At 71.0% G+C, this 57,671-nt stretch carries 48 protein-coding genes (1 of these 48 running past the window's edge); 25 read left to right on the top strand and 23 right to left on the bottom strand.

The window, feature by feature from the left end:
- The 4 genes in view from efeO to CLM62_RS41400 are tightly spaced (at most 10 nt apart) and all read left to right on the top strand, a layout consistent with a single transcriptional unit that may run on beyond the window.
- Positions 1–409: the 3' end of an iron uptake system protein EfeO gene (gene efeO, locus CLM62_RS41415; RefSeq protein WP_095755038.1), read on the top strand. It extends 749 nt beyond the left edge of the window; the window shows 409 of its 1,158 coding nt (coding positions 750–1,158); the start codon falls outside the window, past its left edge; the stop codon is at positions 407–409.
- Positions 410–419: 10 nt separating this feature from the next.
- Complete coding sequence (efeB, locus tag CLM62_RS41410; RefSeq protein ID WP_095755037.1) at positions 420–1,682, top strand: iron uptake transporter deferrochelatase/peroxidase subunit; 1,263 nt, start codon at positions 420–422, stop codon at positions 1,680–1,682.
- A gap of 3 nt (positions 1,683–1,685) precedes the next feature.
- Positions 1,686–2,558 (top strand): iron uptake transporter permease EfeU, encoded by an 873-nt coding sequence (gene efeU, locus CLM62_RS41405; RefSeq protein WP_095755036.1) that lies wholly within the window; start codon positions 1,686–1,688, stop codon positions 2,556–2,558.
- Complete coding sequence (locus CLM62_RS41400; RefSeq protein ID WP_095755035.1) at positions 2,518–3,519, top strand: hypothetical protein; 1,002 nt, start codon at positions 2,518–2,520, stop codon at positions 3,517–3,519. The genes efeU and CLM62_RS41400 overlap by 41 nt, the downstream gene beginning before the upstream one ends.
- Positions 3,520–3,547: 28 nt before the next feature.
- Here CLM62_RS41400 and CLM62_RS41395 read toward each other — a convergent pair whose 3' ends face one another.
- Positions 3,548–4,285 (bottom strand): bifunctional DNA primase/polymerase, encoded by a 738-nt coding sequence (locus CLM62_RS41395; RefSeq protein WP_095755034.1) that lies wholly within the window; start codon positions 4,283–4,285, stop codon positions 3,548–3,550.
- 270 nt (positions 4,286–4,555) lie between these two features.
- Between CLM62_RS41395 and argJ the strand changes: the two genes are divergently transcribed.
- A complete protein-coding gene (gene argJ, locus CLM62_RS41390) occupies positions 4,556–5,719 on the top strand; it encodes a bifunctional glutamate N-acetyltransferase/amino-acid acetyltransferase ArgJ (RefSeq protein WP_218835668.1) in 1,164 nt (387 codons plus the stop codon).
- Positions 5,720–5,746: 27 nt separating this feature from the next.
- Here argJ and CLM62_RS41385 read toward each other — a convergent pair whose 3' ends face one another.
- From CLM62_RS41385 to CLM62_RS41325, 13 genes are all read right to left on the bottom strand, one after another.
- The gene (locus CLM62_RS41385) at positions 5,747–7,174 is read right to left on the bottom strand and encodes an asparagine synthase-related protein (RefSeq protein ID WP_095755032.1); all 1,428 of its coding nucleotides are present in this window, start codon (positions 7,172–7,174) and stop codon (positions 5,747–5,749) included.
- A 5-nt stretch (positions 7,175–7,179) separates the two neighbouring features.
- Positions 7,180–7,959 carry an enoyl-CoA hydratase/isomerase family protein gene (locus tag CLM62_RS41380; RefSeq protein ID WP_095755031.1) on the bottom strand — a complete coding sequence of 260 codons (780 nt, stop codon included), beginning with the start codon at positions 7,957–7,959 and terminating at the stop codon, positions 7,180–7,182.
- Between the two features lie 74 nt (positions 7,960–8,033).
- Complete coding sequence (locus tag CLM62_RS41375) at positions 8,034–8,399, bottom strand: rhodanese-like domain-containing protein (protein ID WP_218835666.1); 366 nt, start codon at positions 8,397–8,399, stop codon at positions 8,034–8,036.
- The gene (locus tag CLM62_RS41370) at positions 8,396–8,908 is read right to left on the bottom strand and encodes a peroxiredoxin-like family protein (protein ID WP_095755030.1); all 513 of its coding nucleotides are present in this window, start codon (positions 8,906–8,908) and stop codon (positions 8,396–8,398) included. The genes CLM62_RS41375 and CLM62_RS41370 overlap by 4 nt, the downstream gene beginning before the upstream one ends.
- 68 nt (positions 8,909–8,976) lie before the next feature.
- Positions 8,977–9,768 (bottom strand): TauD/TfdA family dioxygenase, encoded by a 792-nt coding sequence (locus tag CLM62_RS41365; RefSeq protein WP_095755117.1) that lies wholly within the window; start codon positions 9,766–9,768, stop codon positions 8,977–8,979.
- 121 nt (positions 9,769–9,889) lie between these two features.
- A complete protein-coding gene (locus CLM62_RS41360; RefSeq protein WP_095755029.1) occupies positions 9,890–10,126 on the bottom strand; it encodes an acyl carrier protein in 237 nt (78 codons plus the stop codon).
- Positions 10,123–14,292: a non-ribosomal peptide synthetase gene (locus CLM62_RS41355; RefSeq protein ID WP_095755028.1), complete on the bottom strand. Its 4,170-nt coding sequence runs from the start codon at positions 14,290–14,292 to the stop codon at positions 10,123–10,125. The genes CLM62_RS41360 and CLM62_RS41355 overlap by 4 nt, the downstream gene beginning before the upstream one ends.
- Position 14,293: 1 nt before the next feature.
- Complete coding sequence (locus CLM62_RS41350) at positions 14,294–15,475, bottom strand: alanine racemase (RefSeq protein ID WP_107483863.1); 1,182 nt, start codon at positions 15,473–15,475, stop codon at positions 14,294–14,296.
- Positions 15,476–15,578: 103 nt separating this feature from the next.
- Complete coding sequence (locus CLM62_RS41345; protein WP_095755026.1) at positions 15,579–18,746, bottom strand: AMP-binding protein; 3,168 nt, start codon at positions 18,744–18,746, stop codon at positions 15,579–15,581.
- Positions 18,743–19,381, bottom strand: coding sequence for an FMN-binding negative transcriptional regulator (locus CLM62_RS41340; protein ID WP_095755025.1), 639 nt, complete (start codon positions 19,379–19,381; stop codon positions 18,743–18,745). Before CLM62_RS41340 ends, CLM62_RS41345 begins: the two co-directional genes overlap by 4 nt.
- 3 nt (positions 19,382–19,384) lie before the next feature.
- Complete coding sequence (locus tag CLM62_RS41335) at positions 19,385–20,539, bottom strand: acyl-CoA dehydrogenase family protein (protein ID WP_095755024.1); 1,155 nt, start codon at positions 20,537–20,539, stop codon at positions 19,385–19,387.
- Entirely contained in the window at positions 20,536–22,017 is a 1,482-nt protein-coding gene (locus tag CLM62_RS41330) for a class I adenylate-forming enzyme family protein (RefSeq protein WP_218835665.1), read from the bottom strand. Before CLM62_RS41330 ends, CLM62_RS41335 begins: the two co-directional genes overlap by 4 nt.
- 266 nt (positions 22,018–22,283) lie before the next feature.
- Entirely contained in the window at positions 22,284–23,138 is an 855-nt protein-coding gene (locus CLM62_RS41325) for an EamA family transporter (protein ID WP_306457972.1), read from the bottom strand.
- Positions 23,139–23,291: 153 nt separating this feature from the next.
- Between CLM62_RS41325 and CLM62_RS41320 the strand changes: the two genes are divergently transcribed.
- From CLM62_RS41320 to CLM62_RS41310, 3 genes are all read left to right on the top strand, one after another.
- Positions 23,292–23,879, top strand: coding sequence for a helix-turn-helix domain-containing protein (locus CLM62_RS41320; protein ID WP_095755021.1), 588 nt, complete (start codon positions 23,292–23,294; stop codon positions 23,877–23,879).
- Positions 23,880–24,062: 183 nt separating this feature from the next.
- Complete coding sequence (locus tag CLM62_RS41315) at positions 24,063–25,646, top strand: radical SAM protein (RefSeq protein ID WP_095755020.1); 1,584 nt, start codon at positions 24,063–24,065, stop codon at positions 25,644–25,646.
- A gap of 109 nt (positions 25,647–25,755) precedes the next feature.
- Positions 25,756–26,652: a glycerophosphodiester phosphodiesterase gene (locus CLM62_RS41310; protein ID WP_095755116.1), complete on the top strand. Its 897-nt coding sequence runs from the start codon at positions 25,756–25,758 to the stop codon at positions 26,650–26,652.
- A 210-nt stretch (positions 26,653–26,862) separates the two neighbouring features.
- On the opposite strand, the gene CLM62_RS41305 is transcribed toward CLM62_RS41310, so the two are convergent.
- Entirely contained in the window at positions 26,863–27,480 is a 618-nt protein-coding gene (locus CLM62_RS41305) for a TetR/AcrR family transcriptional regulator (RefSeq protein ID WP_095755019.1), read from the bottom strand.
- 108 nt (positions 27,481–27,588) lie between these two features.
- On the opposite strand from CLM62_RS41305, the gene CLM62_RS41300 reads away from it, so the two are divergent.
- The gene (locus CLM62_RS41300; protein ID WP_095755018.1) at positions 27,589–27,813 is read left to right on the top strand and encodes a DUF6243 family protein; all 225 of its coding nucleotides are present in this window, start codon (positions 27,589–27,591) and stop codon (positions 27,811–27,813) included.
- Here CLM62_RS41300 and CLM62_RS41295 read toward each other — a convergent pair whose 3' ends face one another.
- The 3 genes from CLM62_RS41295 to CLM62_RS41285 all read right to left on the bottom strand — a co-directional run bounded on the left by CLM62_RS41295 (position 27,814) and on the right by CLM62_RS41285 (position 31,429).
- A complete protein-coding gene (locus CLM62_RS41295; RefSeq protein WP_095755017.1) occupies positions 27,814–28,806 on the bottom strand; it encodes a small ribosomal subunit Rsm22 family protein in 993 nt (330 codons plus the stop codon).
- 146 nt (positions 28,807–28,952) lie between these two features.
- Positions 28,953–30,128, bottom strand: coding sequence for a serine hydrolase (locus CLM62_RS41290; protein WP_095755016.1), 1,176 nt, complete (start codon positions 30,126–30,128; stop codon positions 28,953–28,955).
- On the bottom strand, positions 30,080–31,429 hold the full coding sequence (locus CLM62_RS41285; RefSeq protein ID WP_095755015.1) for a multidrug effflux MFS transporter: 1,350 nt from the start codon (positions 31,427–31,429) through the stop codon (positions 30,080–30,082). Before CLM62_RS41285 ends, CLM62_RS41290 begins: the two co-directional genes overlap by 49 nt.
- Positions 31,430–31,526: 97 nt before the next feature.
- On the opposite strand from CLM62_RS41285, the gene CLM62_RS41280 reads away from it, so the two are divergent.
- Entirely contained in the window at positions 31,527–32,561 is a 1,035-nt protein-coding gene (locus CLM62_RS41280) for a Gfo/Idh/MocA family protein (protein WP_095755014.1), read from the top strand.
- Here the strand turns inward: CLM62_RS41280 and CLM62_RS41275 are convergent.
- Positions 32,548–34,188 carry an alkaline phosphatase gene (locus CLM62_RS41275; protein ID WP_095755013.1) on the bottom strand — a complete coding sequence of 547 codons (1,641 nt, stop codon included), beginning with the start codon at positions 34,186–34,188 and terminating at the stop codon, positions 32,548–32,550. The two genes, CLM62_RS41280 and CLM62_RS41275, sit on opposite strands and share 14 nt — an antisense overlap.
- A 134-nt stretch (positions 34,189–34,322) precedes the next feature.
- On the opposite strand from CLM62_RS41275, the gene CLM62_RS41270 reads away from it, so the two are divergent.
- Positions 34,323–35,093 (top strand): SDR family oxidoreductase, encoded by a 771-nt coding sequence (locus CLM62_RS41270; RefSeq protein ID WP_095755012.1) that lies wholly within the window; start codon positions 34,323–34,325, stop codon positions 35,091–35,093.
- 243 nt (positions 35,094–35,336) lie between these two features.
- On the opposite strand, the gene CLM62_RS41265 is transcribed toward CLM62_RS41270, so the two are convergent.
- Both CLM62_RS41265 and CLM62_RS41260 read right to left on the bottom strand, forming a co-directional pair.
- Positions 35,337–36,317 carry an aldo/keto reductase gene (locus CLM62_RS41265; protein ID WP_095755011.1) on the bottom strand — a complete coding sequence of 327 codons (981 nt, stop codon included), beginning with the start codon at positions 36,315–36,317 and terminating at the stop codon, positions 35,337–35,339.
- Between the two features lie 57 nt (positions 36,318–36,374).
- Positions 36,375–36,701 (bottom strand): hypothetical protein, encoded by a 327-nt coding sequence (locus CLM62_RS41260; RefSeq protein WP_095755010.1) that lies wholly within the window; start codon positions 36,699–36,701, stop codon positions 36,375–36,377.
- A 193-nt stretch (positions 36,702–36,894) separates the two neighbouring features.
- Between CLM62_RS41260 and CLM62_RS41255 the strand changes: the two genes are divergently transcribed.
- The 13 genes from CLM62_RS41255 to CLM62_RS41195 all read left to right on the top strand — a co-directional run bounded on the left by CLM62_RS41255 (position 36,895) and on the right by CLM62_RS41195 (position 52,442).
- Positions 36,895–37,461, top strand: a complete 567-nt coding sequence (locus tag CLM62_RS41255) for a DoxX family protein (protein WP_095755009.1) — start codon at positions 36,895–36,897, stop codon at positions 37,459–37,461.
- Positions 37,462–37,547: 86 nt separating this feature from the next.
- Positions 37,548–37,889 carry a MazG-like family protein gene (locus CLM62_RS41250; RefSeq protein WP_095755008.1) on the top strand — a complete coding sequence of 114 codons (342 nt, stop codon included), beginning with the start codon at positions 37,548–37,550 and terminating at the stop codon, positions 37,887–37,889.
- A 291-nt stretch (positions 37,890–38,180) separates the two neighbouring features.
- Positions 38,181–39,542, top strand: a complete 1,362-nt coding sequence (locus CLM62_RS41245; protein WP_095755007.1) for a sugar ABC transporter substrate-binding protein — start codon at positions 38,181–38,183, stop codon at positions 39,540–39,542.
- Positions 39,543–39,659: 117 nt separating this feature from the next.
- Positions 39,660–40,619, top strand: a complete 960-nt coding sequence (locus tag CLM62_RS41240; protein WP_095755006.1) for a carbohydrate ABC transporter permease — start codon at positions 39,660–39,662, stop codon at positions 40,617–40,619.
- Complete coding sequence (locus tag CLM62_RS41235; protein WP_095755005.1) at positions 40,616–41,500, top strand: carbohydrate ABC transporter permease; 885 nt, start codon at positions 40,616–40,618, stop codon at positions 41,498–41,500. Before CLM62_RS41240 ends, CLM62_RS41235 begins: the two co-directional genes overlap by 4 nt.
- 59 nt (positions 41,501–41,559) lie before the next feature.
- Positions 41,560–42,597: a zinc-binding dehydrogenase gene (locus CLM62_RS41230; RefSeq protein WP_095755004.1), complete on the top strand. Its 1,038-nt coding sequence runs from the start codon at positions 41,560–41,562 to the stop codon at positions 42,595–42,597.
- A 185-nt stretch (positions 42,598–42,782) separates the two neighbouring features.
- Positions 42,783–43,589 (top strand): DeoR/GlpR family DNA-binding transcription regulator, encoded by an 807-nt coding sequence (locus CLM62_RS41225; protein WP_095755003.1) that lies wholly within the window; start codon positions 42,783–42,785, stop codon positions 43,587–43,589.
- Positions 43,586–44,323 carry an HAD family hydrolase gene (locus tag CLM62_RS41220; RefSeq protein ID WP_095755002.1) on the top strand — a complete coding sequence of 246 codons (738 nt, stop codon included), beginning with the start codon at positions 43,586–43,588 and terminating at the stop codon, positions 44,321–44,323. Before CLM62_RS41225 ends, CLM62_RS41220 begins: the two co-directional genes overlap by 4 nt.
- A 67-nt stretch (positions 44,324–44,390) precedes the next feature.
- Positions 44,391–45,368, top strand: a complete 978-nt coding sequence (locus CLM62_RS41215; protein ID WP_095755001.1) for a cytochrome c oxidase assembly protein — start codon at positions 44,391–44,393, stop codon at positions 45,366–45,368.
- An 82-nt stretch (positions 45,369–45,450) separates the two neighbouring features.
- Complete coding sequence (locus tag CLM62_RS41210; protein ID WP_095755000.1) at positions 45,451–46,800, top strand: diacylglycerol kinase family protein; 1,350 nt, start codon at positions 45,451–45,453, stop codon at positions 46,798–46,800.
- Positions 46,801–47,014: 214 nt separating this feature from the next.
- Positions 47,015–48,196, top strand: a complete 1,182-nt coding sequence (locus CLM62_RS41205) for a thiolase family protein (RefSeq protein WP_095754999.1) — start codon at positions 47,015–47,017, stop codon at positions 48,194–48,196.
- Positions 48,197–48,331: 135 nt separating this feature from the next.
- The gene (gene icmF / locus CLM62_RS41200) at positions 48,332–51,562 is read left to right on the top strand and encodes a fused isobutyryl-CoA mutase/GTPase IcmF (RefSeq protein WP_095754998.1); all 3,231 of its coding nucleotides are present in this window, start codon (positions 48,332–48,334) and stop codon (positions 51,560–51,562) included.
- Positions 51,563–51,581: 19 nt separating this feature from the next.
- Positions 51,582–52,442: a 3-hydroxybutyryl-CoA dehydrogenase gene (locus CLM62_RS41195; protein ID WP_095754997.1), complete on the top strand. Its 861-nt coding sequence runs from the start codon at positions 51,582–51,584 to the stop codon at positions 52,440–52,442.
- A 44-nt stretch (positions 52,443–52,486) separates the two neighbouring features.
- Here CLM62_RS41195 and lpdA read toward each other — a convergent pair whose 3' ends face one another.
- Entirely contained in the window at positions 52,487–53,899 is a 1,413-nt protein-coding gene (gene lpdA, locus CLM62_RS41190; protein ID WP_095754996.1) for a dihydrolipoyl dehydrogenase, read from the bottom strand.
- A gap of 712 nt (positions 53,900–54,611) precedes the next feature.
- The gene (locus tag CLM62_RS41185; RefSeq protein ID WP_095754995.1) at positions 54,612–55,343 is read right to left on the bottom strand and encodes a hypothetical protein; all 732 of its coding nucleotides are present in this window, start codon (positions 55,341–55,343) and stop codon (positions 54,612–54,614) included.
- 531 nt (positions 55,344–55,874) lie between these two features.
- Here CLM62_RS41185 and CLM62_RS41180 point away from each other — a divergent pair.
- The coding region (locus CLM62_RS41180; protein ID WP_257004389.1) for an ATP-binding protein at positions 55,875–57,671 on the top strand (1,797 nt) is incomplete at its 3' end.

Raw genomic sequence — 57,671 nt, 5'->3', positions numbered from 1 at the left:
GAAGGACTGGCAGAAGCGGGTCGGCAAGGCCGAGATCACCCCGACCTCCATGGCCAACGGCGCCAAGGAACTCCTCGACGAGGTCGCCACCGGCAAGGTCACCGGCGAGGAGGAGCGCTACTCGCACACCGACCTCGTCGACTTCAAGGCCAACGTCGAGGGTGCTCAGAAGTCGTACGAGCTGCTGAAGCCGGTGGCGAAGGAGAACGACGCGGCGCTGGTCACCGAGCTCGACAAGCAGTTCGCCGCGCTGAACGCGCTGCTGGACAAGTACCGCGCGGACAAGACGTCGTACGACTTCGTCTCGTACGACAAGGTCGGCGATGCCGACCGCAAGGAGCTCTCGGACGGGGTCAACGCCCTCGCGGAGCCGCTGTCCAAGCTGGCCGCCGCCGTCGTCGTGAAGTAGGGACACCGTCATGACGGACAACTCCGCAGAATCCGCCGCTCCTTCCCGGCGTGCGCTGATCGGCTGGGGCGGTGCCGGGCTCGCGCTCGGTGCCGCCGCGGCCGGCGGTGCCGTGGCGGTGGCCCGTAACGGCGAGTCCGCCGACGACGCGGCCCCGGCCGGTGACGAGGCGGGCGCCGCGGTCGATTTCCACGGCGCCCATCAGGCGGGTATCGCCACCCCGGTGCAGGACCGGCTGCACTTCGCCGCGTTCGACGTGACGACGGACGACCGCGCCGCGTTCGTGCGGATGCTGAAGGACTGGACCGAGGCGGCGCGGAAGATGACCGCCGGGCAGGCGGTCGGTGAGGGAGCGTACGGCGGGCTCGCCGAGGCGCCGCCGGACGACACCGGTGAGGCGCTGGGTCTGAAGCCGTCGCGGCTGACGCTGACGATCGGGTTCGGGCCCACCCTGTTCGACAAGTTCGGCCTCCAGGACCGGCGGCCCGAGGCGCTCATCGACCTGCCCAAGTTCGCCGGCGACAACCTCGACAAGAACCGCAGCGGCGGCGACCTGTGCGTCCAGGCCTGCGCGGACGACCCCCAGGTCGCCGTGCACGCCATCCGCAACCTCGCCCGCATCGGCTTCGGCAAGGTCGTCATCCGCTGGTCCCAGCTCGGCTTCGGCAAGACCTCGTCGACGACGCCCGAGGCGCAGACCCCGCGCAACCTGATGGGCTTCAAGGACGGCACCCGCAACATCGCGGGGACGGAGACGGACCGGCTGAAGAAGTTCGTGTGGGTGGACCAGAAGGACGGGCCGGAGTGGATGGCCGGGGGCTCGTACCTCGTAGCCCGCCGTATCCGGATGCACATCGAGACCTGGGACCGCACCTCGCTGCAGGAGCAGGAGGACATCATCGGCCGCGACAAGGGCGAGGGCGCCCCGGTGGGCAAGGCCAAGGAGCGTGACGAGCCGTTCCTGAAGGCGATGCTGCCCGACGCGCACGTCCGGCTCGCGCACCCCGACTCCAACCACGGGGCGACGATCCTGCGGCGCGGCTACTCCTTCACCGACGGCACGGACGGCCTCGGCCGCCTGGACGCGGGCCTGTTCTTCCTCGCCTACCAGCGGGACGTCCGCAAGGGGTTCGTGCAGATCCAGCGCAACCTGGCCACGGACACGCTCAACGAGTACATCCAGCACGTGGGTTCCGCGGTGTTCGCGATCCCGCCCGGCGTCCGCGGCGAGGACGACTGGTGGGGCAGCACACTGCTGACCGAGGAGGCGTAGCCCGTGTTCTCCAACTATCTGATAGGTCTGCGCGAGGGCCTGGAAGCCAGCCTCGTCGTCTGCATCCTCATCGCCTACCTGGTCAAGACCGGCCGCAGGGACGCGCTGAGGCCCATCTGGATCGGCATCGGCGTCGCGGTCGCCCTCGCCCTCGGCTTCGGCTCCGCGCTCGAATTCGGCTCCCAGGAGCTGACGTTCGAGGCCCAGGAGGCGCTCGGCGGCACCCTGTCGATCCTCGCGGTCGGCCTGGTGACGTGGATGGTGTTCTGGATGCGGCGCACCGCCCGGCACCTGAAGTCCGAGTTGCACGGCAAGCTGGACGCGGCCCTGCAGATGGGCACCGGCGCCCTGGTCGCCACCGCGTTCCTCGCGGTCGGCCGGGAGGGTCTGGAGACCGCCCTGTTCGTGTGGGCGTCCGTGCACGCGGCGAGCGACGGCACCCCGCGCCCGCTGATCGGCGTCGCCCTCGGCATCCTGACGGCGGTGTTCCTCGGCTGGCTGTTCTACCGGGGGGCGCTCAGGATCAACCTCGCCAAGTTCTTCACGTGGACCGGCGGCATGCTGGTCGTCGTGGCCGCGGGCGTACTGGCGTACGGCTTCCACGACCTCCAGGAGGCCGACTGGATTCCGGGCCTGCCGAACAAGGCCTTCGACATCAGCGGCACCATCCCGCCGGACAGTTGGTACGGCACCCTCCTCAAGGGCGTCTTCAACTTCCAGCCCGATCCGACCGTCCTCCAGGTCACGGTGTGGCTGCTGTACCTGATCCCGACGCTCGCGCTCTTCCTCGCCCCGGTAGGGTTCGCCTCCGGGAAGGGGAAGGTGAAGGAACCTGATGAGCAGGGATCGCGGCCCTCTAAGGCTCCGCAGGCTTGACCGGAGCGCACTGATAGCGGCCTCAGTGACCGCTTTGTCGTTGACGGCGAGCGGTTGCGTGGTGGTGCACGGGGAGCGGGAAGTGCTCCCGGCGACCACCCGGGCGGAGGCCGCCGAGGCACTCGAGCAGTTCACATCCGCGTACAACGCGGCCGACAAGGCCTACGACAGTTCCCTGGACGCGGACCACGTCACCGGCGCCCTCGGCGCCATCGACGCGGCGCGGCTGAAGGCCGGCCACGCCACGAATCCCGAGGGCAATCCGGCGCACACGCCGCTGAGGCTGACGGACGCGACGTACACGATCCCGAAGAAGGCGGGCTGGCCGCGCTGGTTCGTCGCCGACGCGCGCGGCAACAAGGGCGGCGACGTGCGCTGGCTGCTGGTGTTCACCCGCAGCGCCCTGGACGATCCGTGGCAGGTGGCGTATCTGACGCTGGTCTCCCCCGAAGACGTACCGAAGTTCAAGAAGGACGCGGACGGCTGGGCCGAGGCGGTGCCCGCGAACTCCACGGAATTCGCCGCCGAGCCCGGCAAGTTGAGCCAGGACTACGTGGCGTACCTGAAGAGCGGCGGAAAGGGCTTCGCGCCCGGCACGCACACCGACGGGTGGCGCCAGCAGCGGCAGAAGGAGTCCCGCAAACCGGGTCTGGCCACGCAGTACCTCGACGACCCGCTGGCCGACGGCGACTACGCCCCGCTGGCGCTGCGCACCACGGACGGCGGGGCGCTGGTGTTCTTCGCCATCCGCCGCTTCCAGAAGCAGACGGCCGCGCCGGGCGCGTCGATCCCCACCCAGGCCGAGGGCGTGCAGGCCCTGACGGAAGGCGAGATCAAGCAGTCGCTCACGACGGAGTACGTCTCCAACCAGGTGGCCCTGGACCCGAAGAAGAGCGCGGGCGACGGCGAGGTGTCGATCCTGGGCCGGATCGAAGGGCTGACGGCGGCTCAGGGCAGCTGAAGCCTTACCCGCCTGGGGGCCTGAGGCCCTACCGGCGCAGGGGCCAGGCCGCGTGTGTGTGGTCCGGCTCCTGGCCGGCGTGGCGGGCGCAGGCGTCGGTGAGGACTTCCAGCAGGGTCAGCGGGTCGGGCAGCGGGTGTTCGGGGCCGCGGACCCAGTGCACCGACTGGTCGTCACCGGGGAGCCGGGCGGGCGGTACGAGGACGTAGGAGCCGCGGCAGTGCCAGCGCAGGCCAGGGTGCTCGTCCATCGTCTCGGGGTGGCAGTCCAGTTCGCAGGGCCACCACTCGTCCTCTTCCTCGGGGGTGCCGCGGGTGAGGGTGAAGAAGAGCAGGCGGCCGTCGTCGCTCTCGGCGACCGGGCCGACGTCGATACCGGAGGCGAGCAGCCGCTCGAGCGCCTCGCGGCCGGCTTCCAGGGGGACGTCGAGGACGTCGTGCACCATGCCGGTCGCGGTGATGAAGTTGGCCTGCGGCTGGTGCCGGGCCCAGCGCTCGATCTGCGCGCGGTCGGTCGTGGACTGGGTCTGCCAGGCGAACGACACCGGGTGCCGGGCCGGGGTGGGACAGCCGACGCGGTCGCAGGAACAGCGGTAGTCGTGGGTGGGATACGCGGCGGGCGCGAGGGGCAGTCCCGCTTCGGCGGCGGCGAGCAGCAGGGCCTCACGGCCGCCGCCGTCCGTGGCGGCCTCCTTCGGGCGGCGTCCGCGCAGCCACTGGGAGATTTTGCCCTGCCGGCCGGTGCGGCCGCCGAACTCCGCGCTCATCTATCCCCTCGCCTCGCCGTCGTGCGGAACAGCATGCCCTATGGTCCCACCATCCCGCGCTCCGGGGGGCCTTAGGGCCCCGCGGCTCACCCGCAAGCTCTTCTGTTCGGAACTCCTGGCTCATCGGATCCACGGTCTTCGGCAGACTGCCCCGAAGCGGCCCGATCGCGAGCTGTGGAGGCAGATACGCTAGGGCGCATATTGGTTCATCGGGGACCGGATGTGCTGCGCCGGACGCAGCACCGATCGGTCGCCGGAGGAGGTCGGTGGATCGTGCAGGCGACGGCAAAGGCCCCGCGGGGTTTCCGGAGCATCACCAAGAACATGGGGCTCAAAGACCTCGAGGACGACTTCGCGGTGGTCGTCTCCGAGGTGCCTGCCCGGTCGGCGGCGGTGTTCACCCGGTCCCGCTTCGCGGGCCCGAGCGTCGTGCTCAGCCGTGACGCGGCGCCCCAACAGCGCGCCCGCGGCATGGTCGTCCTCTCACGCAACGCCAACGTGGCCACCGGCCGCATCGGCGCGGAGAACGCCGCCGAGATGCGCCGGCGGGTCGCCGAGATCGTCGGGATCGACCCCGAGGAGCTGGTGATCGGCTCCACCGGCGTGATCGGCCGCCCGTACCCCATGGAGGACATCCGCTCGGGCCTGTCCACCCTGGCCTGGCCGTTCCCCGAGGCGGACTACGCGGCGGCCGCCAAGGCGATCATGACCACCGACACCCGCGCCAAATACGTCAGCGCGCCCTGCGGTGACGCCGTCGTCACGGGTATCGCCAAGGGCGTCGGCATGATCGAGCCGAACATGGCCACCCTGCTGACCTTCTTCTTCACCGACGCGGACATCCCCGCCGCCGAACTCGACGCCGTCTTCCGGCGAGTGATGGACCGTACGTTCAACGCGCTGAGCATCGACACGGACACGTCGACCAGTGACACCGCCGCGATCTTCGCCAACGGCCTCGCGGGCCCGGTGGACCTCGCCGACTTCGAGCGGGCCCTGTACGACGTGGCCCTGCACCTCGTGCGCGACATCGCCTCCGACGGCGAGGGCGCCAGCAAGCTCATCGAGGTGCACGTCACCGGGGCTCGGGACGAGGCCCAGGCCAAGCGGGTGGGCAAGAGCGTGGTCAACTCCCCCCTGGTCAAGACCGCCGTGCACGGCGCCGACCCCAACTGGGGCCGGGTCGCGATGGCCATCGGCAAGCTCGACGACGAGACCGACATCGAGCCGCACCGCGTCCGCATCCAGTACGACGACCTCCTGATGCACCCGGAGGAGCCGAGCGACGAGTTGCTGGAGCAGGCCGCGCGGTACCTCGCCGGTGACGAGATCGTCATCCGCGTCGATCTCGGCATCGCCGACGGCGCCTTCACCGTCTACGGCTGCGACCTCACCGAGGGGTACGTCAAGATCAACGCCGACTACACCACCTGACCCGCCCACCGGCCGCGCACGAGCCGTTCACCGCCCGTCGGCCCCGTCCCGCACCCGGCGTACCGCCGCCTCGAACAGGGACCAGGGGTCGGCGGGCTCCAGTTCGCCACCGGCCGCCCGGAGCACCAGCTCCGTGAAGCAGGCGGCGTAGAACCGCCCCCGCTCCTCGGTGCCCGTCTCCTTCTCCAGACGGCGGATCACCCCCTGCTGCAGGCCCCCGCCGTGGTGCACGGCGATCTTCCTGCGCCAGGCGATGGGCTCGGCGAGCCGGGTGCCCATCGCGGCCCGCAGATGGTACTTCTCGCGTCCCTCCCTGACCTTGCACTCGGGCGCGGTCTCCAGGGCGACCCGCATCACGGGCCAGGACCAGAACGGGTGGTGCGTGGCGGTTCCGTACGCCAGCGGCATCCGGTTGGACAGCTCGTTGCTGTACCGGGTGCGGTCGACGGCGGTGAGGACCTGCTCGATCAGTTCGTCCCGGTGGTCGTACGGCCGGTAGAGGCCCGCGTTGATCAGATCGCTCCCGTATCCCGTCAGCAGCACCCGGTCCTCGGGGATCGCCCCGAGCCGCTGCACCGTTGTGGCCGTCAGCGCCACCTCGACCACCTCGGGCTCGGTCACGCCCAGCCAGCGGACGGCCTCCGGGATGGACGCCACGATCTGGTCCTCGGTCAGCTGCACGGGCTCCAGACCGATGCCCAGCTCCGCGCACAACTCGGCGGCGTCCGCCAGCTCGTCGCCCCAGGGAGTGCCCACGCTGTACGGGGTGACGGACAGCCCCGACGTCGCCGCCAGGTACGTCACCGTCCCGGAGTCGATGCCGCCCGACAGCAGGGTGGCGTAGCGGGTCCCGTCGGGCGTGGCCCTGTCGATCCGTTCGATCTCCGCCGTCAGCGCCTCGATCTGGGCCTCTCCGGCGGCGAGCGGGTCGTCCCGGTGGGGCGCGCGAAAGCCGGCGAGAGGGTCGTACTCGTCGCTCGCGTCGGTCAGCCATGTCCCGCCCCGCCGCCGCGTCCTGGTCAGGACGCCGTACGGCAGTCGGCTGACGCCGAGCAGCGGCGTGTCCGTCGCGTGGACGGGGGGCGTGCGCGTGATCTCGACGGACCTGCCGAGAGCGGGCAGGACGAGCGGGGCGAGGAGGAGGTCCGTGAAGTAGACGAACAGGCCCCGCAGCCGGTTCACCGCGTAGTAGACCGGATCCTCGTTGAGCGGGGAGACGCGGACGGTGACCGTCTCCGGCTCGACGCGCAGGAAGGAGCGATGGTCCTCGTGCCGTGCGTCCTGATGGAGGGTCAGGCTCCGTACGTCCAGGGCGAAGGGCCCGTCGGGGAGTACGGCGTCGTCGGGTCCCCGATAGTAGGCGTGCAGGCCGTCGAGGTCGGCGCTTCGGGCGAGCGGGGCCAGGTCCGGTATCGGCGTGTTGCCGACCACGCACCACTTGCTCAGCGGAGTCATGTGGTTCAGACCTTTCCGATGACGCGGCGCATGCGTTGCTGGGCCTCGCCCGCCGAGAACGCGGTGCGGTGCGAGCGCTTGCCCTCGTCCCGGACCCGCTGAAGACCCTCGACGAACGGGCCGTTGACCCGGGAACGGGTCGACTGGACGGCGGCCCTGGTGTACGAGGCGATGCGCCGGGCGTGGTCCAGGGCTCGCTCCAGCAGCTCGTCGGGGTCAGTGACCTCGTGGAGCAGCCGGTCGGCGAGGGCCCGCTCGGCGGGCCATTCGGCGCAGGTGTAGAGCATCTCCTGCATGACGCCGCGGCCCACCACGGTCTCCAGCATGTAACCGCCGAAGTTGCAGGCGATGCCGACCCGGAACTCGGGCATGACCAGCGTCGCGGCCCGGCTGCCGATGCGCAGGTCGCAACAGAGGGCGATCTGCAGGCCGACTCCGATGGCATAGCCGTCGATGGCCGCCACGACGGGCTTCGATATCCCGGCGATGGTGCTGTAGAGGTCCGTGATGTCGTCGATCCAGGCGTCGACCTCGTCGCCACCGGAGAACTCCGAGACCTCGTGGAAGTCCCCGCCGGCCCCGAAGGAGCGGCCGGCACCGCCGTACAGGACGATCGACGCCACGTCGTCGTCGGCGTCCAGCGTGTGCATCAGCGCGCTCAGTTCGCGCATCCGCGCCCGGCTGAACGGGTTCTGCTCGTGCGCCTGCGAGAACTCCACCCGAGCGACCCCGCCCGGCAGGATCTCGCATTCCATGCTCGCCGTCACGGCGTCGGTGGTTGACATCGTGTTCTCCCGAATTCTTGTTGTTCGTGTGCGAAGCGGTGTACGGAACGGTCGTGCGGCGGCGCGGAGCCGGGTCAGTAGACCGGGAGGCTGGGGTCGATCCGGTTCGCCCAGGCCACGACTCCGCCTTCCAGGTGGACGGCATCGGCGTACCCGGCCCGCCGCGCCACGGCGAGGACGTCGAGCGTGCGGACGCCGGTCCGGCAGTAGAAGACGGGCCGCAGGTCCCGGCGCAGGCCGGCCAGGGCCTCCCCGCTCAGCCACTGCCCCATGGGCACCAGCCGTGCGCCGGGGATGCGGACGATGTCCCACTCGTAGGGCTCGCGGATGTCGATGAGGTCGATCGCGTCGCCCCGGTCGAGCATCTCCTTGAGCTGCTCGGGCGTGACGGCGAAGCCGGACGGCTCGGGCGCGGGCGAGGTGCCGTCGCCGGGGCTCACAGCTCGCCCCGTGCCGGGTAGTCGTGTTCGTTGACCCAGCGGATGGTCTCCACGACCTCGTCGAGGTGCGGCCGCAGGAAAGGCAGGGTGCCCAGCACCGACGCGTACAGCGTGCCGTCCGGGCGGACGATGAACAGGCCGGGCTCGCTGAACTCGTTCGGCTGGCCTTCCTTGATGGCCTTGGAGCGGTACAGCCCCCATTCCCGCATCGACTCGGGGCTCAGCCCGTAACCGAGGGGGACGCGGCTGATCTCCCACTCGTCGACGGCCCGCCGGGCCCGGGCCTCGTCGTCCCCGCTCACCGCGAGGACGGAGGTCACGCCGACCTCGGTCAGGCTGTCGACGAGGGAGTCGAGCTGGGTCACGTACGCCTTGCACATCGGGCAGTGCACGCCCCGGTAGAAGACCACCAGGCTGAAACGGTCGGGGCGCTGCTCGGCGAGCACCCAGCGGCCGCCGTCGGCCAGCGGAACGTCGAGGGCGGGCACGGGCTGGCGGGGCTTGAGCATGTCGGCTCCTGTGGAGATGGGCGCCTGCGGAGGGGTGCCTGTGGAGGTGGGCGGGAGTGGGCTCGGGGCTACGGGGTGTCGGAGAGGGTCAGCTGGCCGCGGAAGAGGACGCGGGTGCCGCCGGGGCTGATGGCGGTCCGGCCGTGCAGGGTCCGCTGGTTGTCGATGATCAGCAGGTCGCCGACCTCCCACCGGTGGGTGTACGCGTACCGCTCGGACCGGAGGAAGGTGTCCAGCTCGGCGAAGAACCGGTCGGACAGCCCGGGTTCCATGCCCTTGACCCGCACGTCCCAGGAGCGGGGGGTGACGTCGGGCGGAAAGGCGGTCGCCAGGTTCAGGGACCTGACGCGGCCGTAGTCGCGGGTGGCGGGGATCGCGTACCAGTCCTCGGGGACCGTCGGGAAGTACCCGCGCTCCGTGACCAGGTACTCGATCTCGTACTCGTCCAGCACGCGGCGCAGATGCCCGGGCATCTCCTGCCAGGCGGTGAGCTGGTCGCTGACGTACGTCTCACCGGAGCCGGGGGCGTCGGAGAACTCCGCCGCGTACAGGATGATCAGGTCCACCCGCGACCCCACCAGCAGACCGTCCGTGTGCAGCGGCAGCGGGCCGCGGCCGGTGACGATCTTGCCCTCCTCGCGGGAGGCGTTGAGCTTGAGCAGATCGGCCTGGCCCTCGCCGAACCTGTGGTCCGCGGTGTCGCCCAGCGAGCGGACCAGCAGTTTGAAGGCGTCCTCGTCCAGCGTCAGGCCCCGGACGAGGGCGCATCCGCGGTGCAGCGCGGCCTGCTTGGCCCGCTGGGCGAGTTCCGGGATGGAGCCGTCGGAGCCGTCCGAGCTCCACGGTATGAGTGCCCCCATGCCGGACGGGGTCAACGTCTGGAGGCTGCCGTTCACGGACACGGGCTGTCCCTCTCTAGGTGTGTCTGGGCGTCTGGGCGTCTGTGTGGGTGATGCCTGCTGTGGTGGAACAGAGGGACGGTCAGAGCAGCGTCGCGATCTGGGCCTCCAGCCGCGCCACCGTCACCGGTTCCGAGAACAGCTGCTCGACGTCGAGGTCGACGTCGAAGGTGTCCTCCAGCGCGGACAGGATCTGGATCAGTGCGGCCGAGTTGACGCCGAGGCCGACCAGATCGAGCTGCTGCCCGGACTCGGGCACCGCGTAGCCGCGGGCCTTCAGCTCCTCGACGATGGCGGTACGCACCATGGCGTCGGTCATCGGGTCTCCCCCTCCTCGATGGCGTCTGTGACGCGCCGCACGTTGTCCCCCTCGAACACATCGAAGTGCCCGCCGGTCAGCGGCGCCGACGCCTCGACGCGGGCGACTTCGCTCCAGGCCCCGGCGTCGGGCTCGGCCGGGCCGTCCACGGCCCTGAACTCCACGACCGGTACGGGCGCGGGAGTCGGTTCCCAGTCGCGCAGCAGCGTCATGTTCTGCCGGTACACCTCGAACCGGCCGCGCAGCGCCGGGTCCGTGGCGGCCTCCTCGGCCTCGACCTGTACGCCGCTGGTCTCCCGGACGTCCCGGAGGAAACCGTCGAGTGACGGCTCGAAGGGCTCGTCGCCGCCCCCTCGGGCGGCAGCGGAGACCGGGGTGTCCACGACCACCACCCGGCGCACCGGGGTACCGCAGATCCGGGCGGCCTCGAAGGCCAGGGCCCCGCCGAACGACCAGCCGGCGAAGACGTGCGGCACGCCGTCGGACAGGGACCCGGCGGGGAGCTGTTCGAGACAGCGGCGGGCGAGCGCGGCCAGGGTGGGGCGTCCGCCCGGCGTTTCGCCGGGCACCACGACCGACGTTCCGCCCGACGCTTCGCCCCGCATGTCGCGCAGTGGACCGTCGAAGCCGATGACATGGACGTCGACGTCGCCGGTCAGCGCTCGGATCAGGCCGTGGTAACAGGACACTCCGCCGCCCACCGGTGGGAAGAGGACCAGCCGTAGCCCGGGTGTGCCGCTCGCGCGCGGCCGGTACGTCCACACGCCCCGGCTGCCCGAGGTGCGCGCCCCTTGGCACAGCGCGGCCAGGCCGGTCACGGTCGGGTCCGCCATGAACGCGCCGAACGGCACGTCGTAGCCGAACCTGCCGCGCAGCAGCGACAGCAGCCGGATCGCGTCGTACGAACCGCCGCCGGCCTCGAAGAAGCTCTCCGCGCCCGGGGGGTCGCCCAGCACCTCCTGCCAGCACAGCGCCACTTCACGGCCGTGCAGGTCCAGGGCCCGGGGGGCCGGCGTGTCCGTGGCGGTGGCCTCGTCGAGCGGCAGGGTCTCCAGACGGCGCCGGTCGACCTTTCCGTTGGAGGTCAGGGGGATCGAATCCAGCTCGATGAGCGCGTCCGGGACCATGTACGGCGGCAGTGCGTCCCGGAGCGCGGTGTGGGCGTCCTGTCGCCAGGTGGCCGGGGCGTCCGCCGCCAGGGTCACGCAGCCGACGAGCCGCTTGCGGCGGGCCTCGCCGCGGACGCTGACCGCGCAGCGCAGTACGCCGGGCGCGTGCTGCAGGACGTGCTCTATCTCGCCCAGCTCCACCCGGTGCCCGTTGAGCTTGACCTGGGTGTCGGTGCGGCCGAGGAACTCCACGACGCCGCCCGGGTGACGGCGGCCGCGGTCCCCGGTGCGGTACATCCGGCCGAAGACGGGATCGTCGAGGAAGGCGGCCCGGGTCTTGTCCGGGTCGTTCGCGTAGCCGTCCGCCACGCCCGCTCCGGCGATGTGGATGGCGCCGATGTGCCAGTCCGGGCACTCCCGGCCGTCGGCGTCCAGCACCAGGATCTGTTGGCCGGGCATGGCCTTGCCGTAGGGGATGGAGCGGCCCGTGCGGTCGGCCTCGTCGATCCGGTGCCAGATGGACCAGATGGAGCCTTCGGTGGCCCCGCCCAGGCTGATGACCTCCGCGTCGGGCGCGAGACGTCCGAGGGCGGCCGGCAAAGAGAGCGGTATCCAGTCGCCGCTCAGCAGGAAGGCCCGCACGGTCGGCGTGGCCGTCCGCTCCTCGGCCAGCAGCGAGGCCAGTGCCGGGGCCGAGTTCCACACCGTCACGCCGTGTGCCGCGATGAGTTCCGTCCATGCCGCGGGGTTCCTGGCGGTCTCCTCCGACAGCATCACCACGGAGCCACCGCACAGCAGCGGCCCGAAGACGTCGTACACCGAGAGGTCGAAACCCAGGGAGGAGACCGAGAGCACGCGGTCGTCCGGACCGAGGCCGAGCCGGTCGTTCACCGCGTCGATGGTGTTGAGGACGGCCGGGTGCGAGATGACGACACCCTTGGGCTCGCCGGTCGAACCCGAGGTGAAGATGATGTACGCCGTGGTGTCGCCGCCGTCACCGGAGCGGGCCACCCGCGCGCCCGGGGCCGGAAGGGCGAGCGGTGTCACACCGCGGTCGCGCCAGCGGTCGTCGGCGGCCTGCCGCCCCTCGGTGACCGCGAACCGTACGCCGCCGCGCCGCGCGATGCTGTCCAGACGTCCGTCCGGCGTCCCGTGATCGAGGGGGATGTAGACGCACCCGGCGAGCAGGCTGCCGAGGACGGCGACGACCTGTCCCCGCCCGCGCGGCAGTTGGACGGCGACCCGGTCCCCGGCACGCGCGCCCGTGGCGAGCAGCAGGTCCGCGAGCGCGGAGGCGTGGGTGACCAGTTCGCCGTAGGTGAGGCTGCCGTGTGCGTCGTGCACGGCGGGCGCCTCGGGGGTGTCGGCGGCGCGGAGCAGCACCCGCTCATGCAGCGTGCCGCCCGCCGTGCCGCCCACCATGCCGTCCGCGCGGCCCGGTACCGACCGCGGGGCGGCCGGGGCCTGTTGCCGCACCGGCGGCGTGTCCGTGGTGCGTCCGGGGACGCGGGTCCAGCGCTCGTCGTCGGCGGCTAGTGCCCCGGCAGGCAACGTTTGCCCGTCAAGGAGCGCCCGCCGCGCAGCGGCCGAAGACCGCAGTCGGTGCGTGCTCTCGGCGTGCCGGCCGGAAGGCTCCGTCGATGGACCGGACGTACTTGGGCTTTCGGCCGGTGCGGCGAGAGTACGTGCCGGGCGTCGCGACGGGACGAACGTTGCCTGCCGGGGCGCTAGTTCCAGGACGAAGGCCGTGTACTGGTCCGCGAAGTCCTCGACGAACCCGGCGTCGAAGGCGTCGGTGCGCCAGTCGAAGCCCAGCCGGACGCGTCCGTCCGATTCCAGGAACACCTGGTGGTCGAGCAGCACTTGAGGCACCCTCAGCTGGACGTCGTCCCAGCGCCGCCGGAGACCGAGGGCCTCCTCACCCCGCCCGTCCGCTTCCAGCGCCGTGAAGGTGAGGGGGTACGGCAGCCGGCGGGGATCGGCACCGGGGTCGCCGAGCCGCGCGATCTCCGCTCCGCCGAGCGAGCCGTGCACGGCCTGCCCCAGGAAGCGGCTCTGCACGGTCCGGGCGAGTTCCAGGAAGCTCCGCCCGGTCGACGCGGGAACCTCCAGCGGCATCGTGGTGCCGTCGTTGCCGAGCGTGCCGTACGTCAACGGGTGCACGCGCCGCGAGTACAACACGGTGAGCGTGTGGGCGGCCTGGCCTGCGGTCCGGCCGAGCAGGGCGCCGTAGGCCGCGAGGTAGACCATCGGGGGCGTCAGCCCGTACTCGCGCGCCGTCTTGGCGACCTGCTCCGCCACAGCCGCCTCCACGGTGACCGTGCGGTGTGACACACCGGGGCCGGCCTGCCGCCAGTTGGGCCGCAGCGGCAGCTCCGCGGCGTCGGCGAGGGTCGCGGCACGCTCGCGCCAGAACCGGCGGTCCCGTGCGGAGCGGTCCCGGCGGCCCGCCCGCGCCGGAGTCCGTACGGCCGTCTGTGTGTCCGGGGTGCCCTCGAGGCCCGGGGTGCCGCGGTCCGCGACGAGTCCGGCGAGGAACAGGTCGAGCGACGCCGCGTCCATGAGCCACAGGGCGTAGCAGAGGTGCAGCCGCGCACGGTGTTCCGAGGCCACCACGACCACCTGGCACTGCGGCCATCCGGCGAAGGCGAAGGCGTCGGAGGTGAACGTGCGGCGCTGTGAGTCGTTGGCGGCGTCGAACTCCGCGTCGGCGACCCGGCGGACCTCGACCCCGGTCCGCCGGGCGGCGTCCTCGGGCAGCACGGCCAGCGACAGGTCGGCGGAGGCGCTCACCCGCAGGATGCCGTTGGCGCGTACCAGCCGCTTGAGCCGGTCGTCGATTCCGGGCACGCACGCCGGGTCGAGATCGCACGCCAGGTAGTACCGCGCGGGTCCGCGCAGTTCGAGCCCTTCCTGGTCACCGACGAGGTAGGCGCGCTGGATGGGGCTCAGTGACTCGGTGGGGCAACGGTCGGAGGGTGCTTCGGTCGGAGGACGGTCGGAGGGTGACTCGGTCCTCGAACAGTCGGAGGGTGCTTCGGTCGCGGTCTCGGCCATCTCAGAAGACGATCTCTTTCACTTCGTCGCGGCTCAGGAAGGCGCTCGGGCTGAAGGTCGGCCCATAGGCGCCGACACCCGAGAACATCAGCGCGTCGCCGACATCCACGGCGGGCAGGAGGACGTCCTGGGCGAGCACGTCCAGCTGTGAACACAAGGGGCCCGTCACGACCGCGGGGCTCAGGGCACCGGGGTCCTTCGGGTCCACCGCCCGCACCAGGGGTTCGCCGCGGCCCGCTCCGGCGACGAGCCGACTGGCGATCATGACGTGGTTCATCCCGGCGTCGACGAGGACGTACCGCCGGCTGTCGATGGTCTTCACATCCAGTACGGACGTCAGCAGCACACCGGCCGGGCCGACGATCGACCGGCCGTACTCGCAGACCACGGTGGCCGATCCGAGAGGACCGTCCGCTGTCGGGCCGGGGCCGGGTCCGTCGGAGCGCAGTCCCTCCCAGTCCACGGCGGTGTCGCGGTCGCACCAGGGCATCGCGATGCCCCCGCCGACGGACACGAAGTCAAGACTCAGTCCGAACTCGTCCGCGAGGCTCGCGGCCCGGTCCAGCGCCGCGTTCCTGGCCGCGCGGATGACCTCGGCGTCGGAGTACTGCGAGCCCCAGAACAGTTGCAGACCGCTCAGCGACAGGGGCGAGGCGCGCAGCACGCGCACCACCTCGGCGGTGTCCCCGGCAAAGACGCCGAACTGGTTCGGCGAGGGGGCCGCGCCGGACGTCCTGCCCGGATAGGGGGTGTTGACCCGGATGACGGCCCGGCCGCCGACCCCGAGCCGGCGCGCCGTCTCGGCGAACAGCACGGCCTGGCGCGGCGACTCGACCGTCACGGCCACCCCGCCCGCCAGCGCGGCCGCGGCCTCCCCGGCCGACTTCGCCGGGCCCGTGAACAGCAGCTTCTCCGGCGGCATCCCCGCGTTCAGCGCGGTCTCCAGCTCGCCCAGGGAGCACACGTCGAAGCCGTCCACCAGCGACGCCAGGGCGGTCACGACGCCGGGGTGCGGGTTCGCCTTCAGCGAGTAGTAGATCTCGGCGCCGGGTACCGAGGCCGCCCGCACCCGGTCGACGGCCTGGCGCAGGGCGGCGCGGCTGTACGCGTACACCGGCGTGCCCCCGGCCCGGTGCATGAGGAGCCGGGCCTGGTGAGGGGCGAGCTCGACTGTCGGGAGCATTCCCAGGGGGTCACCGAGGCGGGCGGCGGGAGCGGCAGTAGAAGCGAGTCCGGCGGCGGGAGCGAGTCCGGCGGCAGAAGCGAGCCCGGCTCCGGAAGCGTGTTCAGTCCGCACAGGACGTCCTCCCCGCCTCCTGCAGCGCCGCGAGCACCTCGCTGTGCAGCCGGTCGATGACATCCGTACGGTCCATGGCGATCCCCCGCCTGTAGTAGTACGTCAGCGCCATCTCGGACGCCGATACCTGCAGTTCGCCCTGCAACTGGTAGCGCAGCGTCCGCCCCAGCGACCTCGGCTGCCACGCACCGAGGTCGCGGGGCCTGAGCCCGCGCCGTTTGGGGTGCTGGTTGAACAGCACCGTGGACAGCGGAAAGCGGTCGGCCCCGGCCAACCCGAGCTCCTCGATCCGCTGGTCGAACTCCCATGCGCTGCTCGCCGTGCCGACCCGCAGCTGCTCGGCGTAGGCCGACGCCCGGTCCGGCAGCGACACCGCGTCGGGGCCGCGTACGACGAGCTGGCTCATGAACATCCCGGCGGTCGCGGCTGCCACCTCGTCGCGCACCTGCACGGGGACGACGATCGACAGCCGGTCCAGTCCGAACGTCCGGGAGACGGCCAGGTCGAAGGCGGCCAGGACGACCGGGAAGACGGAGACACCCGTGGCCACCGCGATCCGATGGGCTGCCCGGGAACAGGTCACGCCGAACGGGCGCGACACCAGTTCGCCGACGCGGGCGTCGTCGCCCGTCGCCTCCGGCAGCGTGATCTGTTCGGCGTCCCGCAGGAAGGTGCGCCAGTAGGCGGCGGCGGGCGCGGGCCGGTCCGGGCGCCGCGTCGCCCGGCAGTAGACGCGGTATCCGGAGGGCGGCGGGGCGTCGTCGAGCGCGGAGCCCTGGAGCGCCGAGCGCAGCTCGCCCGCGATCAGGTCCATGCTCAGGCCGTCGAGGAAGAGGTGGTGCGCGACCAGGACGACGGACGTGATGCCGTCGCCGGGGACCACGACGACCCTCATGGGCGGCGGGGCCGCGGGGTCGATCAGCTGTGCCACGGCCTCGGCGCGGGCCTGCTGAACCCGTGCGCGGTGCTCACCGGGACCGGGGGTCTCGTGGACGGTGACCGGGCAGCGTACGGCGTCGGGCTCGGAGTGGACCTGCTGCGACCAGTCGGGGGTGAGCGAGAGCCGGAGCACGTCGTGGCGTCGGGTCAGCAGGTCGGCGGCCGCCCGCACCTCGTCGGTCGTGAGCGCCCGGTCGATCCGGATCTCGCGGGAGAGGTTGCACCAGTTGGCGTTGCCGTCCGCCATGCAGATGGCCATGTAGGCCACCTGACGGGTCGACAGGGGGACGACATGCTCGCCGACGTGCTCGTCGGCCGCCGGGCGGTCTCTGCCGGGCGCGGCCCGGCGGCCCTCGCTCGTGTGCCCGTCGGACTCGGCACCGGACCCCTGCCCGGTGCCACCGGTGATACCGCCGCGCTCGATCGCCCGCGCCAGCGACGCCACATCGCGATGGGCGAAGCACTCCTGCACCGAAAGGACGGTCCCGAAGCGCTGCTCGACCTTCCCGACGAAGTCCATCATGTCCAGGGACGACAGCCCCGCGTCCACGAACGACGTCGCGTCCGGTGCCGCCCCCACGGCTGCCGGGTCCTCGCGAAGTCCGAGCAACCCGAGCAGCACATCGGTGACGGTGGCACCCGGGTCGGGTGGCGGCGCGCCCCCGGTGCCCGACGACTGCTCGACGGACGTGGCCAGGGCGACCCGGTCGACCTTGCCGCTGCGAAGCAGCGGCAGCTCCCGGCGCGGATGGACCGCCGGAACCGGCAGCCCGTGCCGCTTGGCGACATCGCGGACCTGCTCGCTCAGCGTCTCCTCCTGGCCCGGCTGAAGCCGTGCCGCGGCGACGAAGGCGTGCGGCCCCTGACGGTCGACGACGACGCACTGGTCCACGCCGACGAGTTCCTCGACGTCGTCGACGAAGCGGTGGTAGGCGACGCGCCTGCCGGAGACCTTCAGGTCGTCGCCCAGCCGGCCCACGACCATCAACTCGCCGCCCTCGGTACGGCGCCCGATGTCACCGGTGCGCAGTGGGGTGGGCATCGGGTCGACACGGAACGTGCCCGGCGCCCCTCCCGCCCCGTCCGCGAGTGTCCCGAGCGCCGGGGCCGACGAGGCGACGAGCACCTCTCCGTGGCCGTCCGCGTCGGGCCGGTCGATCTCCACCGACACACCGGGCCTGGGCCGCCCGACGGGCACCCCGAACGCCGCGCCGCCCGCTGCCTCTGCGCCGGCCCGCCCCACCCGGACCCCACGCCGGAACAGCTGGGCCAGCGTCCCCTCGGTCATCCCGTAGAGGTTGACGAACTCGGCACCCGGCGCGAGCTCGCTCCACTGCTCGACCACCCGCGCCGGAAGCACCTCCCCCGCGAAGAACCCCAGGCGCAGGGCGTCCAGCCGGACGGACTCGGCCCGCAGCGCGTCCCCGACCCGGCGGGCGAGGGACGGTACGAGGAAGGCGAGCGTCGCCCGCGACCGGGCGAGGTGGGCGCCGAGCGTACGCGGGTCCAGCTGGGCGTCGACCTCGGGCAGGCACAGCGTGCCGCCGGCCGTCAGCACCCCCAGCAGCTCCCGCAGCGACGGGTCGAAGTTCACGCGTGTGACGGCGGCGCAGACGTCCCTCTCGCCGAAGGCGAACTCCTCGGTGAACCAGGACAGGAACGCGTGCAGGCCCCTGCGGCTGCCCACGATCGCCTTCGGCGCCCCGGTCGACCCCGATGTGGGGATGAGATAACCGGCGTCCATGTCCTGGTGCCGCCGGGCGGGCGGCGGTTGCCGCCGGTGCCATGGGGCGGTGGTGAGGACGACGCGTCCGGTCGCGGCGTCCAGGACCAGCTCATGGAGGTCGCCGTCACCGGCCCGCCCGCGGTAGTGCGCCACGGCGGAGACATCGCTGGTCAGGATGGCCGACGGCCGTGCGATGCGCTCGGCCCACGCGTACCGGTCGGGTGCCAGCCCGGCGTCCGTGGGCACCGGCACCGCACCCGCGCGCAGGCACGCCAGCAGCCCCACGACGTAGGCGGGACACAGCGGCCCCAGGAGCAGGACGTGCGTCCCGGGCGCCCCGGCCTCGACCAGAGTGCCGGTCAGTTCGTCGACGCGGGTGGCGAGTTCGGCGTACGTGAGGGTCTCGCCGCGCCACTCGACGGCGGGGCGCCCGCTCGGTGGGAGGTCCAGCAGCCGTCCCAGGGCGTCCGGTGCTTCCACGGTGGCCGTCATGCGGTCGGGGCGGCCGTGGCGGTCGGTGGCTGGAGCACCAGCTTCGCCAGCCGCAGCCGGTCGGTCTCGGCGCTGTCGGCCAGTGCCTCGGCCAGGCTGTCCGTGCCGCCCTTGCGCTGGTTCAGCCGGAAGCAGGACTTGAACTCCAGGTCGAGCAGCCGGAAGCCGACGATGTTCTTCAGGTACCCCTCGCTCAGGTTCTCCGGTATCTCCGCGAGCGTCCAGGTCGAGCCCGCGACCGCCTTCTTCTGCAGCCGGTCGATCAGCACGACGACGTCCTCGCGGGTGCGGGCGGCGTCGCTGAGTTCCAGCCGGCCGGAGATCTCCACGGCGCAGTACAGCCAGGTCGGGATGCGGCTGCGGGTGCCGAACCACTCGGCGGGCACGAAGGTGTCCGGCCCCAGAACGGTGACGGTGGCCGGAGGTCCCGCCGCGAACGCCTCCGCCATGTCGTTGGCCCGGGCGACGTGTCCGGCGACGAACAGCTCGCCGTCCTCGGTCTCGCGCAGATCGAGAGGCAGGGGAGAGGTGTGGATGCGGCCGTCGTGGAAGGTGGCGAGGACGCCGAACGACTTCTCTTGTACGAAGTCGCACATCAGGGGCAGGGGAACACTGAAGTGCTCTCGGGTGTACATGGCTTACGCGCGCTCCCTCGACTCGGCGTTCAGCAGTTCCAGGCCGATGCCCTCGCGGGCCCCGCGCTGCGGTGGATGGAAGGCGATCGCGCTGAGCGCTCCCGCGAGCGTCGTGGCGAAGCCGCTCAGGGCGAAGCCGGCGCCGCCGGCCGCGCGCAACAGCAGACCGCCGATGGCGGTGATGTCGTCCTCGACGCGGTCACGTGCCTCGACCGCCAGGTTGAGCTGTTCGCCGACGGGCCGGTCGTCGTCCACGGCGCGCGCCGCGTCGAGCAGACCGTCCTCCAGGCGGCGGATCTCCTCGACCGCCCGGGTCCACCGCGGTGAGCCCGCGCGCCTGTCGGGCGGGGTCGCCTGGGCCAGGCAGGAGGCCACGCCGAGGTAGGAGGCGCTGATGAGCAGTTGGAACCAGAGGTAGCAGTCGGCGGCGAAGCGGCGGCCGGTCTCGCCCCGCAGCGGGAAGACGTGGTCGCGTGCGACGTGGACGTCGGACAGGCGCACGGCGTGGCTCTCGGCGGCGCGGAAGACCGGGCTCCGCCAGAACGTCTCGCGTTCCAGTCCGGGGGCGCCGGCGTCCACGAAGGCCTGGGCGTACCCCTCGGGGGAGCCGTCGGGCGCCCGCAGCTCCACCATCAGGGACATCAGGTCCATGCTGGTGGACAGGGAGCAGGGCCGCTTCAGCCCGGTGACGCGGTAGCCGGCGTCGTCGGCGTCGCGGACCGCCCAGCTCCCCAGGCTCCGCAGATCGCGGCCGGGAGTGGACTCGGCACCGCCGGAGGCGATCAGCTTGGCCTCGCTCGCAATGTCGCGGAGGATCACCCGGGCGTTCTCGTCCCCGGCCGTGGCGACCCGGCCGAGGGCGGCGATCTTGTAGTGGTGCATGGTCGTCGCGATGGCCGCCGACGGCGCCAGGGTGCCGAGGGCGAGCTGGAACCGTACGGCGTCGGCCGCCGTGTGCCCGGCCCCGCCGCAGTCCCGGGGGATCAGCAAGGTCGTGGCGCGGGTGTCCTTGAGCAGGGCGAACACGGCCTTTGCGTCCTGTTCGTACGCCTCGGGCGGCCGGGCCGCGAGCGCGGCGAACAGTCCACCCGCCACGGTGTCGAGCCTCGCCTCGGTGTCGGCGACGGCGGGCACGTCCTGGATCGCACCACCGGTCACGTGTCGTCCCCCTCGTGGGTGTGCAGCAGCCGCTTCACGGCGGCGTAGTCGGTCTTGCCGAGCGGAGTGCGCGGGAGCGTCGCAACGGTCTCGTACCGCTGCGGGAGCTGGTACGACAGCAGCCGGTCGGCGAGCCGCCGCTGGACCGCGCCCAGTTCGAAGGCGCCGTCGGTGACGATCAGAGCTGCCACCCGCTCGGTGGTCCCGGGGTCGGGGATGCCGACGACGGCGCTCTCCAGCACTCCGGGGCATTCGCGCAGCGCGGCCTCGACCTCGAGTGGTCCGACCTTGTTCCCGGCGACGTTGATGAAGCCGGACTGACGGCCGCGTACGTACCAGCCCTCGGGATCCGCCCGGATGATGTCCCGCGTCCTGAGCCAGCCGTCCTCGAACATCTCCGCGGTGGCGGCGGGTTCGTCGTAGTAGCCACGGGCGAGAGCGGGTCCACGGACGTACAGCTCATGGAGCGGCTCCGGCTCCGAACCGTCCTGCGCGGGGTTCGCGTCCGCGACGGGCTCAAGTCGCCACTCGACACCGGCGATGGGTTTCCCGATGGAGCCGCCACCGACGTACCGCTTGTCGAAGCAGATCACGCCGATCTCGGACAGCCCGTACACCTGACGCAGCGGCAGGCCGTACCGGCGCAGGAACTCCTCCTGCGTACTGGTCGCCAGCGGCGCGCTGCCGGATATGGCCATGCGCAGCGTCTTCAGCGACGTGGCCGGCGCCCCGCCGGCGGCGGTGAGCATCTGGTACATGACGGGCAGTCCGCTCATCAGTGTCACGCCGTGCCGGTCGATCTGCCGTGCCAGTCCCCGGCCGGTGAGCCGCCCGGCCCTGGCGAACACCACGGTCGCCCCGTTCAGCAGCGCCGGCAGGGTCAGGACATCGATGCCATGACAGTGCGCCAGCGGCAGTGCGCACAGCACCACGTCCTCGGGGCCCAGCGCCAACTCCCCGCTCCACAGCCGGACCCGCGCCTCGATGGCGGCCTGGCTCATGACGATGCCCTTGGGCTCACCGGTCGAACCGGAGGTGCAGTGCACGACGAAGTCGTCGGCGGCGTATCGGCTGAGCGCCCGACCGCGGTGCGTGCGCGCCCCGTCGACGGCCTCCAGCTCGAACCCGCCCGCAGCACAGGGGTCGTCCGGCCGCCGGTCGACCGCCAGCCAGGCCAGGTCGAACTTCGCCGCGCTGCGTTCCAACTCCGCCGCGGACAGGCGGCTGTCCAGCAGGACGGTGACGATGTCGAGCCTGGCGGCCGCGAGATAGAGCGCGAGAAACGTTCCCGGATCGTCGGCGGCGAGTCCCAGCACGTCACCCGGTTCGAACCGCCCCGACAGACGCTCGGCCGCGGCGTCCACCGCCGCCAGCAACTCCTCGTACGACCACGTGATTCCGTCGTGACCGACCACGGCCGACGCACGCGGGGCGGACATGGCCGTGACCCGGAACGCGGCGTAGAGCCCCTCCCCCAATGGATGCCCTTCCTGCTCCCCCTGCACGAACGGACATGCGACGCAGCCCCCGTGCAACCCCCTGCGAGTGTCTCGCAGCCACTCTCGGCGTGTGACGAAATCACGGACTCCTGTGCCTGGCAAGAACACGTCCATACTTCGAGAAATTGTTCAGCAAAGGCACATCAGCGTGGACGCAAGGGTACTTACGCCACCGTCGCACGCACGCGGAAACCGGCCTTCGTCGAGCTGGCGACAACTCGCCCATCCCATCCGCTTGTTGGGCATCAACCGGCCCCGATGAGGGTGACGCCGAGGAACGTCGCGGAGATCCCGGCGAGTTGGAGCGGGCGCAGACGCTCGTCGTCGAGCCAGCGTGCCAGGAGGACGGTGGCGACGGGGTACAGCGAGGAGAGGACCGACACCACGGGCAACAGGCCGGTGTGGGTGGCGTGGGCGTACATCAGATTGGCGGCCATGTCGGCCAGTCCGACCGCCACGGCGACCCCCAGCTGGGACCGGGTCCAGCGCGGCTGACGCTCACCTCGGCCGGCGCGCAGCAGCAGGACAAGACCGACGGCGACGACGTAGGCGGCCCGCTGGCCGAACAGGGTCTGGGGGACCGACGACCGGCTGCCCTCGGCTATGGCGATCAGGACCACCCCGAAGCCCGCGGCGGCCAGCAGCGCCAGGCCGATCGACTGCCCGGACGACGCACGTGCACCGGAGCCGGACCTCAACTCGGGTGCCACGGCCAGGCAGGCACCCAGGCCCGCCGTCGCCAGGCCGATGAACTGCAGCGGCGGAGGTGTCTGCCCCTGGACCACACCGACGACGACGGGAAGAACCACGGATGTGGAGGCCACCGGGGCCACCAGACCCATCTGCCCGATGGCCAGGGCCCGATAGAACGCGCCGAGGGCGACCGCTCCCGCCAGCCCCGCCACCACCCCCCAGGCCAGCGCTGCGGTGTCCAACGCCGGTTCCGCCGCGGCGACGAGGTACACGGCCGTGCTCACCAGGGCCGCCACCTGGGCCACGAAGATCACCGAGTACGCGGATCGCAGCCGCGACAACCGCCCCCCGGCGAAGTCCGCCGCGCCCCAAAGCATGCTCGACACCAACCCGAGTAAAAGCGCCACTTGAGTTCCCCCTCCGTACGTATCGCGCCGTGGCGTGCTGCCCCGGTCGCCGTATGGTTCGGTAAACCGACCCGACCGGGTTAGTTTGCAGTACCGTCCGGGCAGGACGACAAACACGCGCGGAACCGGCACCGGCGGAAGGCGGAAACGAGAATGGCAAGTGCTGCCGAGGCGGCGAACCGGGCGATCGCATACAACGTACGGGCACTGCGCGCCGAGCGTGGCTGGAGCTTGCAGACCCTCGCGACCCGCGCGGGTGTGAGCAAGGGCGTGCTCCTGCAGATCGAGAAGGCGCGCACCAACCCCAGTATCGCGACCCTGTGCCGACTGGCCGACGCTCTCGGTGTAGCGCTGGCGCGGCTGCTGCGGGACGCCGAGAACACCGCGGTCCGCGTCGTGCGGGACGGGGAGGCCGCCCGGCTGTGGGAGGGGCTGCCCGGCAGCAGCGGCCGACTCCTCGTCGGCTCCGAGCTGCCCAACGCCATAGAGATGTGGGACTGGCGCCTGGCCGCGGGCGACCGCTACAGCGGCGAGGAGCACGCGGCCGGCAGCTGGGAGATCGTCTACGTGCTGCGCGGTCAGCTGTCCCTCGACGTCGAAGGGCAGTCGGTCGTTCTCCACCACGGGGATGCCGCCGTGTTCGCCGCCGACCGCGAGCACAGCTACGGGAATCAGGCGGACGAACGACTCCACTTCGTGATGGCCGTCCTCCAGCCGGAGATCACCCCGGTACCGGCCTGAACGGATCGGCAACAAGTCAGCCACATCCCCGCAATATCAGGCCATCTCTGACCAGAAATACGGCGGACCGGTCGATTCGAGCACTATCCGATCACTCCTGTACCTACCGTCTGTGCCTGTTGCCCTTTTTCGACGGCCTCGTGCGGGCCATGAACGAGCCCGCCAGTATGAGGAGCTGCACGTATGGCACAGGTGCTCATCGTCAACCCGCCCAACTCCAACACCGTTCTCGACGGCGCCACCTGCACCGTCACGCGCCCGGAGGACCACACCGACTGGTCCAACTTTCCCAGCCTGGGCGTGCTGACCCTCGCCTCGGCGCTGGCGGACATCCCCGATGTGACGCCGGTGTACATCGACGGCACGGTCGTGCCCTGGCCCACCCTGCTGGACTACATCGACACCCATGCCGGCGACATTCTCGCGGTGTGCACCAGTGCGCTGACCGCCACCTATGAAGCCGCGCTCGCGATCCTCGCCCATGCCAAAGCGGTACGCCCGCGGATATGGACGGTCATGGGCAATGATCACTTCTCCGCGCTGACCGAGCAGTGCCTGACCAACCATCACGACTGCATCGACTTCGGTTTTCGTGGCAACGAAGTCGTCGGCCCCTTCCGCGCGCTCATCGCGGACCTGAACGCCGGCCGACTTCAGGAACCGGCGGCCTACCCGGGTATCGCGGTCTGGCGCGACGGACAGGTCATCTCCGTCCAGCAGCGGCCCGAACCGGTCTTCACCGCTCTGCGCCACGACCTGGTCGACGCCGTCTTCGACCACACCACGCCCTACAAGGCCAACTTCCAGACACGCGTCGCCCCGCAGTTACGCAAGATGCTCGGCGTGGAACTGCACGCCGGCATGCCCGTGGAGATCGGCCGGGGCTGTATCAAGTTCCGCCGCAACGACGCCTGTTCGTTCTGCTCGATCCAGTTCGGCGGAATGTGGAAGAACTCGGTCCACGACCCGCACGCGGCCTGGCAACTCGTCGAGCACATGAGCCACAACGCCTACGACTACCTCTATCTGACCGCTGACGAACTCCCCTTGACCTTCGGCGGCCTGCTGCGCGGCATGCTCGACGAGGCCCCGCAGTGGTGGACCCGGACCCCGGAGAACGAGCGTCCGGTCATGGTGGGCTATGCGCGTGCCGACGGGCTGTCCAACCCCCGCCATGCAGAAACGCTTCGCCAACTCGGGGTGCGGCAGCTCATGGTGGGCCTGGACGCCGGGGCGCCGGTCTCCCTGATGGCGATGAACAAGCCCTTGAGCCCGATCAAGGACAACGATCCCGCCCATCGAGCGGAACTCATGTTCGACCACAATGTGCGGGCCATGCAGACAGCTCGGGATCACGGCCTGCTGCTCAAGGTCGGTTTCGTCATCGGTCACCTGGGCATGACCCCCGAACTCCTGGCCGACAACATCGCCTCGATGCAGCGGCTGATCGATGCCGGGAAGGGGGTCATCGCCTCCCTGGACGTCGAAGTGCTCTCTCCCGAGCCCGGCTCCCTGGACTACCGCTACCTCACCGAACCGGAACTGGCCGGCCAGGCGGCCGACCGCCTCGGCCTCTCCGTCGCCGCCGAACCCGACCGCCGCGACATCGCCTCGCACTGGAAGGAGCTCGACGTCATCGACCGCGAGGCGGCGATGGCCGAGTACGTCGCCGCGGTCATGCCCGGCCTGACCCTGGACGACCTCGCCACGGCACGCGGTGGGCTGCGCGAGTACGGCAAGGCGACGGGCATCGTCATCGGAGAGTGAGAGCCTGTGTCACATCTCCGGTCGTGAGGGTGGGACTCGCGGTCATGCCGGTCGCTCATCGAGTGTCATTGCTGACTTCGGCGGGATTCAGGTGCCTACCTTGGTCGGCATGGTCACATGGATCACGCTGACGGGCCTGGCCTCCGCGGCCTCCGTGGTCTCGCTGGTCCTCGCCGGAGGGACGACCCCGCTGGAGTGGGGCGCGGGGCCGCTGACGGTGGACTCGCTGCCCCGTGTCACGTACGTCGCCCATCGCGGCGGCGCCCGAGAGGTCCCCGAGAACAGCATGTCGGGCCTGATGGCCGCTTACCAGCGCGGTACGGCGCAGGTGCTGGACTTCGACACACGGATGCTGCGCGACGGCACGCTCGTCGTGATGCACGACCCGACCCTGAACCGGACGACGTTCCTGGGCGGCGAGGTGCGCGGGCTCGACGGCCGCGAATGGCAGGCGGTGCGGCTGCGGCCGAGGGACTCGTTGCCCGGGAGCTGGCGGTCGGAGCGGCCGCCGACGGTGGCTGAGGTGCTGGACCGTTTCGGCGGGCGGATCATGCTGATGCTGGAGGCGAAGGACCCGCACAGCCTGGGCCGGCTGGCCGCGCTGATCCGGGCCCGGGGGCTGACCCGCTCGGTCTTCGTCAACTCCAACGACCCCGAGGTGGCCCGCCGCGCCCACCGGATGGGCCTGCTCGCCCAGTTGTGGCGCTCGGCCGAGCAGCTGCGCCGGGACCGGCCCGAGCGCTGGCGGTCCTACGTCGACCTGCTGGACGTCGATCACCGGGCGCGGGACGCGGACCTTGTCCGGGCGGTGCGCTCGGGCATCCCGCGGGTGTGGGCGCACACCGTACTGACCCCGGGCCAGCGGGACCGGGCGCTGTCGCTGGGCTGCGACGGGATCATCACGGACGCGCCTGGGCGGCTGGCGCGGCATCCCGTGCGGGGGGTTCAGGGCCTGTCCGGCGGATCAGGTCGCAGGAAATCGGCGGCGACCCGTCAACGCCGGTGAGCGGGGTCTGGTGCGTCCAGCTGCAAGGCGGAGGAGGCTGTGACATCAGCCGCTGCCGCGGCGGGCGACGCGATGGGGGTCCCCTCGCGCGAGGTTGTTCGAGCGTGGGGGAGTCGGCGAGTGACGACAACGCGGCAGATGGGCGCCCGCCGCGGAGCGGCTAGTGTCACTGCGACCCCGCGTCTGCGACATGATCCGCCGGGCAGGCCCCTAGCGGGGGACGAGGCCGTAGAGGGCGTAGTCGACGAGGGTGTCGGTGTACTCGTAGGAGATCGGGCCGGTGTACTGGAGCCAGCGCTGGGCGAGGGGGGAGACCCAGAGTTCGAGGGCGATGCGCGGGTCGATGTCCTGGCGCACCTGCCCTGCCTCCTGTGCGGCGCGCAGCCGGTCCATGTACAGCTGGAGCGAGGGCTGGAGGAGCCTGGCCACGAGTTCCCGGCCGAGTTCCTCGTTGACCACGCCTTCGGCGGCCAGGGCGCGGGACGGTGCCTCGAAGCGGGGGTCCTTCAGCTCGTCGACGGTCGCCCGCAGTACGGCCTTGAGGTCGGCGGCGAGGTCGCCGGTGTCCGGTATGGCGTACGACTCCTGCCCTGCCTCCCGTGACGCCTGCTCGGCGAGGTCGAGGAAGGCCTCCATCAGGACCTCCGCCTTCGACGACCACCACCGGTAGATCGTCTGCTTGCCGACACCCGCGCGGGCGGCGATGCCCTCGATCGTGGTCTTGGGGTAGCCGAGCTCGACGACGAGTTCGAGGGCGGCGTCGTAGATCGCGCGACGGGACTTCTCGCTGCGGCGGGTGGTGTCAGGAGCGGGCTTCTGCAGGGTCATGGATCGAATTTAACAGGTTGACAAGACGGAGCGTCTCGCTGGACAGTGGGTCAGGTCGGAGCGAGACGTTACGTCTCGCCACTGTGCGAACATCAGGAGGAGGCTGTTATGGCCCGAGGCGGAGAGAACACGCTGGGCGTCGGCGGCACGCGGAGGAACCTCGGCCGCAAGGCCCTGCGGGGCGGCGCCCAGGACGGCCGGTTCGGTGGCGGGGTCGACCGCCAGGCCCAGAAGCGGGAGCTGCTGCGCAAGCTGCAGGAAGAACGTACGAGTAAGGCGAGCAAGGCAAGCAAGGGGAGCAAGGAGGGTCGTACGAGCGACGAGTCGTCGTGATCAGGGCCGGTCCGCCGGTGGCCAGGGGTCGCCCCAGGTCGCGTCGCGGGCCGCCTTGTACAGGTCGCCGTGGCGTTTGGTGACCGTGCGGCGGTTGAGGTGCTCGTCGGTCTCGCAGAGGTCGAGGAGCACCTGGCCCTTGCGGATCTGCGGGCGCCGGACCACCCGGGAGGGGGCCGGTGTCACGGGGAGGCGGGTGGCGGCGACGTACGCGAACTTCTCGTCCTCGTAGGCGAGGGAGCCGCCCTTGACCTGGCGGTGCAGGGAGGACCGGCTGACCCGGGCCGAGAAGTGGCACCAGTCCTCGCCGGGGACGATGGGGCAGGCGGCGCTGTGCGGGCAGGGGGCGGCGATGTGGAAGCCGGCGGCCATCAGGCGGTCACGGGCCTCGATGACGCGGGCGTAGCCGTCGGGGGTGCCCGCCTCGACGATCACCACGGCTTGCGCGGCTGCCGCGGCGGCGGCGACGAGGGCGGCTCGGTCGGCGGCGGTCAGTTCGTTGAGGACGTAGGAGACCGTGACGAGATCGGTGGCCTCCAGGGTGAGTGCCGCTCCGATGCGAGTGCGCTGCCAGCTCGTGTTGTGCAGTGCCGGGTTGGCGGTGGCGATCTCCTGGCCGAGGGTGAGCGCCGGCTCGGACCAGTCGAGGACGGTGACGGGGCGGGTGCCGTGCCAGGTCGCGGTGACGGCCCAGGTCGCGGCGCCGGTGCCGCCGCCGACGTCGACGTGGCTGCGGGGGGTCCAGTCGGGTACGGCCTCGGCGAACGCCTCCAGCGCCGAGTGCACCGCCTCGTAGGTCGCGGGCATCCGGTAGGCGGCGTACGCGGCGACGTCGGCGCGGTGCCGGAGAATCGGGGCGTCGGTGGGGGTGGTGCCCCGGTAGTTGGCGATCAGCCGGTCCACGGCTTGCGCGGCCTCGCGGGGCGGGAGGCCGTCGAGGAGGGTGGCGAGGCTGCGGCGGAGGGCGTCCGCCGGGGGTACGGGGGCGTTCACCCGGCGATTCTATGTTTGCCCGCGTTGGTGCCGGCCTCGCTGGGGGCTTCGCCCCGCCCCCAGGCCCCTGGCCTATCCCCCACCGCCCGACTCGGCCGGTGGAGAGGCGACCGTCGCCCGGAGGCTCCGCCCCCATCCCCCGGCCCCTACGTCCCCCGAACCGCCCGCGCCACCCACGTCCCCGCCGCCGCCCGCGGCCTGCTGTCCGGTTCCCGTCTGCGTGGGTGGACCGTGTTCGCCAGCAGCACCAAGAACGTGTCCGTCGCCGGGTCCAGGACCAGCGACGTCCCCGTGAATCCCGTGTGCCCGGCCGCTCCCCGCCCCGCCAGCTCGCCCATGAACCACGGCTGGTCCAGGGCGAAACCCAGTCCCGGCTCGGTCAGCATCAGTTCCACGAAGTCCGGGCCCAGGATGCGCGCCGGGCCGTACGCGCCGCCCGCCAGCAGCGCGCGGCAGAGGATCGCCAGGTCCCGGCCCGTCGAGAACAGGCCCGCGTGACCGGCAACCCCGCCGAGCGCCCAGGCGTTCTCGTCGTGGACCACGCCCCGCAGCATCCCCCGGTCCGCTTTGGCCCAGGGCCGCCGCTGGTCCTCCGTCGCCGCCGCGCCGGGGCACGGGCCGAAGCGGGTCGCCGTCATGCCCAGGGGACGGGTGATGCCGTCGTGGACGAGGACATCGAGGGTGCGGCCGGTGACGCGTTCCAGGACGTGTTGGAGGAGGAGCAGGTTGAGGTCCGAGTAGCAGTACGTGCCGGGGACGCCGATCGGTGGCTCCGCACGGAGCATCGCCAGGCGTTCGGTGTCGTCGGCGCAGTCGTGGAGGGGGAGTTCGGGCCGCAGGCCGGAGGTGTGGGTGAGCAGATCCCGTACGGTGATGCCGTGCTCGGCGGCCCCGCGGAAGTCCGGCAGGTACGCGCCCACCCGCGCGTCGATGCCGAGCGTGCCCCGCTCGATCTGCTGCACGGCGGCGACCGACGTGAAGAGTTTCGTGAGGGAGGCCAGGTCGAAAGGGGTGTCGACGGTCATCGGGATGCGGGCGTCGGGCGGCAGTTCCACGCCGGCGTCAGCTTGGGGGTCGTAGGACGCGTACCGGACGGCCCAGCCGGCCGCCTCCTCGACGGCGATCACGGGGCCGCGCCCGACGACCACGACGGCGCCCGCCGCCCAGGGGCGCTCGCCGCGGGTGAGGTTCTGGACTTCCTGGACGAGGTGCCGGAGTTGCCCGGGGTCGAGTCCTGCCTTCTCCGGTGTGTCGCTGCGCAGTCTCGGTGCGCTCAGCTCTCTGCTCCCTCCACACTCGCACGTCTGTTCCAGGGACGGCACATTCCCACGAAGCAGGCCAGTGCCACCAGTGCGGCGGCCAGTTGGACGACGGCCATCGGGACGGCGGTGTGCTCGCCGGCCACGCCGACGAGCGGGGTGGCGATCGCTCCGACGAGGAAGGAGGACGTACCGAGCAGGGCGGACGCGGAGCCGGCGGCCCGCTTGGTGCGCATCAGGGCGAGCGCCTGGGTGTTGGGAAGGGTGATGCCCATGGCCGACATGAGGACGAAGAGGGCGGCGGCGACGGGGGCGAGGCCGACCTCGCCGAAGACGCCCAGCGACATCAGCAGCAGCGCGGTCGCGGCAGTGGTGACGATCGTGAGTCCGACCGCCAGCACCCGGTCCAGGCTCACCCGCCCGACCAGCACCTTGCCGTTGATCTGGCCGACGAGCACCAGGCCCACCGAGTTGAGCCCGAACAGCAGGCTGAACGTCTGCGGCGAGGCGCCGTAGATCTCCTGGATCACGAACGGCGAGGCCGAGATGTAGGCGAAGAGGGCCGCGAAGGCGAAGCCGCCCGTGAGCATGTAGCCGGAGAAGGCGCCGTCGGCGAGCAGGCCACGCATCGCGCCCAGGGCCTCGCCGACGCCTCCGGAGTGGCGTTCGGCGGGTGCGAGGGTCTCGGGGAGCTTGACCCAGACCACCGCGGCCAGCAGCACCCCGAGGACCGTGAGGACGACGAAGACGCCCCGCCAGTTGGTGATCCGCAGGATCTGTCCGCCGATGAGCGGCGCGACGATCGGGGCGACCCCGGAGATCAGCATGAGGGTGGAGAAGAAGCGGGCCATGGCCATGCCGTCGTAGAGGTCGCGTACGACGGCTCGCGCGATGACGATGGCGGACGCGCCCGCGAGGCCCTGCGCCAGCCGGAAGGCGATCAGGAGCTGGACGTTGGGGGCGAGCGCGCAGAGGGCGGTGGCGACGATGTAGACCGCGAGGCCGATGAGCAGCGGGCGTCTGCGGCCCCATCGGTCGCTCATCGGGCCGACCACCAGTTGCCCGAGCGCCATGCCGACCAGGCAGGCCATGAGGGTGAGCTGGACGGTGGCCGCGGGCGCGCTGAGGGACTTGGTGACCTCCGGGAGGGCGGGGAGGTACATGTCCACCGCCAGCGGGGGCGTGGCGGTGAGGCCGCCGAGGATCAGGGTGACGAGCAGACCGGTGCGGCGCAAGGAACGGGCGGCCGGTTCCGGTTTCGGTACGGCCGCCTGCGACGGGTGCGATATGTCAGAGATGTCTGATGTATCCGATATGGACGGCGCCTCCTGCGGTGCCTCGGCCGGCGCGTCGCGCTCGGTCATGTGCCCCTCCCTTTCCGAGTGATCCGCCACCTATGCTCTCAGCTCGTACGGAGTGCCGAGGGGTGCCGAGGGTCACGTGAGCGAGGGTGGGGCCGCAATGACGGAGCAGAGCGTGCGCTGGGGGATTCTGGCGACGGGTGGGATCGCGGCGGCGTTCACCGCGGATCTGGTCGATCTGCCGGACGCTGAGGTCGTGGCGGTGGCCTCCCGGACGGAGGCGTCGGCGACGGCGTTCGCGGAGCGGTTCGGGATACCGCGGGCGTACGGCGACTGGGACGCGCTGGCGCGGGACGAGGACATCGATGTCGTGTACGTCGCCACCCCGCACTCGGCGCACCGGGCGGCCGCCGGTCTGTGTCTGGAGGCCGGGCGGAACGTGCTGTGCGAGAAGGCGTTCACGCTGAACACGCGGGAGGCCGAGGAACTGGTCGCGCTGTCCCGGGCCCGCGGGAGCTTCCTGATGGAGGCCATGTGGATGTACTGCAACCCGGTGATCCGGCGGCTCGCCGATCTGGTGCTGGACGGGGCGATCGGCGAAGTGCGCAATGTGCAGGCGGACTTCGGGCTGGCCGGGCCCTTCCCGCCCTCGCACCGGCTGCGTGACCCTGAGCAGGGCGGGGGCGCGCTGCTGGATCTGGGCGTGTATCCGGTGTCGTTCGCGCAGCTGCTGCTCGGCGAGCCGGCGGACATCGCCGCGCGGGCCGTGCTCTCCGACGAGGGCGTCGATCTCCAGACGGGAGCCCTGCTCTCCTGGGAGAGCGGCGCTCTGGCTTCGGTGCACTGCTCCCTCATCGGCGGTACGGCCACCACCGCCTCCGTCACCGGCTCGCAGGGCCGTATCGACATCCCGTACGGCTTCTTCCACACCGACAGCTTCGTGCTGCACCGGGACGGCCGCGACCCCGAGGAGTTCACGGCCGGCCCGGCGGACGGTCCCCGGGGCAGCCTCAAGCACGAGGCACGCGAGGTGATGCGGGCCCTGCGGGCCGGCGAGACCGAGTCCCCGCTCGTCCCGCTCGACGGCACGCTCGCCGTGATGCGGACGCTCGACGCGATACGGGACCGCGTCGGCGTCCGCTATCCCGGCGAATCCCCCCGGGAAACGGGCGAGCCGGAACTCACGCCGGCTTGAGCCCCTGCTCCCCCACCTCCGTCACGAAGGACGCGGCCGTCGCGATCGGCGCCCCCGGCGTGAGCACGTACGGCACGGTCTTGAAGTCGGCCCGCGCCCGTTCCTGACCCAGGGCGACGGTCACATAGCCGCGCCGCCCGTTGTAGAACTTCAGGTGCGGGTTGGCGGTCATGTAGGTGTCCCAGGTCGCGGGCTTGTCGGCGCCGTCCCGACCGCTGGAGATCGAGGTCGCCACGATCTCCGTGCCGAGGGTCGGCGAGGCCTGGTCGTCGAAGTCGTCCTTGATGTCGAAGGCGTACGCCGAGTGGACGTCACCGCTGAGCACCATCAGGTTCTCGACACCGGCCGCCTTCGCTCCGTCGAGGACGCGCCGACGTGAGGCCCGGTAGCCGTCCCAGGCATCCATCGACACCCGAGACGGCGTGGTCAGGTCGATGTGCCGCTGGGAGAACATGACCTGCTGCGGGACGACGTGCCACAGCGCCCTCGAGGCGCGCCACCCGTCGAGCAGCCACCGCTCCTGGGTCTCGCCGGTCATGGTGCGCGCCGGGTCGTCGGACTCGGGGCCGGGGGCGTGCGCGACATCGCCGTACGCCTGGTTGGAGCGGTACTGGCGGGTGTCGAGGACGTCGAACTGGGCGAGTCGGCCCCACTGGAGGCGACGGTAGAGCAGCATGTCGGGGCCGGCGGGCTGCTGGGGGCGGCGCAGCGGCTGGTTCTCCCAGTAGGCACGGTAGGCGGCGGCGCGGCGGAGCAGGAACTCCTCCGGAGGAACGCTGTTCTCCGGGATGTCGTCTGCGTAGTTGTTCTCGGTCTCGTGGTCGTCCCAGGTGACGACGAAGGGGTGCGCGGCGTGGGCGGCGCGCAGGTCGGGGTCGGACTTGAAGAGGGCGTACCGCAGGCGGTAGTCCTCCAGCGTGACCGTCTCCCGGTTGAAGAGGGCGGGGAGCGTGCGGTCGGTGTAGTTCCGCCGGCCGCCGACCGCGTCGACCGCGTACTCGTACAGGTAGTCGCCGAGGTGGAAGACGACGTCGACGTCGTCCTGGGCGAGATGGGCGTACGGGGTGTAGTAGCCGTCGTGGTACGCCTGGCAGGAGACGGCGGCGAGGGTGAGGGCCGAGGCCTGGCCCCAGGGCGCGGGCGCGGTGCGGGTGCGGCCGGTCTCGCTGACCCAGTCGCCCACCCGGAAGCGGTAGTGGAAGACGCGTCCGGGGTCGAGGTGGCTCACCTCGACGTGCACGGCGTGGTGGAACTCGGGGTGCGCGGTGACGGTGCCCCTTCTGACGATCCGGCGGAAGCGGTCGTCGTGGGCCAACTCCCAGCGGACGGTGACCCGTTCGGCGGGCAGGCCGCTGTCGGGCTGGTACGGCGCGGGGGCCAGCCGGGTCCACAGGAGCACGGAGGTGGGCAGCGGGTCGCCGGAGGCGACGCCGAGGGTGAACGGGTTCTCGTTGATCTTCGCGGCGTCGAGTTCGGCGGCGGCCGCGATGCCGGCCGACGGCAGATTGGTCGCGAAGGCGAGCGCGGCGGCCGCCGAGGTGACGGTCAGGAAGCGGCGGCGGTTCAGGTGGCGTGCGGCGGCGCGGAGTTCGGGGGCGTGCTGGGACGGGCGTGCTGCGGGTGTCATCCGGTCCTCCCCTGACGAATGGGTCCAGGGGGCATTCGAGTGGCCGGGGACGACCTGTGATGGGCACGTACACAACAGCCGAATGGCGGATGGATGAGTTCCGCATGGCGGGCCCTCCCTTACGCTGCGGGCCCATGAATGCCAAGCAAACTGCGAAGATTTCGAGGATCGCGGTGGTGACCGGGGCGGGTTCCGGCATCGGTCGCGCGGTCGCCGTGGAACTGCTCCGCGCGGGGTGGTCGGTGGCGCTGGCGGGGCGCCGGATCGAGACGCTGGAGGAGACGGCGGCCCTGGTGCCCGACGGGGCCTCCATCGCCGTACGGACGGACGTGTCGCGGCCGGACGACGTGGCCGCGCTGTTCGCCGCCACCGTCGACCGCTTCGGACGGGTCGACCTGCTGTTCAACAACGCGGGGACGTTCGGACCGGGCGGCGTGCCGGTCGAGGAACTGCCCTACGACGCCTGGCGGCACGTGGTGGACACCAACCTCAACGGGGCGTTCCTGTGCGCGCAGGCGGCGTACCGGCAGATGAAGGAGCAGGACCCGCGGGGCGGCCGGATCATCAACAACGGTTCCATTTCCGCCCATGCGCCCCGGCCGCACTCGGTCGCCTACACCGCGACCAAGCACGCGCTGACGGGGCTGACCAAGTCGCTGTCCCTCGACGGGCGGCCGTACGGCATCGCGGTCGGGCAGATCGACATCGGCAACGCGGCCACCGACATGACCGCGCGGATGCAGGCCGGGGCCCTTCAGGCCAACGGGGAGATCGCGCCCGAACCGGTGATGGACGTCGCCGATGTGGCGCGCACGGTGCGGCACATGGCGAAGCTGCCGCTGGAGGCGAACGTGCAGTTCGCGACGGTGCTGGCGACGACGATGCCGTACGTGGGCCGGGGCTGAATCACAACCTGCACAACCGGAATATAACCGTCCGCTGCATTGTGGCCGGTGGCAGGCTTATGCTCTACATCTCCTGCACCAGAGCTTCACACTTGAGGCACTGGTCTTCCGCAGGCCAACCCGAGGGGGGTGGCGGCAGCCGTTCCACGGGACCGGGTGGGGGTGGACCCCGCGTGGGACCGCGGGGTACGCACCGGTGCGTGGAACGGCTGTCGCGTAAGACGGGGAATCAGGCCCTGACGCTCATCGCCCGAGGATCCGGTCGACGTCGGCCAGTTGCTCGGCGGTGAGCGGTCCCTTCTCCAGGGCCCCCGCGTTCTGTTCGGCCTGGGCGACCGAGCGGAAGCCGGGGATCGGGATCGTGCGCGGGCTGCGGGCCCACAGCCAGGCGAGGGCGCCCTGGGCGAGCGTACGGCCGCCGCTGGTGAGGACGTCCTTGAGGGCGTCGACGCGAGCGGTCCATTCGGGATCGGCGCCGGAGCCCTCACCGAACCCCTGAAGCCACGCCGGGGGCCGGCTGCGAATGTCCCCGGCCTGCAAGGGCTCTTGGCGCTTGCCGGCCAGCAGACCCATGGCGAGCGGGCTCCGGTTGACGCTCGCGAGGTTCGACTCCTCGCACAGGGCGATCATGGCGGGCGCGTCATTCAGCACATTGATCGCGTGCTGTACCGCCGTACAGTGCTTCCCCTCCGCGAACACGGCGGCGCGCGCCGGGTCGTCGGTGCTCCACGCGTACGCGCGGATCAGCCCCTCGCGCACGAACTCCTCGCAGACGTCGCGGAGTTCGGCGGCGCGCTCGGGGTCGGCGTCGGAGAGGTGCAGCTGGTAGAGGTCGACGTGGTCGGTGCCGAGGCGGGTGAGGGAGGCCGTCAGCGCGCGGCGGGCGTAGGCCGGGGTGTCGTCGCCGCCGGTGAGGGTGCGGGTGTCCTCGTCGAAGACGTTGCCCCACTTGGTGGCGAGGACGACGTCGTCCCGGCGCTTGCCGAGGGCCCGGCCGAGGACGCGTTCGCTGTGTCCGGCGCCGTAGGTGTCGGCCGTGTCGAAGAAGGTGACGCCCAGGTCGAGGGCGCGCCGGACGGCCCGTACGGACTCCTCGTCGTCGACCTTGCCCCAGCCGAGCGGCTGACCGTCGGGGTCCTGCCATTCGCCGCCGATGGCCCAGCAGCCGAAGCCGAGCGCGCTGACCTCGATACCGCTACGGCCCAGTGTCCGTGTGATCTCCATACCGGAGCACGCTAGGAGTTGGAGTGCACACGAAGGCAAGGCCTCCGTACGGATCTTTCAGGCCTGACCGGTCTCGAAGCGGGTGATCCTGCCGTCGTCGTCGATCGTGAAGTTCCAGCGGGTGCGCATCTCGCCCCAGGTGTCGTTGCTGTAGCGGGCGATGAGGGCGCGGCCGCCCCGGGACTCGTTGTCGACCTCCATGTGACCGTGGGAGGAGAAGATCTCCCGGTCGATCCAGTCGTCGAGGTCGCGCTCGGACCCGTCGTCCGCCATGGTCGCGCCGGGTGCGAGGAGCGACAGGAAGGCCTCGCGGTCATGGGCGTTGACGGCGGTGACGAAGGCGCGGACGGCCGGGTCACTGAGTTTGGCGGTCTGAATCGTCATGCCAGTCAGACTCACACCGCTCCCCCGGGCCCGCCACCCGAGGCTGCCCGGGCCGCCCGAGTCCGCCCGGGTCCGCCCGGGTCCGCCACCCGAACGGCGCCGCGGGCGGGGCCGCGAGGTGTCAGGAGTGCGAGGGTGGAAACGCGGAGGGGGCTGCTCCGGGCTGTTTCTGACGGCTGCTTCGGGAGACATCGTGACCTCTTACGACCGACGTGATCTGGGCCTGCTGCTGCTCCGGCTGGGTACCGGCGGCGTGCTGGCCGCGCACGGCACGCAGAAGCTGTTCGGGTGGTTCGGCGGGCACGGGCTGGAGGGCACCGGCCAGTTCATGGAGTCCGTCGGGTACGTGCCCGGGAAGGCGAGCGCCACGGCGGCCGGATTGGCCGAGACCGGCGGCGGCACGCTGCTGGCCCTGGGTCTCGCGACTCCGGCCGCCGGTGCGGCGGCGGCCGGGGCGATGGCGGGCGCCTCCGCGGTGCACGTGCCGAACGGCTTCTTCAACCAGAGCGGTGGCTACGAGTACGCGGCGACACTGGGCCTGGCCGCGACCGGCCTCGCCGTCGCGGGCTCCGGGCGGCTCTCCCTCGACCACGCGCTCGGCCATGTCTTCGACCGCGGCTGGATGGTGCCCGCGGCGTTCGCCGCGACGGCGGCGGTCACCGCGGTGGTCGTGGGGGCGCGGAACAGGAGGCTGCAGAAGGAGGAACAGGAGGAGGCCGCAGGCCAGTTCGAGGAGCAGGAGGCGCTGTTCGGCGAGTAGGAGGCGCCGTTCGGGGAGTAGGAGGCGCCGTTCGGGGATTTCCGGGCACGTGTCCTGCGCACGGCCCGGCGTGCCAAGCTGCCCGTATGACGGATCAGGCCACCCCTGCCGAGACGACCGCGGACCTCTGGAACTCCATCGACGGCCTCTGGGCCTGGCTGGAGGCGAACCGCCCGGTCGGCGGCCGGGAAGGCGTGCTGCTGCGCATGCTGAAGCTGTCGGAGGAGGTCGGCGAGGTCGCCCAGGCGGTGATCGGGGCGACCGGACAGAACCCGCGCAAGGGCGTCACGCACACCTGGGAGGACGTCCAGGGCGAGCTGTGCGACGTCGTGATCACAGCGCTGGTGGCCCTGCGCACGCTCACCCCTGACGCCCGCGAGGTCTTCGCCGGGCATCTGGCCCGGGTGACGGAGCGTTCGCTGGGCTAGCCGGCTCCTGTAGCTGGTCCTGCTTCCTGGTGGCCCGCGAGCGCCCCGGACCGAGTGTCCGGGGCGCCGGGCCGCGGTGGCCGCTTTCCTTACACCGCGGCGATGCCCTCCAGAGTGGTTGATGAGGCTGGTGAGGTGAAGGGCTTCGACTGCCGCGTCAGGGTCTCGTAAGGACTGCCATCGCACTTCCATCGCGATAAATATCTCGCAAGATGTGTTAACAACGCCGACAACTTCTGCTAACAATGCCCTCCACCAGCAACACCCGCCCGCGGTGAGAGGACCTCAGCCATGCCATCGACCCCATCGACAAGAAGCACCTTCATCGTGGGGGCGGTCGCCGTCGCCCTCCTGGCCGGCGGATGTGCCGGGGCCGGAGGAGGCGGGACCAGCGGCGGGGACAAGAGCATCAACGTGCTGATGGTCGGCAACCCGCAGATGGAGGACATCGCGCAGCTGACGAAGAGCACGTTCACGAAGGACACCGGCATCAAGGTGAACTTCACGATCCTTCCCGAGAACGAACTGCGCGACAAAGTCACCCAGGACATCGCCACCAAGGCCGGTCAGTACGACGTCGCCACCATCGGCGCCTACGAGGTGCCCGTCTGGGAGAAGAACGGCTGGCTGCAGGAGCTGGGCTCGTACGCCGACAAGGACACCAGCTTCGACAAGGCCGACCTGCTGGGGCCCATGGTCCAGTCGCTGTCCGGCTCGGACGGCAAGCTCTACGCCCTGCCGTTCTACGGCGAGTCCTCCTTCCTCATGTACAACAAGGACGTCATGAAGGCGAAGGGCATCACGGTGCCCGAGCGGCCGACCTGGCAGCAGATCGCCGACATCGCGGCAAAGGTCGACGGGGCCGAGCCCGGCATGCGGGGCATCTGCCTGCGCGGTCTGGCCGGCTGGGGCGAGCTCGGGGCCCCGCTGACGTCCGTGGTCAACACCTTCGGCGGCACCTGGTTCACCAAGGACTGGAAGGCGCAGGTCAACAGCCCGGCGTTCAAGAAGGCCACCAACTTCTACGTCGATCTGGTGAGGAAGCACGGAGAGGCGGGAGCGGCGCAGGCCGGGTTCACCGAGTGCCTGAACGCCATGAGCCAGAAGAAGGTCGCCATGTGGTACGACGCGACCAGCGCGGCCGGATCGCTCGAGGACCCCAGCTCCAGCAAGATCGCCGGGCACGTCGGCTACGCCTACGCACCGACCGTCGAGACGAAGAGCAGCGGCTGGCTGTGGAGTTGGGCGTGGGCCATGCCCAAGACCACCAAGAAGGCCGACGCCGCCTCGCGGTTCATGCTGTGGGCCTCCAGCAAGAAGTACGAGAAGCTGGTCGGCGAGAAGCTGGGCTGGTCACGGGTGCCGGCCGGCAAGCGGGCGAGCACGTATGAGATCCCGCAGTACCAGAAGGCCGCCGGGTCGTTCGGCGACATCACCCTGAAGTCCATCGAGCAGGCCGACCCGTCCAACCCCGGCGTCCAGCCCAGGCCGACGGTGGGCATCCAGTACGTGGCCATCCCCGAGTTCCAGGACCTGGGAACCAAGGTCACCCAGGAGATCTCCGCCGCCATCGCCGGCAAGACGAGCGTGGACAAGGCGCTGAACGACGGCCAGAAGCAGGCCGAGGAAGTCGCCAAGAACTACCAGAAGTGACCTTCACGCCCGGCCGGCGCGCCTGCCGGCCGGGCGTCGCTTCCCTACCCGGCCTCCCCCCAGTGCCTCAGGGCCTGGGATGTGCCCCATGTGCCCCCATCCGGCGGAGAAAATTTCATGACCACGCTCACCGCTCCCCCCAAGGCAGCACCACCGCCCATCCGTCCTCGGACCGGCTCGGCCGTCACCAAGTGGCGGCGCCGCGTCCCGCTCCTGCCCGCGCTGATCTTCACCATCGTCGTCACCCAGCTGCCCTTCGTGGCCACGATCGTGATCTCCACCTTCCAGTGGAACATCCTCAAGCCGGGCGACCGGCACTTCACCGGCCTGTCCAACTACGCGTTCGTCTTCACCGACGAGCGGCTGCGCGCGGCGGTGCTCAACACCGTCGTCCTCACCGCGTCGGTGGTGCTCGTCAGCGTGGTCCTCGGACTCGGCCTGGCCATGCTGCTCGACCGCCGCTTCGTCGGCCGCGGGCTGGCGCGCACCCTGCTCATCGCCCCGTTCCTCGTCATGCCGGTCGCGGCATCGCTGCTGTGGAAGCACGCCATCTACAACCCCGACTACGGCCTGCTCAACGGCACCCTCAACGCCGTCTACCGGTTGTTCGGCGCCGACCACGGTCCGACGGTCGACTGGGTGTCCTCGTACCCCATGCCCGCCGTCGTCGTCTCCCTGGTCTGGCAGTGGACCCCGTTCATGATGCTGATCCTCCTGGCCGGCCTCCAGGCGCAGCCCGGTGACGTGCTGGAGGCGGCCCGCGTGGACGGAGCGTCGGCCATGGCGACCTTCCGCCACATCACCCTGCCGCACCTGCGCCAGTACCTCGAGCTGGGCATCCTGCTCGGCACGATCTACGTCGTGCAGACCTTCGACGCGGTCTACACCATCACCCAGGGCGGCCCCGGCTCCCGGACGACCAACCTGCCGTACGAGATCTACCTGACCATGTTCCGCAAGTACGAGTACGGCGAGGCCGCCGCCGCAGGAGTCGTCGTCGTACTCGGCTCGATCGTGATCGCGACCTTCGCGCTGCGCACCATCGCGTCGCTGTTCCGCGAGGAGGCGTCCCGATGAGCAAACAGGCAGCGACCGGCACGCTCGTGCGACGACTCCGGACCCGCCGACGCGGCGACAGCCCCGCGCAGGAGCCGCGGCTCTCACCGCTGTGGACGTTCGTCGCCTGGCTCGCCACCCTGGCGTTCTTCGCGCCGGTGGCCTGGATGGTGCTCACCTCCTTCCACCAGGAGGCCGACGCGGCGACCAACCCGCCGACGCCCTTCGCCCCCTTCACCCTCAGCCAGTACGAGCTGCTGTTCAGCCGCGACATCACCCCCTTCCTCCTCAACTCGGCCATGGCCAGCGTCATTTCGACACTGCTGGTGCTCGCCCTGGCGGTGCCAACGGCCTATGCGCTGTCCATCAAGCCCGTCGAGAAGTGGACGGACGTGATGTTCTTCTTCCTGTCCACGAAGTTCCTCCCGGCCATCGCGGCGCTGCTGCCGGTGTACCTGATCGTCAAGGACATCGGGATGCTCGACAACGTGTGGACGCTGATCGTCCTCTACACCGCCATGAACCTCCCGATCGCCGTGTGGATGATGCGCTCCTTCCTCGCCGAGGTCCCCAAGGAGATCCTGGAAGCCGCCGAGATGGACGGGGCGAACCTGCTCACCGTGCTGTGGCGGGTCGTCGCACCGATCGCCATGCCCGGACTCGCCGCCACCTCGCTGATCTGCTTCATCTTCAGCTGGAACGAGTTCATGTTCGCCGTCAACCTCACCGCGACGCAGGCGTCGACCGCACCGGTCTTCCTCGTCGGCTTCATCACCAACGAGGGCCTGTTCCTGGCCCGGCTCTGCGCCGCCGCCACGCTGGTCTCCCTGCCGGTCCTCATCGCCGGTTTCGCCGCCCAGGACAAGCTGGTGCGGGGGCTGTCGCTGGGAGCGGTGAAGTGAGGCCGGCCATCGGGGCACCACACGCACTCCCGACCGCACCCGAAACGGAGCACCACCCCATGTCCCAGCAGATCCGCCGTGTCCTCGTCCGGTCGATCGATGACATCACCGTCGAGTACGTCCCCGCGCCGACCGCCGGCGAAGGCGAACTGCTCGTCCGTACCACCGTGGTGGGCGTCTGCGGATCCGACACCCATGCCGCCCTCGGTCACCATCCGTTCATGCCGCTGCCCTACCGGCCCGGGCACGAGGCGGTCGGTGTCGTCGCCGGTGTCGGGCCCGGCGTCGGCGGGTTCGGCCCAGGTGACCGGGTGATCATCGAGCCGAACCTGGTGTGCGGGCAGTGCGCCCAGTGCCGTGACGGGCGCTACAACATCTGCCAGGAGTTGAAGGTCTTCGGCTGCCAGACCCCCGGCGCGATGACGGACCTGTTCACCATCGCCGCCGACCGTGTCCACCGCGTCCCCGACGGCATGACCGACGTCGAGGCGGCACTCGTCGAACCGTTGGCGACCCCGGTGCACGCCGTGGTCAAGGCCGGCGACCTCAGCGGACGTACCGTCGCCGTCCTCGGCGCCGGACCCATCGGCCTGCTCGTCCTCGCCGCCGCCCGGCACGCGGGCGCCGCCAGGATCGTCGTAACGGATCTGCTGCCGGGCAAGCGGGACCGGGCCCTGCGCCTGGGTGCCGACGCCGCGCTGCCCGCCGACGCCCCCGACCTCGCCGAGCGGGCCAGGGAGGCGCTCGGCGGGCCGGCCGATGTGGTCTTCGACTGTGTGGCGCGCGAACAGTCCATGGCCCAGGCCACCGACCTGGTCACCAAGGGCGGCCGGATCATCGTCGTCGGGGTCGGGGCCGCCGGAGCCACCCCCGTCCGCCTCGACCTGGTGCAGGACCGCGAGATCCGCATCGAGGGAACGCTGATGTACACGGCCGACGACTACCGCACCGCCCTCGCCCTGATCGCCTCCGGCACCGTGGACGTCGACGAGATCGTCACCGCGACCTTTCCGCTGGAGGAGGCGGCCAAGGCCTTCGCCGCGTCTCTCTCCCCGGAGCACGTCAAGGTGCTGGTCACCGTGGACGCGGCGCCGTAGGCGTGCTGTCCGGGCACGCTCGTGACGGGTGGAGCCGGGGCGCCGTGCGCGGACGACGGCTCCCGGCTCCTCCCGGCCCGTGTGCGAGACTTCGAGGTCGAAGCCTGCGTCCGCCGCCCCCGGACCGAGGCGTTGTACGCAGCCGCGCGACCGACACAGCACACGAAGGACGAGGGAGAGCCGCAGTGCCCGCCAGGACACGGTCGTCGCAGGCCGCTGTGGAGGAACGACGTCAGGCCGTCCTGCGACACGTCGTCGAACACGGCGAGACCCGCATCGACGATCTCGCCGACCACTTCGGCGTCAGCCTGATGACGATGCACCGCGACCTCGACGACCTCGCCCAGCGCTCCCTGCTCCGCAAGGAACGCGGCCGGGCCGTCGCCTTCCCCGCGGTCACCATGGAAACGGCGACACGCTTCCGTGAGAGCACCGCCCTCTCGGCGAAGGCCGCCGTGTGCCGCGCGGCGCTCAGCCGCATCAAGCCCGGCAGCACGGTGCTCATGGACGACTCCACCACCCTCTTCCCCCTGGCCCCCGCCCTCGCGCGGCTCGACCGACTCACCGTCGTCACCAACTCGGTGGGCCTGGCGCAGCATCTGGGCTCCGCCCGGAACGTGGACGTCACCCTGCTCGGCGGGCGCTACCACGGCGACTTCAACTCCTGCACCGGACCCGAGGTCACCCGCGCCCTCTCCCGCATCCGCGCCGACCTCGCCCTGATGTCCGCCACCGCCGTCCTCTCGGGCCAGCTCTTCCATCCCCTGAGCGAGTACGTCGAGGTCAAGCTGGCCATGCTCGCCTCCGCCGAGCGGGCCCTGCTCCTCGTGGACCATTCGAAATTCGGCAAGACCGCCACCCACGCCTACGGCACGGTGGCCGACTACCAGGCGGTCATCACCGACACCAGCACCCCCGACGCGGAGATCGCGGCCATCCGCGACCTCGGTGTCCCCGTCGAGGCGGTCGACCCCGGAGACGCTTCCCCGTGATACAGGCCCTGTTCGAGACCCCCAGCACCTACCGCCCCACCACCACGGAGAGAGCGGCCCCCGTCCCGCCGGTCGAGGCCGTCCTCTTCGACTTCAGCAACACGATCTTCCAGATGATCGACCTGGAGTCGTGGCTGCGCCGGGTCGGCGAGGCCGGTGACCGTAGCGCCGTACTGAAAGACGACGACGCCGTGGCCGGGATCGCGCGGCAGCTGCGCGACGCTTTCCGGCTGCCCGCCGTCGTCGCTCTCCAGGAGGGCCGCGACCTGTCTCCCGAACGGCACCGCCGCGCCATGCGGGGCTGGTGGGAGCACGTGGACTTCCTGCGCGGCATCGAGGAGACCGCCTACCGGGAACTCACCGCGCCGGACGCCTGGGTCCCGTACCCCGACACCGAACCCGCACTGCGCGCACTGCGCGACCGCGGCCTGCGCATCGGGATCGTGAGCGACTTCGCCTGGGACCTGCGGACCCACCTCGCCCATCACGGGCTGGAGGACCTCGTCGACGTATGCGTGATCTCCTGTGAGGTGGGCCGGGAGAAGCCCGACCCCCAGCTGTTCCTCAAGGCCTGCGCGGACCTCGGAGCCGACCCCCGCGCCACGCTCATGGTCGGCGACAACCCGGTACGCGACGGCGGCGCCACCGCCTGCGGCCTGCGCGCCTACATCTTCCCGGCCGAACAGCGCACCGGCGACCGCGGCCTGAACGAAGTCCTCCGCCTGGTGCCCTGACCCACCGCACCCTGCTCGGTGGCCGCGGCGTAAGGTCCCTCGGGGTACGCCGTGGAGGGAGAGCGCGATGGGGAGTCCGCCGGAGCTCACCCTGGGACGGCTGCTCTCCTCATGGCAACTCGACGTGCCCGCGCTGCTGCTCGTCGCCCTGCTGGGTGTGCCGTACGGCTGGGGCGTACTGCGGCTCAGGCGCCGGGGCGAACGCTGGCCCGTGCCCCGGCTCGCCGCCTTCGCGCTGCTCGGGCTCGGTGCGCTCGTCGTGGCCACGATGTCCGCCCTGGCCGTCTACGACCACGCGCTGTTCTGGCCGGCCGCGGTCCAGAACGTCCTGTTGGACCTGATCGCACCGCTCGGGCTGGCCCTGGGCGACCCCTTGCGACTGGCCGTCCGTGCCCTGCCCGAGCGCGCCGCCGGCCGTGTGCGGCGGGTGATGACCGGGCGGCTGGTGCGCCTGCTCACCTTCCCGCTGGTCAGCACGGCGCTCGTGCTCGCGACCGAGCTGACGGTGTACTTCACCCCGTACTTCGAAACCGCCCTGCGCGAGGGCTGGTTGCACGAACTGATGTATCTGCACCTGCTGCTCGCCGGCTGCCTGTTCGTGGTGCCGGTGCTCACCCGCGAGGCCGCGCTGCCGAAGTGGTGCGGCCATCCGGTCCGGGCGGCGCTGGTGTTCGTCGACGGCATCGTCGACGCCGTACCCGGCATCGTGGTGATGACGCACGGCACGCTCATCGCCGGGGCCTGGTATCTGCACCACGCCCCGTCCTGGGCGCCGGACGTGCACCACGACCAGCAGCTCGGCGGCGGCGCGATGATCAGCATCGCCGAACTGGTGGCGCTGCCCTTCCTGCTGGCGATCCTGGTGCAGTGGGCCCGTACCGAACGCGCCGAGACCGTCGCCCTGGACCGCCGCCTGGAGGCGGAGCTGGTCCCGGCGACGCCCGCGACCGGACCGGCGCAGGGCCCGGATCTCGTACGGCCGTGGTGGGAGACCGAGAACAGCGAGGTCGCCCGGCGTGTCAGGCAGCAGCGGCCGGGGCGTTGACGGGCCCGCACACTCACCCACCGACACCCACAGAATCTCCGGATCACTTCTCTACGATGTGCGCCGACGACTGGAGGGGACCATGGCTGTGAACTCGTACGCCGCGGACCATCGCGCGCAGCAGTGGGCTGCCCGCGCGGCACTGGCCGCGGCGGCGCTCGCCGTACTGCTCCCCCTCGGCTACGGCGGTGTGGGCGGCGTCCTGCTGCTCGCGGCCGTACTCGCCGGTGCGGCCCTCACCGCGGCCGCCGTGTGGTGGGCGCTGACCCGCCGCGGTCCCGTCCGGTGGGCGGCGGCGCTGCTCGCGGTCGCCGCCCCCACCGCCGTCATCGTGCTGCTCGCGACCACGCTCCTGTGGGCCCTGCCGCTGTCGCTGGTGTCGTGGGCGGTGGCCGTCGTGGCAGGTCGCTACGCCCTGCGCAGCACCCGGAAGCCCTCCACCCGTATGAAGGAGCGCAGGACGTCCCCGCCCCGGCGCCCGTTCATCCTCATGAACCCGCGTTCCGGCGGCGGCAAGGTGGCGGCGTTCGGGCTGAAGGAGAAGGCCGAGCGGCTCGGTGCGCGCGTCGTCCTGCTGGATCCGGAGCAGCACCAGGACGTCGTCGCCCTGGCCCGGTCGGCCGTCGCGGACGGCGCCGATCTGCTGGGCGTCGCGGGCGGCGACGGTACCCAGGCGCTGGTCGCGGCCGTCGCCGCCGAACACGACGTGCCGTTCCTCGTCATCAGCGCCGGCACCCGCAACCACTTCGCCATGGACCTCGGCCTGGACCGCGCCGACCCGGCCGCCTGCCTCGACGCCCTCACCGACGGCGTGGAACTCCGGGTGGACCTCGGCTTCGCCGGGGAGCACCCGTTCGTCAACAACGCGTCCTTCGGCGCGTACGCGGCCGTCGTCCAGGACCCCGCCTACCGCGGCGACAAGATCGGCACCACCTGGGAGCTGCTGCCCGACCTGCTCACCCGCCAGCGCGGACCCGAGCTCACCGCCCGCACGGCGGACACGACCCTCACCGCCCCGCAAGCGGTACTCGTGAGCAACAACCCGTACCTCACGGCCGATCCGACCGGTCTCGGCCGCCGTGAGCGACTCGACTCCGGACAGCTCGGCGTCCTGGGCATCAGGGTGGACAGCGCGGCCGAGGCGGCCGGACTCCTGCTGGACCCGGAGCCGGAGGGCCTCGCGGTCCTCACCGCCCGCGAAGTGGTCGTGGACGCCGACAGCCCGGAGATCGAGGTCGGCCTCGACGGTGAGGCCGCGCTCCTCCCCGCCCCGGTCCACTGCCGCATCGCCCCCGGCGCGCTGCGCGTCCGCGTTCCCCGAAACCGCCCCGGCGTGCCGGACGCCCCGCCCCGCCTGGACTGGCGCCGACTGCGCAAGCTGGCGGCGTCGGTGGGCCGTACGGCCGCGCCCGGACGTTCGCGGGCGTCGTGAGTCGGGCATCGTGAGTCGGGCGTCGTGAGTCGGGCGTCGTGAGTACAGGCGTCGTGAGTGCAGGCGAGGGATTTCAAGCACGCACCCATCACCGCCGGTCGGCACGTGGGCCGGGTCACAGTGCGGGTAATTAGTAGGGCGTCCTAGTATCTCGGTGACCGGCCGGCAGCAGGCGGGTAGTTCGTGCCGAGCGCATTCTGCGGAAGGAATGTCCATGGGGTCCCAGGAGAAAATCCTCATCGTCGAGGGAGCGCGCACCCCGATCGGCAGCTTCGGCGGCGCGTTCCGGGACGTCCCGGCGCACGAGCTCGGCGGCACCGCCGCGCGAGCGGCCCTGTCGCGGGCGGGGGTGGCACCGGAGGATGTCGACGAGGTCGTCATGGGCTGCATCGGCCAGGTCGGCACGGACGCCTACAACGCTCGCCGCGTGGCGCTGGCGGCCGGGCTGCCGAAGAGCGCGCCGGCGTACACCGTGAACCGGCTGTGCGGCAGTGGACTGCAGGCGGTGTGGTCGGCGGCGATGCAGATGCGCTGGGGCGGGGTGGACATCGCGCTGGCCGGCGGGGACGAGAACATGTCCCGTATGCCGTTCTACGACTTCGGTGCCCGCTCCGGCTACAAGCTGGGCGACCGCACTCTCTTCGACGGCACGGTGATGATGCTCACCGACCCCTTCCACGACATCCACATGGGCGTCACGGCGGAGAACGTGGCCGCGAAGTACGGCGTCTCGCGCCAGGAGCAGGACGAGTTCGCAGCCGAGTCGCAGCGGCGCGCCGCCGATGCGGCGGCCGGGGCCGCCTTCGCCGAGGAGATCACGCCCGTGGAGGTGGGTGGCCGGAAGCCGCACACCGTGGAGGTGGACGAGCATCCCAGGCCGGACACGACGGTTCAGACGCTGGCCGGTCTGCGTCCGGCGTTCCAGTCGGGCGGCACGGTGACCGCCGGAAACTCCTCGGGCATCAACGACGGCGGGGCGGCACTGGTGCTGGCGCGGGAGTCGGTGGCCGCCGCCCGGGGGCTGACCGCCCTGGCCTCGCTGGAGGCGGTGGCGACCGCGGCGATGGAGCCGGATCTGATGGGTTACGCCCCGGTCCTGGCCCTGCGGAAGCTGCTCGAGCGGACCGGCCTCACGCCCGGCGACCTCGACACCGTCGAGCTGAACGAGGCCTTCGCCTCGCAGGCGGTGGCGGTGATCCGCGACGCCGGTCTGGACGCGGAGAAGACCAACCCTTACGGCGGTGCGATCGCGCTGGGGCACCCGGTGGGGGCGACGGGGGCGATCCTGACCCTGCGGGTCGCCAAGGACCTCGTACGGCGCGACCTGGAGCTGGGCGTGGTCACGATGTGCATCGGCGGCGGGCAGGCCTTGGCGGCGCTCTTCCGCCGGGTGTGACCGACGAACCCCTCCGCTGCGAGTGCAGCGCCGGCCTTGTGCTTCTAGTCACAGCGCCATCACCTCCAGCAATTTACTAGGACGTCCTAGTATCTCTTCTGCCAGCGTTCCCCCGCCCTGTCCGGGAAGGCCCCCATGAGCGATCTGCACCGGCCCGTGCACCCCGTCCGTCTCGTCACCGCGTCGGCCCTGTTCGACGGGCACGACGCGTCGATCAACATCATGCGGCGGATCTTCCAGTCCCAGGGCGCCGAGGTGGTCCACCTCGGACACAACCGGTCGGTGCAGGAGGTCGTGGACGCGGCGTTGGAGGAGGACGCACACGGCGTGGCGGTCTCGTCGTACCAGGGCGGGCATGTCGAGTACTTCGAGTACCTGGTCGAGTCGCTTCGCCGGCAGGGAGCGGAGCACGTCCGCGTGGTGGGCGGCGGGGGCGGCGTGATCGTGCCCGAGGAGATCACCCGGCTGCGCGACAGCGGGGTGACCATCTTCTCCCCGGAGGACGGCCAGCGGATGGGCCTCGCCGGGATGGTCAACTCGGTGGTGCGGGACTGCGACTTCGACCTCTGGGACGGCAAACCGGCCGACCCGGCCGCCGTACTCGCAGGCGACCGGTTCGCGATCGCCCGAGCCATCACCGGTGCGGAACTCGGCAAGCTGCCCGCGGACTTCCTGGAGCAGATCCGTGCGGCCGCGGGAACACGGGCCAGGCCGGTGCTCGGCATCACCGGCACCGGCGGATCGGGAAAGTCGTCCCTGACCGACGAGTTGGTGCGCCGGTTCCGCATGGACCAGCAGGACAAGCTGCGCATCGCGGTGATCGCGGTCGACCCGACGCGCCGCCGCGGTGGCGGTGCGCTGCTGGGTGACCGGATCCGGATGAACTCCCTCGACGGGAACCGGGTGTTCTTCCGGAGCCTGGCCACCCGCGGCAGCCGCGAGCTGCCCGAGCACCTGTCCGACGTGATCGACGTGGTCAAGGCCGCCGGGTTCGACCTGGTGATCGTGGAGACGCCGGGCATCGGCCAGGGCGACGCGGCGATCGTGCCGTTCGTCGACACCTCCCTGTACGTGATGACGCCGGAGTTCGGCGCCGCCTCGCAGCTGGAGAAGATCGACATGCTCGACTTCGCCGACGTCGTGGCCATCAACAAGTTCGAGCGGCGCGGCGCCAAGGACGCGCTGCGCGACGTGGGCCGCCAACTGGTCCGCAACCGCGAGGCGTTCGGCATGAAGCCCGAGGACATGCCGGTGTACGGAACCTCGGCGGCGACGTTCAACGACGACGGGGTCACCGCGCTCCACCAGCACCTGAAGACCGCTCTGGTCGAGAACGGACTCCCGGTGTCCGAGGGCGTATTGGCGCCGGTCGACGTACGCCACTCCTCCGGCATACGTCAGGTGGTCCCCGCCGACCGGGTGCGCTACCTCGCCGAGATCACCGACACGATCCGCTCGTACCACACGGAGACCGAGGGGCTGGCGGAGGCGGCCCGGCGGGTACAGCGCCTGGAGGCGGTCAGAGGCGAGCTCGTCGACGCCGGCTCCGCATCCGGGAACGTGGAGTCGCTGCTCGAGGACGCCCGCAGGCAGCTCCCGCACGACATCGGCGAGCAGATCGCGAAGTGGCCCGCCGTCATCGCCTCCTACTCCGGCGACGAGCAGGTCGTGAAGGTCCGGGACAAGGAGATCCGCACCAAGCTGACCCGCGAGTCCCTCTCGGGCAACGAGATCCCCCGCGTCGCCCTGCCCCGGTTCACCGACCACGGGGAGCTGGTGCGGTTCTGGCGCGGGGAGAACCTGCCCGGCCACTTCCCCTTCACCGCCGGGGTGTTCCCCTTCAAACGTGACGGCGAGGACCCGGCGCGGATGTTCGCCGGCGAGGGCGATCCGTTCCGCACCAACCGCCGCTTCAAGCTGCTCTCCGAGGGCCAGCCGGCCACCCGGCTGTCCACCGCCTTCGACTCGGTCACCCTCTACGGCCGTGACCCGGACGAACGCCCCGACATCTACGGCAAGGTCGGCACCTCCGGGGTGTCGGTGGCCACGCTGGACGACATGAAGGCGCTCTACGACGGCTTCGACCTGGTCGCGCCGACGACGTCGGTCTCCATGACGATCAACGGGCCCGCGCCGACCATCCTGGCGTTCTTCCTCAACACCGCGGTCGAGCAGCAACTCACCAGGTTCCGCACCGCCGAGGGCCGCGAACCCTCACCCGAAGAGGCCGCCGAACTGCGCGCGCACGCGCTGGCGAACGTGCGCGGCACGGTGCAGGCCGACATCCTGAAGGAGGACCAGGGCCAGAACACCTGCCTGTTCTCCACGGAGTTCAGCCTGCGGATGATGGCGGACATCCAGGAGTGGTTCATCGCGAACAAGATCCGCAACTTCTACTCGGTGTCCATCTCCGGCTACCACATCGCCGAAGCCGGCGCGAACCCCATCAGCCAGCTCGCCTTCACCCTGGCCAACGGCTTCACCTACGTCGAGGCCTACCTCGCCCGGGGCATGCGCATCGACGACTTCGCGCCGAACCTGTCGTTCTTCTTCTCCAACGGCATGGACCCCGAGTACTCCGTCCTCGGCCGGGTCGCCCGCCGTATCTGGGCCGTCGCGATGAAGGAGAAGTACGGCGCGGGCGAGCGTTCGCAGAAGCTGAAGTACCACGTCCAGACCTCGGGCCGCTCCCTGCACGCCCAGGAGATGGACTTCAACGACATCCGCACCACCCTGCAGGCACTCATCGCCATCTACGACAACTGCAACAGCCTGCACACCAACGCCTACGACGAGGCCGTCACCACCCCCACCGAGGACTCCGTACGCCGGGCCCTGGCCATCCAGCTGATCATCAACCGGGAGTGGGGCCTGGCCATGAACGAGAACCCCCTCCAGGGCTCGTTCATCATCGACGAGCTCACCGACCTGGTCGAAGAAGCGGTCCTGAAGGAATTCGAGCGGATCAGCGAGCGAGGTGGCGTGCTCGGTGCCATGGAGACGGGCTACCAGCGCGGCCGTATCCAGGACGAGTCGATGCTCTACGAGCAGCGCAAGCACGACGGCACGCTGCCGATCATCGGCGTCAACACCTTCCGGAATCCGCACGCGGACACCGCCGAGCCCGGCGTCATCGAGCTCGCCCGCGCCACGGAAGTGGAGAAGCAGTCCCAGCTGAAGCGTGTACGGGACTTCCAGGCCCGCCACCGCGACCCGGCCCACACGGCCCTGACCGCCCTCAAGGACGCCGCGGTGAGCGGCGAGAACGTCTTCGCCGTCCTCATGGACGCGGCCCGCGCCTGCTCGCTCCAGCAGATCACCGACGCCTTCTTCGAGGTCGGCGGCCAGTACCGCCGCAACGTCTGACCCAAGGATTGGACAACCGATGGATCCCGTCACCCGTCTCGGCGTCGTCGGCTGCGGCCTCATGGGCTCCGGCATCGCCGAAGTCGCCGCCCTGGGCGGCATCGACGTCCGCGTCGCCGAAGCCACCCATGACGCCGTCGAGACCGGCCGCCGCCGTCTCATCGACTCCCTCGACCGGGGCGTCCGGCGGGGCAAGCTCAGCGAAGAGCAGCGGGACCAGGCCCTCGCCAAGCTGTCCTTCACCCACGACCTCAGCGACCTGTCCGACCGCCAGTTCGTCGTCGAAGCCGTCGCCGAGAACCGCGACATCAAGACCGACGTCCTCCGCGCCCTGGACAAGGCGGTCGAAGACCCGGCGGCGATTCTGGCCACCAACACCTCGTCGATCCCCATCGTCGATCTCGCCGTCGTCACCGAGCGGCCCGCGCAGGTCATCGGCATGCACTTCTTCAACCCCGTGCCCGTGCAGCAGTTGGTCGAGCTGATCCCCGCCCTCACCACCAGCCCGGAGACCGTCCAGCGCACCCGCGGCTTCGCCCAGCAGCTGGGCAAGCACGCCATTCAGGCGCCCGACCGCTCCGGCTTCGTGGTCAACGCCCTGCTCGTGCCCTACCTGCTCAGCGCCGTACGCATGGTGGAGTCCGGCGCCGCACGGCCCGACGACATCGACCGGGGCATGGAACTCGGCTGCGCCCACCCCATGGGTCCGCTGCGTCTGCTCGACCTCATCGGCCTCGACACCGCCCAGGCGGTCGCCGAGTCGATGTACGAGGAGTTCAAGGAGCCGCTGTACGCACCCCCCGCCCTGCTGCGCCGCCTGGTCGCAGCGGGCCACCTCGGCCGCAAGAGCGGCCGCGGCTTCTACCCGTACGACAGTTAGAGAGCGAGGCAGGGGGTCCTGTTGCCGCTGCGCCGAGCGCCCTGCTACATGTTGATCATGTGGCCTGCGAGGCCGTGGACGGCTTCCTTGACCGCTTCGCTCAGGGTGGGGTGGGCGTGGACGTTGCGGGCGACCTCGTGGACCGTGAGGTCCCACTGCTGGGCCAGGGTCAGCTCGGGGAGGAGTTCGGTGACGTCGGGGCCGATGAGATGGCCGCCGAGGAGCTCGCCGTACTTGGCGTCGCTGATCAGCTTCACGAAGCCGGTGGTGTCTCCCAGACCGTGTGCCTTGCCGTTGGCGGTGAAGGGGAACTTGGCGACCTGGACGTCGTAGCCCTTCTCCTTCGCCTGCGCCTCGGTGTAGCCGAAGCTGGCGATCTGCGGCTGGCAGAAGGTGGCGCGCGGGATCATCACGTAGTCCAGCTCCATGGTCTCCGCGTCCGCGAGCGTCTCGGCGGCGACCACGCCCATCGCCTCGGCGGCGTGCGCGAGCATCAGCTTCGCGGTGACGTCGCCGATGGCGTAGATGTGCGGGACGGAGGTACGGCAACGGCCGTCGACGTCGATCGCGCCGCGCTCGGTGACGCGCACTCCGGTGTTCTCCAGGCCGTAGCCGGTGACGTTGGGGGCGAAGCCGATCGCCTGCAGGACCTTGTCGGCCTCCAGGACCCGCTGCGTGCCGTCCTTGCCGGTGACCGTGACGCGGACCTGCGGGCCGGACTCGTCGATCGACTCGACGCGGGTCGAGGTGAGCACGTCGATGCCCAGCCTCCGGTACTGCTTGGCCAGTTCGGCGGAGACCTCGGCGTCCTCCAGCGGGGCGACGCGGTCCAGGAACTCGACGACGGTGACCTTCACGCCGTAGTTGTGCAGGACGTACGCGAACTCGACGCCGATGGCCCCGGCCCCGGCGATCACGATCGACTGCGGCAGGTCCTCGGCGAGGATCTGCTCCTCGTACGTCACCACCCGGGAGGTGCGACGCGTGCCGGGCAGCAGCTTGGGAGTCGCTCCGGTGGCGATGATGCAGTGGTCGAAGCCGATGGCGCGGGTGTTGCCGTTGTAGTCGGCCACCTGGAGCGTGTGCGCGTCGACGAACGTGCCGCGACCGCTGATTTCCGTGATCTTGTTCTTCTTCATCAGGTAGTGGACGCCCTTGACCCGGCCGTCGGCGACCTTCCGGCTGCGGCGGAAGGCCTCCCCGTAGTCGAAGGAGACCTGCCCGTCGACCTTGATGCCGAAGGTCTTCGCCTCGCGCGTGAAGATGTGCGCGAGCTCGGCGTTGCGCAGCAGGGCCTTGGTGGGGATGCAGCCCACGTTCAGACAGACGCCGCCCCAGTACTTCTCCTCGACGACCGCGACACTCTTGCCGAGCTGCGCGGCCCGGATGGCGGCGACGTATCCCCCCGGCCCCGCGCCGAGTACGACGACGTCGAAGCGCTCACCCTGCTCGTCCATGGACGGCTTCCTTTCCACTGGGCGGCCGGCCCCCGCGAGGAGCCGACTCGCTCTCGATCGAACAACCGGGAGGCGACCACATGGTCCACACCCAGGCGACAGTCTCCCGGATGTCCGTTTCAGCGCCCCGATGCCGTGATCTATGCCCGCGCGGCGATGACCGACGGCGGGCCGACGCCTCGTCGCACCGCGATCCGCACGGGCATGGCGTGGACGACCCCGGCGTCATCGAGACACTGCGCCCGGTCCTCCGCGGTGGGTATCGCTGATGGCGGAGCCCGGGAGTCGTATCCAGCTCCCGGGCCCCTGGGGATGCCACCCAATTGCGCACGCCGGTGGCGTTTAAGAGGACGGATCAGTCGTCAGGCCCTCGTGTTCTTCCTTTGAACTACCGCAGCACGACAGAGCTGCAGGCGAGAGTCGAACTCGCATCCGACGGCGCTCGTCCGTCCTCGGTCGATCCGGCGATCGGCGGCGATGCTGAAGCTGGAGCGAGAGTCTGAGTTTGATCACGGCTGCCTCTGCCGGTTGGGCTACCCCGGCGTGTGGAGCCGGGGGAAGGACTCGAACCTTCACTGTGACCGCGTCTTCAGGCTGAACCTCAGTTTCAGCTTGCGCTCCGGCACGAACCGGTCCTCAATCCGGTCCGAGCCTGTTGCGCACCCCCGCGCTCGCACGCGGGGGCGATCTGGGATGCTACCCGCGCCCGGCGTCAGCCGAACAGGTAGCCGAACACCGCGTCGCCGACGCGCTGGTCGGTGACCTCGGCGCCGTTGGCCTCCTCGCGGGCGAACTTCACCGCCTGCTGGAGCTTCTCGACCCGCTCCACAAGCTCGTTCACCCGCCGCGCCGGAAGCGCTCCGGAGAACTTGACCGTCGTCCAGTACCCGATGGGCACGTCCTCGTAGTACACCTCGACCTGCGCCGGGTGCTTGTCGGTCGCCTCGGCCTTGACGTGGTTGCGCGGGACCTTCTTCGTACGGATCGTGCGGACCGGGTCCGTCTTCCACCAGTCCGTCGACGGGTCGAGGGTCCAGGACTCGGCAGCGTCGAGCACGGGCAGCTTCTTCACGAAGGTATGCAGGTCCGTGAGCTGCTTCTCCAGGAACAGCAGATAGCTGACCGGAACGTCCGAGACGATCGTCCGCCCGTCGACGGTGACGTCCGCGCGGGCGGAGCAGTTGGCCCAGTCCTTGGTGGCGGTCACGTCGAACAACCGGGTCAGTGACGCGGACATCTCGCGCAGCACCTCCTCGGCCTTGATCTGCACCCGCGTGGACTCGGGCGGCAACTGCTCGCCCTCCTCGTCCTTCGGCTGGTACGCACGCGAGATACCGGCCAGCAGAGCCGGCTTCTGCACCTTGTGGTGAGCCGCGGTGATGTCCTGCAGCGACTTGCTCTTGACACCCTTTTCCACGGCGATGATCTGGTTGAGCTTCGCCACTTGGTCCCCCTTCGAACAGCAGGAAACGTACCCCACCGCATGTGCTTGGGCCTCATGGTTTTCTCCCGCCCCACGCGGTGGCCGTGCACATCGCATGCACGTCTCTCGCACATCGCAGGCACACGCGGGCCGCCGGGTTGGCCGGAAAGCAGTCGTAACGCCGTGGTCAATACGCGGAACTGACTGAACTTCCTTGGGCGTTGATGGCTCGTCAAGTGACCGCCGACGGACATACACGGTCGTCAAGGACGTGCGACACGCGACGAATCCGCTACCACGCCCCGCCGACGCGACGGCAGGTTCACGACGAACTCGAATCCTGAGCGGACTGTTCGGTCAGTCGGATTTCGGCGCGCGACAGGATGACTAGCATGAGCCGGGATCCGGTCCGGACGATCGCCGTCCGCGCGGCGGTCTCCGCCTGACGGCGACCTGACTGTGACCGCGACCTGACTGTGACCGCGACCTGACTGTCACCGCGACGTGTCGGTCGACCCATTGCTCCCGTACCGAAGGACCGAGGACCGCTGAATGTCAGTGCCTTCACCACCCAGCCAGCACTGGTCAGCGAGGGGGCTCCGCGCCTCGTCGGCCGTACCCCTGGCCGTGCTGGTGGTGAGCGCCATGGCCGCCGGCGCGGCGGTCGCGGCGGCGCCCGCGGCCGCCCGTACCTGGACGGTGACGTCGGTTCTGGTCGCCTGGCTCTGTGTGGCGGTCACCGTCCTCCTCAGTGCCCTGCTGGTGCGGCGTTCCCGCCGGTCCGCCGCGGCGCTCGACACCGAAGTCGGTCGACTCAGGGCACAGTTGGCGCAGTTGGTCGCGGAGTCCGCGCATCTGGGGAACGTGACCCTGCCCTCGGTCGCGAAGCGGCTGCGGGACGGGGCGAGCGCGAGTGACGCCCTGACGAGCGTGCCGTTGCCGTCCGATCCGCAACTGCGCCTGATCACGGACACCTTCGCCTCCGTGGTGGAACAGGACGTTCGGTATGCCGCGGCCCTGGACACCGAACGGCAGCAGGCCCAGCGCGAACTGGCCGAAGGCGCCGCCGAGCTGGAGCGTCTGACGCGAGAGACCCTGCCCGCCGCGGTCTCGAGGCTGCGGGCGGGCAGCTCGGCCGACACCGTGCTCGCGGAGCTTCAGTGGCCGCGGTCCCCTCTGCTGAGTGTCCCCGCCGAATCGTTCTTGCGGGAACTCGCCCACAGCGAACGACGGGCCGCCGCCGCGCAGGCCGCCTCGGCGAAGGCGCTGAGCCGGGTGCAGGCCAAGGCCGTGAGCATGCTCGCCGACCTGCGGGAGATGCAGGAGCGGCACGGCGAGGAGGTCTTCGGCGACCTGCTGAGGCTGGATCACAGCACCTCGCAGCTGGGCCTCATGACCGACCGGCTGGCACTGCTCATGGGCGGCCGGGCCAGCCGCGCGTGGAACAAGCCGATCGTGATGGAGAGCATCCTGCGCGGCGCGGTCGGCCGGATCGCCGCGTACCGGCGCGTACGGCTGCACTGCTCGACGAGCGCCGCGATCTCCGGCTTCGCCGCGGAAGGCGTCATGCACCTGCTCGCGGAGCTGACGGACAACGCCGCGAACTTCTCGCCGCCGATCGACGAGGTCCATGTGTACGTCGAGGAGCGCAGCGCCGGGATCGTCGTCACGATCGAGGACAGCGGCCTGAAGATGGCCGACGCGGCCATGCGGCGCGCCGAGGAGGCGGTGGCGGGGCGGATGACGGACCTCGCCTCGTTGCAGGGCACGCGGCTCGGTCTGGCCGTGGTCGGGCGGCTGGCCGTCAAGTACGGCATCAGCGTCAACTACCGGCCGTCGTCGCGCGGCGGCACCGGAGTCGTCGTACTGCTGCCCCCGCAACTGCTCGCCCAGCAGCGCGACCCCGCACCGCGGGAGACCACGCGACGTTCCTCGGTCGCGGTGCCCGCGCCGGGGCGACCCGCCCGCACGACGGACGTCGGGCAGGGACCCGCCCGCGCCACGGACCCCGCGCCGAGGCACGCCCACGCCGCAGACCCCACGCCGGAGACCGCCCGCACCGCAGACCCTGCGCCGGGGCACGTCCGCACCACCGACCCTGCGCCGGGACACGTCCGCACCACCGACCCCACGCCCGAGACCGCCCACACCACAGACCCCACGCCGGGGCACGTCCGCACCACCGACCCCACGCCGGGACCCGCCCACACCACCGACCCCACGCCGGGACCCGCCCACACCACAGAGCCCGCGCCCGAGACCGCCCGTGCCGCGCGGCCCGAGGCCACGGTACGGCCCGACACCGCGCGGCCCGAGGCCACGGTATGGCCCGACACCGCGCGGCCCGAG

The sequence above is a fragment of the Streptomyces sp. SA15 genome, assembly GCF_002291145.1.
Taxonomy (GTDB): domain Bacteria; phylum Actinomycetota; class Actinomycetes; order Streptomycetales; family Streptomycetaceae; genus Streptomyces.
The sequence above is the reverse complement of the archived record's forward strand: the minus strand, read 5'-3'. Positions and strand labels throughout refer to the sequence as shown.

Coding starts and splice junctions, on each gene's coding strand:
- CLM62_RS41305 (WP_095755019.1), bottom strand. CDS start 27,480: ATGACCCTGCAGAAGCCCGCTCCTGACACCACCCGCCGCAGCGAGAAG.
- CLM62_RS41285 (WP_095755015.1), bottom strand. CDS start 31,429: ATGACCGAGCGCGACGCGCCGGCCGAGGCACCGCAGGAGGCGCCGTCC.
- CLM62_RS41360 (WP_095755029.1), bottom strand. CDS start 10,126: ATGACCGACGCCATGGTGCGTACCGCCATCGTCGAGGAGCTGAAGGCC.
- CLM62_RS41240 (WP_095755006.1), top strand. CDS start 39,660: ATGACCACGCTCACCGCTCCCCCCAAGGCAGCACCACCGCCCATCCGT.
- CLM62_RS41350 (WP_107483863.1), bottom strand. CDS start 15,475: ATGCTCCCGACAGTCGAGCTCGCCCCTCACCAGGCCCGGCTCCTCATG.
- CLM62_RS41275 (WP_095755013.1), bottom strand. CDS start 34,188: ATGACACCCGCAGCACGCCCGTCCCAGCACGCCCCCGAACTCCGCGCC.
- efeB (WP_095755037.1), top strand. CDS start 420: ATGACGGACAACTCCGCAGAATCCGCCGCTCCTTCCCGGCGTGCGCTG.
- CLM62_RS41380 (WP_095755031.1), bottom strand. CDS start 7,959: ATGTCAACCACCGACGCCGTGACGGCGAGCATGGAATGCGAGATCCTG.
- CLM62_RS41400 (WP_095755035.1), top strand. CDS start 2,518: ATGAGCAGGGATCGCGGCCCTCTAAGGCTCCGCAGGCTTGACCGGAGC.
- CLM62_RS41385 (WP_095755032.1), bottom strand. CDS start 7,174: ATGACTCCGCTGAGCAAGTGGTGCGTGGTCGGCAACACGCCGATACCG.
- CLM62_RS41270 (WP_095755012.1), top strand. CDS start 34,323: ATGAATGCCAAGCAAACTGCGAAGATTTCGAGGATCGCGGTGGTGACC.
- CLM62_RS41245 (WP_095755007.1), top strand. CDS start 38,181: ATGCCATCGACCCCATCGACAAGAAGCACCTTCATCGTGGGGGCGGTC.
- CLM62_RS41315 (WP_095755020.1), top strand. CDS start 24,063: ATGGCACAGGTGCTCATCGTCAACCCGCCCAACTCCAACACCGTTCTC.
- CLM62_RS41280 (WP_095755014.1), top strand. CDS start 31,527: ATGACGGAGCAGAGCGTGCGCTGGGGGATTCTGGCGACGGGTGGGATC.
- CLM62_RS41395 (WP_095755034.1), bottom strand. CDS start 4,285: ATGAGCGCGGAGTTCGGCGGCCGCACCGGCCGGCAGGGCAAAATCTCC.
- CLM62_RS41210 (WP_095755000.1), top strand. CDS start 45,451: ATGGCTGTGAACTCGTACGCCGCGGACCATCGCGCGCAGCAGTGGGCT.
- CLM62_RS41370 (WP_095755030.1), bottom strand. CDS start 8,908: ATGCTCAAGCCCCGCCAGCCCGTGCCCGCCCTCGACGTTCCGCTGGCC.
- CLM62_RS41195 (WP_095754997.1), top strand. CDS start 51,582: ATGGATCCCGTCACCCGTCTCGGCGTCGTCGGCTGCGGCCTCATGGGC.
- CLM62_RS41230 (WP_095755004.1), top strand. CDS start 41,560: ATGTCCCAGCAGATCCGCCGTGTCCTCGTCCGGTCGATCGATGACATC.
- CLM62_RS41260 (WP_095755010.1), bottom strand. CDS start 36,701: ATGACGATTCAGACCGCCAAACTCAGTGACCCGGCCGTCCGCGCCTTC.
- CLM62_RS41265 (WP_095755011.1), bottom strand. CDS start 36,317: ATGGAGATCACACGGACACTGGGCCGTAGCGGTATCGAGGTCAGCGCG.
- CLM62_RS41235 (WP_095755005.1), top strand. CDS start 40,616: ATGAGCAAACAGGCAGCGACCGGCACGCTCGTGCGACGACTCCGGACC.
- lpdA (WP_095754996.1), bottom strand. CDS start 53,899: ATGGACGAGCAGGGTGAGCGCTTCGACGTCGTCGTACTCGGCGCGGGG.
- CLM62_RS41340 (WP_095755025.1), bottom strand. CDS start 19,381: ATGTACACCCGAGAGCACTTCAGTGTTCCCCTGCCCCTGATGTGCGAC.
- CLM62_RS41205 (WP_095754999.1), top strand. CDS start 47,015: ATGGGGTCCCAGGAGAAAATCCTCATCGTCGAGGGAGCGCGCACCCCG.
- CLM62_RS41320 (WP_095755021.1), top strand. CDS start 23,292: ATGGCAAGTGCTGCCGAGGCGGCGAACCGGGCGATCGCATACAACGTA.
- CLM62_RS41310 (WP_095755116.1), top strand. CDS start 25,756: ATGGTCACATGGATCACGCTGACGGGCCTGGCCTCCGCGGCCTCCGTG.
- CLM62_RS41300 (WP_095755018.1), top strand. CDS start 27,589: ATGGCCCGAGGCGGAGAGAACACGCTGGGCGTCGGCGGCACGCGGAGG.
- icmF (WP_095754998.1), top strand. CDS start 48,332: ATGAGCGATCTGCACCGGCCCGTGCACCCCGTCCGTCTCGTCACCGCG.
- CLM62_RS41355 (WP_095755028.1), bottom strand. CDS start 14,292: ATGGCCGAGACCGCGACCGAAGCACCCTCCGACTGTTCGAGGACCGAG.
- CLM62_RS41215 (WP_095755001.1), top strand. CDS start 44,391: ATGGGGAGTCCGCCGGAGCTCACCCTGGGACGGCTGCTCTCCTCATGG.
- CLM62_RS41365 (WP_095755117.1), bottom strand. CDS start 9,768: ATGGGGGCACTCATACCGTGGAGCTCGGACGGCTCCGACGGCTCCATC.
- CLM62_RS41345 (WP_095755026.1), bottom strand. CDS start 18,746: ATGACGGCCACCGTGGAAGCACCGGACGCCCTGGGACGGCTGCTGGAC.
- CLM62_RS41250 (WP_095755008.1), top strand. CDS start 37,548: ATGACGGATCAGGCCACCCCTGCCGAGACGACCGCGGACCTCTGGAAC.